Consider the following 57,671-nt stretch of genomic DNA (forward strand, 5'->3'; position numbering starts at 1 on the left):
CAGCCGTATAGGCCTGAATTCCGTCGTCCAGCTGGTCCGTTCCCGCCGCCAGGGTCTGGGCTCCGGTATTCAACTGGGCCGAACCGCTTTTAAGGGTGCTGAGGCCGGTATTGAAATCAGAGAATTTTGAAGCAAACTGCGCGGTTCCGGACTGCAGGGTCTGGGATCCGTCGGCCAGGGTTTGGGTTCCATCCGCCAGCGTCTGAGTGCCATCCGCCAGCGTCTGCGAACCATTCGCCACGGTCTGGGATCCGGATGCCAACGTCCGGGACCCGTCCACCAGCTGGGACGATCCATCCGACAGTTGTGTCAGCCCATCATTCAAAGTTCCCAATTGTCCGGGAACTTCGGCCACCTGATCCGTTAAATGATTGACAATTTCCGCAGCGATATTTTCTCTGAGACCGGTTTCCATTTGCAGGACGGCCCGGCTTAAAATCTGACTGGCCAAATAATTGCGCTTTTCATTTGCCGAGAACGTAATGGTTGCCGTCTGTTTGGTTTTATCGGCCGCCGAAGCGATATCGCTGGAAAAATTACTGGGAATACTAATCATTGCATAGTATTTTGTTCCCTCCGTATTGATGGTGGCATCTGTTTCATTGGTGACAATATAATCAAATGAACCGTCATCCTTTAATTGATCAACAAATTCATTCCCCAGATTTCGTTGTTCATTATTGATGAGGGCCCCTGAATCATTGTTGACAACCGCAATGGGTAAACTTTCAAGTTTTGAATAAGGATCCCAAAAGGCACTGAGGTAGAAATAACTATACATAAGAGGTATGATGATAACCCCGATAATGACAGCGATCCGTTGAATATTCCGTTTAGTCATACTTTTTTTGTTCATAACCGACTCCTTTTCTTTTGCTTCATGCAGCATCATTTTCATTTTATTGTGGCAGACTATTAATTTTAAAATAGTGAATTGTTTTTCTGGATTAAGCGGCGTTTAAAGAATAATGATAATCGCTAAAATGGTGCAAAGAAGAGAAACTGCGGCTCCTAGTAAAAGCTCTTTCAATGTATGTCGGCCAATTTTCATTCTTGCCCAAAATACGATTGGTAATAACAGCAGAAAAAGCCAGCTGAAATTTCCGAAAAAATAAATGCAAACAACAACTGGTCCCATCACACCACAGGCATGACCGCTCGCTTTTATTTTCAAAATTTTATTGACAAAGGTCAAAATCAATCCGGAAAGAAAATAACTGATGTAGATCATCAAATACTGGATTGGTGCTTTAGCAATGAAAGCACTTATCAGACCCAGTGTGTAGCCTAAAATGACAAAGATAAAGGCGAGCTTTCGTTGCCCGTCTCGGCCCTTATCCTTAAATTTCGGCAGGAACTTTTGTAAAGGATAAGCTAGAATCGGGATGAAGGCAAAGCAAATAACGGCAAGTAAATAATTTGTCAGATTCTGAAAATGACCACTATCGGCGAAATACAAAAAGCTGAACATACAAAAAGACATTATTGGAGCAATGGTGATAATACTTATAATTTTTGCGGCTTTCGCTTTCATCTTAATTCCTCTCGTGCTAAGGTTAATCCGATTTCGTATCGGCTCATTTGCTTGCTGCTTGTTTGATCTAGCTTAAAATCTTTCGCGTTTATAGAATCCATTTCAATTTCAAAACACATCATATTCACTCCTTTATTTAGGGTGCCATTCCATCCTATCTAGTAATTGATACTAGTTTAGCACTATGTACATAACATGTCAACAATATAATAATATTATTGAATAGTATTGAAAACCATGATATGATTAAAAAAAATCAAAGAAAGGCGTTAAAAAATGAAATCTATATCATCGGATATATTAAACTTTCATTGTCCGCGATGGAATGAGCTTCCGGAAATTGATTTATATATGGATCAAGTGGTGAGTATATTAGAAAAGAATTGTTCCCTTTTTACAGAAAATGAGGGCGAAAAGATTATCACCGCAACGATGATCAATAATTATGTGAAACATAAGATCATCGCGCCGCCGGTAAAAAGACGCTATAATCAAACCCATCTGGCCTATCTATTTGTCGTTTGTATAATGAAACGAATTTTAAGCATTTCAGAAATCGGTGATCTGATCTCCTATTTGATCAATGTTTATTCGATCGAAGATGCTTACGATTTGTTTTGTGAAGAATTAGAATTTGCAATTAAGATCGTTTTTGCTCCAAATCAAAAAGTAAATCCCATAATAGCCGAGACAACACATCAACTGGCCCTTTTAGAAGCAGTCGTATTGGCCTTTGCTAATAAACTATATTTTCAGAATGAAATAAAAAAACTGGCGATTGATTCAACAGAAGCAAAGAAAATAACAGTTATTAAAACGGAAAACTAAATCAAAACAGTTTAGGTGATGCAATCCCGACTTATACAAATGAACGTAGGTTTTGTCGATGGCCCAAGCAAGGTCATGCGTTTATAAAGTGGATTATCGGATTAGTTTCATATATAATATAAATTATGAAGAATTATGAAGAATTTAAAAAATCGTATCAGTTCCAATTAAATAAACAGCAGGAAAAAGCCGTTATTCGCACCAAAGGGCAGAGTTTATTACTGGCCGTGCCGGGGAGTGGAAAAACAACCGTTATTATCTGTCGAATTGCCTATCTGTTAATGGTTGAAAAAATTGACCCCGGGGAGATTCTGACACTAACCTTTAGTCGCATGGGAGCCCGGGATTTAAAACAACGCTATCAAAACATGTTTAGCAAAAACCAGGCCGAAACCCTTCAGTTCAGTACGATCCACAGCTTTGCCCTTTCGGTCATCAGGCAATATGAACGGTCTTACCGGCGTCAGGCTTACACGGTGCTGGGAAATACCAGCCCGGTGATTAAAGACCTTTATCGGGAATTGTTTCAGGCCTTTCCCGGAGAAATAGAGCTGGGAGAAATCAGTCAGCGCATCGGATTTTGCAAAAATATGCTGTTAACCACAAAAGAAATCAAGCTGCTGCCGCCAATGGAGATTGACTTTATTAAAATATATGAAGCCTACGAAGCCTATAAGCTGACCGCGCATTTAATGGATTTTGATGATATCCTAAAATACGCATGGGGACTATTGAAAAAATATCCGGAGCTGCTGACCTTCTTTCAAAATAAGTATAATTACATACATTTGGACGAAGCCCAGGATACCTCGAAGATTCAATTTAAAATCATTGAGCTTTTGGCCGGCAAAAACGGCAACCTTTTCATGGTCGGGGATGAGGATCAAAGCATCTACGGATTTCGGGGGGCTTTTCCGGAGTCTTTATTGTCTTTTAAAGAGACATGGCCCCAGGGAGAGGTTCTTTTAATGGAAACAAATTATCGGAGCACCCGGCAAATTGTTGAAAAAGCCAATGCGTTTATTAAGCTCAATCATGAGCGCTATAAAAAAGAAATGGACACGCCAAATGGCGTGGGAATTCCGATCATTCGCGAATGGGTAAAATCCAGTGAAGATCAATACAAACTTATTATCGAATCCATTAAACACGAAGGAAAAGAAACCGCCGTGCTTTATCGGAACAACGAGTCAGCGATTCCGCTGGTGGATCTCCTGGACGGCGAAAAGATACCCTATCAAATAAAAGAACACAGTCCCCAGTTTTTCACCCATTTTATGATCAAAGACATTCAGCTGTTTTATCAATTTGCTTGTTATCCAACCGATCCAGACTTGTTTGCACAAATGTATTACAAAATGGATGCGGCAATTTCCAAGGAAACCGTGGCGCAGCTGAAAAAGCATCTGGGGCTAAACCAGAATGTCTTTGATGCCTTGATCACCATGAGCAGAAAACGACCATGGCAGATTGAACGCTTTAAGGAATTAAAGGACGGTTTTCAGCGGCTTAAGACATCAAATCCGCAAAATGGAATCCGGATGATTTTAGATGATCTGGGTTATCGCTCCTATTTAAATTTTAGAATCAGTTCCGGCCAATCGGAAGAAAACATTGAGCAGAAACTTTCGGTGTTAAAAATACTGGGCGGCCGGGTCGCTAATTTTCAGGATTTTTTCACCAAACTCGATCTTTTGGAAGAAAAACTGAAAGAGCCACAAACGCAAAATGACAAAAAGCCAAGAGTTACCCTCTCCACCCTGCATTCAAGTAAGGGCCTGGAGTTTGAAAAGGTCTTTATTATCGATGCAACCGAAGGTCAGCTGCCCAGTGTGTCATCAGCCCCGGAAGATGAGAAGCAATATGCGGAGGAAGTTCGCCTTTTTTATGTTGGGGCAACCCGGGCGAAGAAAGAGCTGATTTTTCTTTGCGTCAAATCAAAACAAAATGCCATTAAACCATCTCCCTTTATTACTTACTTAATTGATGGGCTGCCAAAGAAAAAACCGCATTCCGGTAAACCTGCGGCTGGATCAAAAAATCAGTCGGCTCAAAGCGTTTTTAATCCGGGCATTAAATGGCAGGATTATACCGGAACACAAGAAGAAAATGCGGACATGGATCTTTCGGCTTATCAAAAGGGCACGATCGTGACCCATCAACGATTTGGAAAAGGAACGATCGTGGAAAAAAACGGCGCTTTTGCAACGATTCAATTTGAAAAAGCGGGAGAAAAGAAAATGAATCTGGTTATTTGTATCACCAACGGGGTTATTAAATAAATGATTCGCTTGACAAAGATAAAAATAAACGCTATACTCAGAAAAAAAGTAAACCTGTGAAGGTGGAGTAAAATCTTTAGCGCACTCAAAGAGAGTCAGGAACGGTGAAAACCTGACAGCAAGCGGATTGATATAATGGGCACCGGAGGGTGTGAGGAAAGGGCCTGGCCTGAGTATTTCACGACGTTTCATCAACGTTAATAGATGACAAATGTGGCAGCATTTGGATAGACTTGAGAGCGCAGATTGCGAACAAAGGTGGTACCGTGGGTTAATATGACTCATCCTTTTATTGTTTTATACAATAGCAGGATGAGTCTTTTTTGATATTGGGAGAAAGAGGTAAAGACGGATGGAAATAACAGAAACACTGAGAAATTTACAGGAATTAATAAAACGGTTAGAGCATAAAAGTTCGTTTTATCAACAAAAATTCAAAGATGCAGGGATTGCTGCGGATGATATAAAAACCATGGAGGATTTTGAAAAACTGCCATTTACGGACAAGGGCGATTTGAGAAAAGCCTATCCATTAGGGCTTCAAGCCGTACCGGACAGCGAAGTTGTTCGCATTCATTCATCCTCGGGAACCACCGGTATGCCGGTCATTATCCCCTATACAGCCAAGGATGTCGAAGATTGGGCAATCATGTTCAGCCGCTGCTATGCCTATGCTGGAATGACCAAGGAAGATCGCATTCAAATAACTCCGGGATATGGTCTCTGGACCGCCGGAATCGGCTTTCAGGCCGGAGCCGAAAAAATGGGTGCCATGGCCATTCCCATGGGACCGGGGAATACCCAAAAGCAATTGCAGATGATGGCTGATCTGAAAACCACGGTGTTGGCTTCAACTTCTTCCTATGCTTTGCTGTTAGCAGAAGAAGTCGCCAAACAAAACCTGGCAGACAAACTGCATTTAAAGAAGGGCATCATCGGTTCTGAGCGGTGGGGTGAAAAAATGCGCAACCGCATCGCCGATGAATTTGGAATCGAGATTTTTGACATTTACGGATTGACCGAAATCTATGGTCCGGGAATTTCCATTGATTGCAGTGAGCATCACGGGATGCACTATTGGACGGATTATCTTTATTTTGAAATTATCGACCCGGAAACGCTCAAACCGGTGCCACTGGGGAGCTATGGAGAACTGGTTATTTCCACGCTGAAAAAGGAAGGGGCACCGCTATTGCGATATCGGACCCATGACATTACCAGATTTATTCCCGGTCCCTGTCCCTGCGGTTCGCCTTATCCCCGGCATGACCGCATTGTCGGCAGAACCGATGATATGGTTAAGGTCAAGGGCGTGAATATTTATCCGGGACAGATCGATGAGCTGTTAAAAAAAGTCGATGGCGTCAGCAGCGAGTATTTAGCTACCGTTGATCACAAAGACGGCAAGGATTGGGTGTTTTTGAATTTCGAAATCAAGGACGGATATAACAAGCAGAGTACGGAAAATGAAGTGAAACGGCAATTTAAATCACAGGTTGGCTTAAGCATTATTCCGGTGGCAAGTCCGATGGGATTCTTGCCTCGATCCGAGAAGAAAAGTGTCCGAATCATCGACAATCGTTTTGCCTGATCGATGGTTTGGTAGAAGCTGATTAAGATAGTTTCGATATTTTGTATTCATAAATTGATTTTTTATTCTGAATTGTATATAATAGAAAAAGCCTACTTGATTTAAGAGGAGAAAAGGATAGAAATGAAAGAAAAAAAGCAAAAGAAAAATCGATTTAAAATCGTGGTTAATGAATCCACTGGAGAAACATCTGGATGTAAGATCATCGAAGATACAGAAACCGGAATTAATTATTTATACCATTACGACAATTTCGGCGGCGGACTCACGGTACTGATCGATGAGGACGGGGAACCCGTAGTTGCCCCTGAAAAATAAATAGAAAAAACTCTGAAAAAGGTTTCTTTTTCAGAGTTTTTTTATTGCTTGGCGGGTTGCCACTTACCCGGTAAGACGCGGTGAACTGCCGAGACGGGGAAGCGTGGCTTTTTACAGTTGAAAAAGTTTAAGTCATTAAATTAGGTGTATATAGTAAAATAGAAAGTAAAAAACAGGAGGAAAAAAGATGGCTACTTATATTAAAGATATTATTGCAAGAGAAATATTAGATTCTCGGGGAAATCCCACTATTGAAGTGGATGTCTATTGTGAAGATGGAACCATGGGCCGAAGTATTGTTCCATCGGGAGCCTCTACCGGTGCGTTTGAAGCGGTGGAACTGCGCGATGGCGATATCAGCCGGTATCAGGGAAAGGGCGTTCAAAAAGCCGTGGCCAATGTCGCCTATACGGTGGAATACCTGGTGGGAATGGACGTCACCGATCAGGTGGCCATTGATGCGGCGCTGATCGCCTTGGATGGAACGGATAATAAAGGAAAACTCGGCGCAAATGCTATTCTGGGGATTTCCATGGCGGCAGCTCATGCCGCTGCAAAATACTTGGGCATGCCGTTATTCAGGTACCTGGGGGGCATTAACGCCAAAATATTGCCAACCCCGATGATGAATATCATCAACGGCGGCGAACATGCTGATAACAATGTCGATATTCAGGAATTTCTGATTATGCCGGTGGGCGCCAGTGATTTCAAGGAAGCGGTTCGCATGGGGGCGGAAATATTCCATCAATTAAAAAAGGTGTTGAGCAGTAAGGGTTTAGCGACTTCCGTTGGGGATGAAGGCGGCTTCGCACCGAATTTAAGTTCCAATGAAGAAGCGCTGCAGGTGATTGTTCAGGCGATTGAAGAGGCCGGTTACGTTCCCGGGGAAGATGTGCAGCTGGCCATGGATGTAGCGGCATCAGAAATTTATAACGCCGAAACAAAAAAATATACCTTAGCAGGAGAAGGCGTGGAAAAAACGGCTGAGGAAATGGTCGATTTTTATGAAGCACTGCTGAAAAAATACCCGATCATTTCGATCGAAGACGGTTTAGATGAAGAAGATTGGGCGGGCTGGAAAGTCATGACCCAACGGCTGGGCAAAAAAGTCCAACTGGTTGGAGACGATATTTTTGTTACCAACACGCAGCGGCTGCAACGGGGGATTGACGAAGGTATCGGCAATTCGATTTTAATCAAAGTGAATCAAATAGGGACATTAACCGAAACCCTGGATGCCATTGAAATGGCTAAACGGGCCGGATATACGGCCATTGTATCCCATCGGTCAGGAGAAACAGAAGACGTGACCATCGCGGATCTGGTGGTAGCCGTTAATGCCGGTCAGATAAAAACAGGCGCGCCGTCAAGAACAGATCGGGTGGCCAAATACAATCAGCTGATGCGGATTGAAGAACAGCTGGGTCAGCTGGGCGTTTACGCCGGCAAAGATGCGTTTTATAATTTGAAATAACAAGAAGGAAGTGAAAATGATGTACTTAAAAGGGATTGCAATTTCTTGCCATCCGCCGGTCTTGATACCCGAAGTTGGCGGCGGCAGAGAGCATGAGGCAGAAAAAACGATTCGAGGACTGCGCGATTTATCACTAAAAGTTGCCGAGATAAAACCAGAAGTCATCGTCTGCATTACCCCGCATGGAAATGTTTTCCGAGATGGTGTTGCCGTAGTTTATGAGCAACATCTGAAAGGCGATTTAAAACAATTTGGAAACGACAGTTATTCATTAGAAAAAGACTGCGATATGGGGCTTTTAGATGAATTGAATATGAGCTTCGCAAAAAATCAATGTCATACTATCTTTTTAAATCAGACGACAGCCGACGAATACAAAATTGAACTCAATATCGATCATGGCGTTCTGGTACCGCTTTATTTTATTGAAAAATATTATAAAAATTATAAAATTGTTCATATTACCATTGGGGAATTAAGCCTGATTGAGTTATATGAAATGGGCACCGTGATTCGTGAAGCCATTGAAGCCCGTGGGAAAGAAGCTATGATCCTGGTATCCGCTGATCTTTCGCATTGTTTAAAAGATGAAGGCCCCTATGCATTTAATCCAATGGGCGCACTTTTTGATGAAAATATCATCACAGGAATTGAACAGAAAAATTATTATTCCATTTTGACCATTCCGCCCCAGGTTTACCAGCCGGCTGGCCAATGCGGATTACGGCCGATTATTATGGGATTGGGCGCCATTGACGGCTATGATAGCGAAGCTGAGGTGTTTTCCTATGAAGGGCCATTTGGCGTGGGTTATATGGCGGCCTATATTGAACTCAAAGAGGAGACGATTCCCAGCTTAATTGACCGTTACGATGAGGAGCGAATGCTTTCCTATCAAGAACGACGCACCAATGAGGGTCCGTTTGTAGCCCTCGCCCGGGCAACCATCAATACATGGGCGCAACGCGGAAGAAAATTAAATTTCGCGCATTATAAAAAACAAAATAAAATTGATCCAAAAGCACTGGAAGAACTTGAAAATCAGCAGGCTGGGGTTTTTGTATCGATTCATAAACATGGCGAGCTCAGAGGGTGTATCGGAACAACCGGACCGGTTACCGAAAATATTGCCCAGGAAATTATCCGCAATGCCATTGAGGCGTCGGCTTACGATCCCCGCTTTTTACCAATTGAAGAACCGGAACTCAGAGATTTGGAAATCAGTGTGGATGTTTTGGGAGCACCGGAGCGGGTAACCAGTTTAGCAGAATTGGATGCAAAAAAATACGGGGTTATTGTGGAAAAAGGATTAAACAGAGGATTGCTGCTGCCGGATCTGGAAGGCGTCAACACCCCAGAAGAGCAGATCGCCATTGCTAAAAAGAAAGCCGGCCTATTAGAAAGCGATACCGATATTATCATGCACCGCTTTCAAGTAGAACGTCATCAGTAAATTTAAAAATCGGTTAAAAGGACTAAAAGTTTGGAAAAGGCGATCGGTAGGGTTAAGTCATCAATATCGGATAAAGCCTTGAATTGAGTGCTGTGGGTTTGGCTTTCAGATGATTCAGAAGGATTCGGATGATATGGGATAGCGGCGGTTTCACAAACCAGGTTACCTAAATCAAAGCCGTAAACGGACATCTCCCAGATGATATGAGAGAAAACATGACGGCTCTGCCCGATTAGAACGGGATTAGAAAGCTCAGGAAAATACGACCTGAGCTTTTTTTTAATGTCCGTTCCCGTACCCTCTGAGACTTCAATAATGGGAAAAGACCACATTCCGGATAAAAGACCAGATTCCGGACGTCTGACAAAAAAGAGAGCGCCATTTTGTTTGACGATACCCACTTCCATTTTTTTCGTGAGTTGTTTTTGCTTTTTCTTTTTTATCGGGATTTGGTCAGTGGTGCCAAATGCAAAACTTTGACAACCCAACCGAATTGGACAGATCAAACACTTGGGACTTTGAGGGCTGCAGATAACCGCACCCAAATCCATCAGGGCTTCATTAAAATCGCCGGCGGCATCCGGCAAGATGGTTTCGACCCATTGGGTCACCTTTTTTTTTGTTTTGGCTTCACCAATATCATCAATACTATTGCAGTAGCGGCTAATGACCCGCAGAACATTGCCATCCACGGCACTGACTTTTTCATTAAAAGCAATACTGGCAATCGCTCCGCCGGTATAAGGACCAATCCCTGGAAGTTTGATGAGCTGAGCAAATTGCTTCGGGAAAATTCCGTCGTATTCAGATACAATCAGTTTAGCCGCCTGGTGCAGATTTCGCGCGCGGGAATAATACCCCAAACCTTCCCAGGCTTTAATGACTTCATCCTCCGAGGCCTCAGCGAGAGCAGCAACATTGGGAAAGAGACTGATAAAGTGATTGTAATAGGGAATAAGCGTGTCAATTTGGGTTTGCTGAGCCATGATTTCGGAAATCCAAATGGAATAGGGGTCTTTTGTCTGGCGAAAAGGCAGATTTCTTTTCGCGTTTTCAAACCAGCTGAGCAATTCAAGTTGCAATATTTTAATCGGTTGATTATTATTTGTTGTATTGAGCATATGTTCTCCGTTCGTTTAAATTATATGAATAATCAGACACAACATATAGTATAAAACATTTTTCTAAAAACTAGCTTATTATGGAAAATATTGCAAATTTATAAAAAAATACGTGCAAACAAAAATTTACCCCATTCCCCATTATGGCATGGGAATGGGCGAAAACATGGTTTGTAATTGGGACGAGGTCTCCCTTTGGACCACCAACAGGCACAAAAAACTTGACATGGGCTAGGTAGGATGATAGACTTGCTGTAACAAACGTGTAACTTTTATTTAACTATTGTTGACAAATGAAAGGTATAATTTATGAATACTAAGAGAGAAACAGGGGAATTTTTCAAGAAATATCCCGGCGTAAGAATTGGCTTTATTGCCTTAATTCTTCTTGTCGTTGTGGGTGTCTCCAGTGCTTTTACCGTTGAAAAAGAAGTTCAGGTTACTTTCAAAGGTGAAGAATATACTGTTAAAGGAAAATTGCTCGAGTCCCTAGAGGAAGTTCTAGTAGCAAATGATCTTCCGGCAAGTGATGAATATAAATATAGCAGCCCGTTAACAACCCTTTTCAAGGATGTTATTAATGTCAGGATTGATAAAAAGATTTCTGGAAACATTATCATCGGTACAAAAACGATTGCTTATCTTTCCGGAGCAGAAAACGTCGGTGATTTGCTGGCGGAAAATGGGATCACAATTGATGCGGACGATCGGGTTGAACCCGGGGTAAAAACGCCTCTGACAATCAGCACCGGTGATATTAAGGTAACCCAAGTGAAAGTAGTCGAATCAGCAGAGATTAAAGATATCCCCATGACCGCAAGCATCATTGTAAATGATGCGCTGGATACCGGAACACGAGTTGTGGTTCAGGTTGGTCAAAATGGAAAAAGCAATGTTAAAGAGCGAATCCGATTTGAAAATGATGTTGAAGTCAGCCGGGAAGTCCTTGAGAGTCAAGAAATCACCCCGATTGTTGAAGAAATTATTGAAGTGGGACCAGCCACGACAATTGTTATGCCGGATGAGGTTCAGGTTAAATCAGTGACCGGCGATGTCAATGTGGAATCCAGCACGGTGAGCACCACCAGCAGTGCGAAAGTTGATCAGGATAACAGCCTTAAAGGCACGACGATGACAGTCAGCGCTACCGCTTATACCGCGACAGGAAGCAATACTGCTTCAGGTTTGGCACCACAGGAAGGCCGAACGATTGCGGCCTGGGATGGCGTTCCATTTGGAACCCAGGTATATATTCCGGCCCTTGGCGGAGTTTATACCGTAGAAGACCGCGGCGGTGCAGTAGGGTACGGCGTCATTGATATTTATAAGAACAGCCAGGATGAATGCAACACCTGGGGAAGACAAAACATTGAAATATATTTTTTAGACTAAGCAAGGTAGGAAAACGATGGGTTCAGCCATCGTTTTCTTTATTTTTTGCGGCGGTAAAAGACGCGCGAAAGCAAGCGATTGAATCATGTATTTAGAAAGAACACAATTCTATGATTTTCCACTTGTATTTTGTATACAAAAGTGGTTATACTATTCTCATGATTTAAAACAGTGGTTTTTCCACTTGCGAATATTGGAGGAAAACATGGAAATTAAAATTGTTAAAACAACAAACCTAAAAGAAAAGACAAAGGAAGATGCGCTGGCTTTTGGGGTACACTTTACTGATCATATGTTTATGATGGATTATACCGAAGGAATTGGATGGCATGATGCAACGATAATGCCCTACGGCCCGATTGAGCTGATGCCATCATCAATGGTGCTCCATTATGCCCAGGAGGTATTTGAAGGATTAAAAGCCTATAAAACCCCTAATGGTGAGACGCAATTGTTTAGACCGCAGGAAAACCTAAAACGGATGAACCGCTCCAATGAACGGATGTGTATTCCGCAAATTGATGAAGACTTTGTCTTAGAGGCCTTAAAAACACTTGTGAAACTTGATGAAAACTGGATTCCAAATTCTCCCGGGACTTCGCTTTATATTCGGCCCTTTGTTTTTGCGACCGATCCATTTATTGGCGTTCGCGTTTCCAAACAATATATATTTATGATTATTATGTCGCCGGTAGGTTCCTATTACAAAGGCGGAATGGCTCCGGAACGGATTTATGTAGAAGACGAATATGCTCGAACGGTACGCGGCGGCACCGGCGAAGCCAAATGCGGCGGTAATTATGCCGGCGGATTAGCGGCACAACAAAAAGTCAGCACCAAGGGATTTGAACAGATTCTCTGGCTGGACGGGGTCGAACGAAAATACATTGAAGAAGTCGGAACCAGTAATGTATTTTTCCTGATTGACGATGTCTTTGTGACACCATCTTTGTCAGGGACTATTTTACCGGGAATTACCCGTAAGAGCGTGATCGAATTATTAAAACATTGGGGAAAAACAGTTGATGAACGACGCATCACGATTGACGAATTATATGAAGCCTATCAGCAAGGCAGAATCCAGGAAGCCTTTGCAACGGGCACAGCGGCGGTTATTTCGCCGATTGGAACATTAGGCTGGAAAGACATCGAAATGACATTTAACAACGGTGAAATAGGCGAATATGCGCAAAAGATATATGACACATTATATGGCATGCAAACTGGCAATGTCACTGATCAACTCAATTGGATTGTAAAAATATAAAAACAACAAAAATAATAGCCGCTTGAAAAATTTCTTTAAAAACGCTTGACAATATTAGAAATTATTGGTAATATTAATCTTGCATTTTGAATTGCGAGAGGTACCGAAGCGGTCATAACGGGGCGGTCTTGAAAACCGTTAGGGTGCAAGCCCACGTGGGTTCGAATCCCACCCTCTCGGCCATCAAATGCTTGAAATTGAATAGTAATAACATTTATTATTACCTTTGGAGAAGTACTCAAGTGGCTATAAGAGGTGCCCCTGCTAAGGGTATAGACCGTTTGCGCGGTGCGTGGGTTCAAATCCCACCTTCTCCGCCACCAAGAACTACGCATCAACATTGATGTTGAGATAGAACCTGTTACGTAAAGTAGCAGGTTCTTTTGTTTTATAGGAAATTGCGCAAAAAAGAAATTTAGATGATGGGGCGGACAGGGCGGTGTTTTCTAAAGGTTTTTAAAAAATAATTCTGCAGAGTTTAGTCACTGTGGAGTTATTTTTTTTCTTAAAAACCCTTAATACAGAAAAATAAGGGTCATTATTTTATATAAGTGGGGAGAAGAAGGTTGCCAATTTTCTTTATTGACAGCCTTCAAACAATGTGCAAGAATAGACTTAATTTTTGTAATTATTAAATTTGATTTCATAATATATAATATTGACGTTTATACAATTATCTAATACTATGAAAATGATACTTGTCAACCAGAAGACACCATATTATCGCTCGAGATCATTAGGTTTTGCGATAAATTAATAAATTGGATTGTTATCTTTGATCAAAACAGACCCGCTAGCTTAGCGTGTATTTTCTAGCTCTGGATGAATTTTTGGGGTTAAGATTATAATAACTGAGGTGAAAGTTATGAGTTTTCAAGTTGTAGTTTCAGATTCGACCGTGAACATGATTTATTTGATATCATGTTTGATGTTTTTTGCTATGTCGTCATATCGATTGTTTATTTCGTTACCGCGGCTTCGAAAGGCCATGATAATCACCCTGAATAGTTTAATATTTGCGATTTTATACCATGACAAAAGATTCTTTTACACAAAACAACGGCTATATGATTTATGGGTAACTGTGCCAGCCACATTAATTTGGCTAACCAGTACATTATTGACACTAGCAATTACCTTAGGGTATCAAGATATCCCAATCGAAGTGCAGGCAATAACGAGCGTATTCATATTGCCAGCGTTTTTAATTTATAGCATTTTAGATCTCCCTGATTCTCAGAAGCCAAGCGACGATGAATTCAAAAGGACTCGCGACTGGCTGTAAAATTCATTTGCTACAACTCAACCAGGGATGATCCCTGTTGTAAAATATGTTGGCTTGGTCAAGCACAATAACGCTCTTTGGCAGTGTAGGTGCGAATGTAAAAAAGAGATTATCGTAAAAGGAATCACCTTAAGGAATAATCGAACTAGAAGCTGTGGTTGTTTAAAATTAGAAATGAATGCAGCTGACATACCTGTTAAAAGGAAGAAGGATTTGGCCGAAGCCATTGAAGCAAGGAAGCTAGCTGAAAAGATCTATTTCAAACCGATAATTGAGAAATACAGTAAGTGAAAAGCCCCGGTCGTGGGGCTATTGACATTTTTGTGAAATAGTGTAGAATTATAGATATTATATGTGATTGCTTATTTGCAAATCATACGAGAAGGTGCCAAGATCTAGCATCTTCTTTTTTTATTGACTTCAAACGCGAACAGATATGCCATTCTCAGAATAGATCTGCTAAACAGAGATATGTTGGCAAAATAAAAAAAGTTTCAATGTAAATTAACATAGCACACGCTATGTCATGGAATCGGTTAACCATGGCATAGCGTTTTTTTTATTCGGTTTAGCCTGTTTCAATTTTCAGCAATCGATTTAAATAGTTTGGAATTAATGCTATAATACCAAGTAAAAGTCGTTTGATGATTAACATGCCAACATCATCAATTGACGAATCATTTATCAAACTGAGTTCAGACATATATTATTAGTTGAAAGGTTGTTAAAATGACGGATGCAGAAAGACGAGCAGCAGCAAAACAATTTGTTGAAATGTGGACCGGTAAAGGTTACGAAAAAGGCCAGAGTCAGCCGTTCTGGCTTTCTTTATTGCGAGATGTCCTGGGGGTCAAAAATCCCGAGCAGTTTATTATCTTTGAAGATCAGGTCGTGCTGGATCATACCAGTTTCATCGATGGGATTATCCCCGAAACTCATGTGCTAATTGAACAGAAGGGCATTAATAAGGATCTTCGTAAAGCCATCAAACAATCCGATGGCACCATGCTCAGTCCTTTTCAGCAGGCCAAACGTTATTCCGCCGACCTACCTTATTCCAAACGGCCGCGCTGGATTGTTACCTGTAATTTCAAAGCATTTCTGATTTATGATATGGAAAAGCCCAACGGCGAACCGGAAGAAATTTTGCTGGAAAATCTCCCCGCCGAAACCTATTGCCTGGAATTCTTAGTGGATACCGGGGACAATCACATTAAAAAAGAAATGGAGATTTCCATCCAAGCCGGTGAGCTGGTGGGCAAACTCTATGATGAACTGCTGAAACAGTATATTCATCCCGATGACCCGGACAGTTTGAAAAATCTCAACATGCTGTGTGTGCGGTTGGTTTTTTGCTTGTACGCCGAGGATGCCGGGATTTTTGGCAAACATGGCAAGTTTCACAGCTATCTGAAAGATTATAACGTCAAGGATGTCCGACGAGCCTTAATCGATTTGTTCAAGGTGCTGGATACCAAACCGACCGACCGTGACCCCTATCTGGAACCCACCCTGGCTTCTTTTCCCTATGTTAATGGGGGTTTATTCTCGGAAGCAGCCATCGAAATACCCAACTTCAATGAAACCATTGTCAATCTGCTGCTGGATAACGCCAGTGAAGATTTTGACTGGAGCGAAATCAGCCCGACGATTTTTGGGGCGGTCTTCGAGAGCACCCTCAATCCCAGTACCCGACGATCCGGGGGAATGCATTACACCTCCATTGAGAATATTCACAAGGTGATTGATCCGCTGTTTCTGGACGAGCTGAAAGAAAAATTTGCGGACATCAAAGCGATTCCCATCGAAAAAACCCGCAACCGCCAGCTGGAAGAATTCCAGACCAAACTGTCGCGATTGACCTTTCTGGACCCGGCCTGCGGCTCGGGAAATTTCCTGACCGAATCCTACCTGGCCCTGCGAAAGCTGGAAAACGAGGTGCTGAAGGTACTACTGGGGGATCAGATCCGGATGGGAACCGACGCTCATACCCCGATTAAGGTGTCCATCAATCAGTTCTATGGCATTGAGATCAATGATTTTGCGGTTTCGGTGGGGAAAACCGCCCTGTGGATTGCCGAATCCCAGATGATGATGAAAACCGAAGACATCATCCATATGCATCTGGATTTCCTGCCCTTAAAAAGCTACGCCAATATTGTCGAAGGCAATGCCCTGCGGCTGGACTGGGAAGCGGTGGTGCCGAAAACAGAGCTTGATTATATTATGGGGAATCCGCCGTTTTCTGGAGCGAGAATGATGTCGAAAGAGCAAAAATCCGATATGGATCACATTTTTGGAAAACTGAAAGGAGCCAGCAATCTGGATTTTGTATGCGCCTGGTTCGAAAAGGCTGCCAAATATATTGATGCCACGTCCATTCACGCAGCGTTTGTCAGCACCAATTCCACTACTCAGGGTGAACAGTCTGCTATTCTTTGGAAAGATTTAATGGAACAGCAGCACATTCACATTGACTTTGCCTATCGAACTTTTAAATGGGATAGCGAAGCCAAGGATAAGGCGGCGGTGCATTGCGTCATTGTCGGGTTTAGCCAGGTTCAGGATGATGGAGTCAAACGGATTTATCTGAATGAAAGCATTATACAATTTGCTGATAATATAAATGGGTACCTGGTCGATGCACCCAATGTTTTTGTGGAAAGTCGTACTAAAACCATTTGTGATGTACCATCAATTGGAATTGGAAACCAACCAATTGATGGGGGCTTCTATCTTTTCACGGAAGAAGAAAAATATGATTTTATTACTAAGGAACCACAATCTGAAAAATGGTTTAAAAAATGGTATGGTGCAAAAGAATTTATCAGTCAAAAACCGCGATATTGTCTCTGGTTGGGAGATTGTCCGCCAAATGAACTCAGAAAAATGTCGGAGTGTTTAAAAAGAGTTGAAGCAGTAAAAGCATTTCGAATGGAAAGCAAACGAGGTGCTACATTAAAACTTGCGGAAACACCAACACGTTTTCAAGTGGAAAATATGCCAAAAGGTAATTATGTGGTCATTCCAGAAGTTTCATCCGAACGACGCAGATATATACCCATTGGTTTTATGAATTCAGATATTCTGTGTAGTAATAAGGTGAGACTAATGCCAAATGCAACGTTATACCACTTTGGTATATTAGAGTCTAATGTTCATATGGCCTGGATGCGAGCAGTTTGTTGTCGATTAAAAAGTGATTACAGCTATTCGATTAACATCGTCTACAACAACTTTGTCTGGCCAACCCCCACCGACCAACAACAAGCCATGATCGAAAAAACCGCCCAGGAAATTCTTAATGCCCGGGCCTTATACCCGGACAGCAGCTTTGCCGATCTCTACGACGAAACGGTGATGCCCTCGGCCCTGCGCAAGGCTCACCAGCTCAATGACCGGGCGGTGATGGACGCCTACGGTTTTGATAAAAAAATAACCGAGAGTGAATGTGTGGCCGAACTGATGCGCCTGTATCAGGAAAAAGTTATCGGTAGTGGCCTGAATTCAGAAACAATCACTGGTATTGATGAAGTCGGGAAAATGAAATATTAGTGTGGGGTTGGTGGAATTGAAAATTTTGATTGGAATTGCTGGAAATTTCTGATAGACAAACGCTAATGATAGAACTTATCAAAGGGGATACTGATAGATCCTACCTTTTCTGCCACCAAGAACTACGCATCAAAATTGATGTTAGATAGAACCTGTTACGTAAGTAACCGGTTTTCAGCTCGAAGACAAACCCGATTACAAGCAAACAAAGCTGTAATCGTTTTTTTTAAAAACAAAGTTCTTCTCATTTGGACAACAACACCAAGAATGGTGACGCCAGCTGCTTCCGCAGGGTAGGTCTTGGGAGGGGTACTCCGGGTTATACGGTTTGAGGGTTAGTGATCCGTCCTCATTTTGCTGGATCTGCCTTAAGACCGCATCAGCACCATCGGCATAAACAATGACATCACTGCCATTTGGACAATTCGGGGTGATTCTGACAATCAGGATGTCACCTTCCAGGTAGCGGGGATACATGCTGATATCGTTGACCTTTAAAGCGATATATTCCTGACCATCTGCCCGCCCCGATGTCGTCCACACCTCCAGTGGTACACTTTTACAATATCATTTACATTCTTACCGGATGATCAGCGGGGTCCTGCTGATGGCCCGACATTTACGGCGTTGCCGAAGGATCTGCAATTATTGAAAGATAAAGGTATCAGGCGTTAATTTAATTTTGCCAAAAACAGAAACCTACTGCGAAAGCTTTATTTGTTTTCATAAGTTACTGCGCCTTTTTAACGGCTAAAACCGTATAGATGGCGTCATTAATTTTAGTCTTCCTGACCATGTCAAAGCCCATCAATGTCAATGCTTTTTCGAGTTCCGCTGAGCCAATGCGAATGGCCATGGGCGGTCCTTCGATGATCAGGTCGTCCTGTTCATACTCCAGACAGAACAGGTGCCCGCCTGGTTTTAGTACCGCAAATAGAGTTGCCAGCGCTTTTGGCAGGGAACTTACTTCGTGGAGGATTAAGGATGCCATTACAAAATCAACACTGTTATTCGAAATGCTTAAGTGCTCCAGATAATCTTGAATGGGTTCAATATTAGTCAGTCCTTTTTCCTTAGCCTTATCCGCGATGACGCTGAGCATCCGTCCATCCGGGTCCATCGCGTATACTTTGCCGGATGTGCTGGCAGCCATCGGAATGGTAAAAAAGCCGGAGCCGGCTCCGACATCGAGTAAGGTATGGTTTTTTTGAATGGGCATCTGGCTAATCAGATCTTCGGGTGCGATGAGCTGCTGCCTTTGCCGGCTGTCTAAAATGGCAATTTTGGTTAAAAATTTTTGATCCAGTTGGTTGTGATGGTGCATGTGATTCATAAAAAAACCTCCAATAAAATATAATACAGACTGTAAATATCTGTAATTGCTTTAAAAAAATGAGCAGGTCAAACTGTTGATTTTTTTATTTTTCAGACAACGTCAACAAGACGTTTTTCTTTAAGGTGGTTCACCATTTTCGCTTCGGCGTCTTGCATCACTTTTTCTATCTGACACGTGCGATTCTCGTCCATTTCACAAGTGAAAAGCGCGCCGCTGCCTTCAATGGCCTGAATGACGTCATAAAAGCTGATCTCAGTCTTCGTTTTTCTAAGACTATAACCGCCGTTTGCGCCAGGGGTCGACTGAATCAGATCAGCCTTGACTAATTGCGTCAAGATTTTAGACAGGTAGGTCGGTGAGATATTCATGTGGCTGGCTAACGGCTGAAGACTTAAATTGTCGGTGCCTTCCTGCTTAACGAAATAGGCCATGATATGCAAAGCATAGTTCGTTGCTTTCGTATACTTCATCGTAATTCCTCCACCAAGATATTATAGACTGCATTTGTCTGTAATTATACATGATTGGTTTTGCGGTGTCAATAATAATTTTTAAAGTGACCGAGCCGGACCGTAATCGATCCCGAAAAATAGCGTCAAACTAAAGAAATAGTTTTAGTGGCGATGAAGTTTGTGATAAAATTGATAAAAATAACCGGAGGGGTGTAAAATGCTGGGAGCAATCATTGGGGATAGTGTTGGTTCGCGCTTTGAAAGGCACAATAATAAAAATAAAAAATTTGATTTTTTATCAGAGCATTGCTTTTTTACTGACGACGATGGATGCAGCATATGAAAGCAGACAAATCCGGTGAAACCCAATTTAAACGCACCGGGATATTACTGAGACGAAAGTTCTTTGCCTATCTTTTACCCACGATTATGATGAACGCCGCCCTGTCGCTGGGAATTGTGGTCGATGGGATTATCGTGGGCAACATCCTGGGCACCGAGGCCTTCGCAGCGGTTAATATCTGTGCGCCGATGATGTTTTTATTCAGTGCTCTCTACGCCCTGATTGGGGTTGGCGGGTCAATCCGAGTCGCCCATTGCAAGGGCCGCATGGATCATAATGGTGCCAATCTGAATTTTACCCTGTCGTTACTGGGACTGGTGATTGTTTCGGTTTTATTTGCGACGGTGGGGTTTATTTTTGCGGATCAAATCGCCACGGTATTAAGCGGTGGAAGTTCCCTGAAACCGCTGGTTAAAGACTTTCTTTCGGTGCTGGTGCTGGGCGCCCCGGTTCTGATCACGGTTCCGGGCATGGTCTATTTTATTCGCACCGATTCCCATCCCCGACTGGCGGCCAATATCTTAATCATCGCCAATGTGATCAACCTGATTCTGGATTTGGTCTTTATGGGGGTTTTTAAAATGGGGATAGCCGGTGCCGCCCTGGCAACCGTGTCTGGTTATCTGGTTGGTGCGGCGGTCAGCGGGATCTATTTCGGTTCACCACAGCGTCACTTGAAATTTGTCCGGCCCGCGCTAACCGATTTAAAAAATTACAGCGAGCTCTTCTTAACCGGTGCGCCGCCGTCGTTAACCGGCATCACCTATTTTCTGCGAAATCTATCGATTAACACCATTCTGGTTGGGACCATCGGTCCGATGGGGGTGGCGACCTTCGGGGTCTGCATGAATATGTTGTCCCTGTCAACGATTGTCATCGGCGGCACCGCCCAGACCATCATTCCCGTGGTGGGCTGCACCTATGGCGAAAAGGATTACCAGGGCATTACGGCCATCATCAAAACCGCCATCACCACGGTGACTCTGCTGTGTGTCTCCTTATTGGTGGTCTTTGTGCTTTTTCCCCTGCAGATTGCCGGATTATTTGGCATCACCGGCGACAGTCAGACAATGGCCTCGATTCAGGCGGCGATTCGGATATTTTCCCTGTCCCTGCCATTTTTCGGCATCAATTTTTTAATGATCTGTTACTACCAGACCGTTGACCGTCGGGGCTTTTCCGCAGTGATTACGGTCCTGGAAAATATCCTGATTATTCTGTCGATGATCCTGCTGATGGAAAGGCAATTTGGTGAGCGGGGGATCTGGATCGCTTTTGTGCTCAGTGAAATGCTGACCCTGTCATTAATTGTTGTTATGACGTGGTTGATTAAAAAACAATCAACACGCGTGCTGCAGCCGATCCTGCTACTGGAAAAAATAGACACCAGGATCATGGATGTCACTATTTCCAATTCAATCGCGGCGGCCACCGGGATCTCCCAGAAAATGATGGACTTCTGCGTGGCCAATCAGATTGATGCCCGGCGAACCAACCGGGTGGGGGTGATCGTGGAAGAATTGAGTGTCAATATTATTACCCATGGATTTAAAAAGAATGGCGAAAATTTCATTGATATTCGGCTGTCAATTGTCGATACGGACTTGGTGCTGCGGCTGCGTGATGATGGGGAACCCTTTAACCCGATTGCCTACCTGAGTGAGTTTGGCACCGAAAAAAGCCTGGGCCTGAAACTGGTTAATGAGATGGCTACGGATTTTAATTACAGCTACATCCTTAATTTCAACAACATTTTAATCAGTATGGCTGATGTGAACGAAACAAGTTAGATAAATCAAGTTGAAGCTTTATGTTATCGGCATAAAGTGAAAAAGATTGGGAGCGTGAAACGATGGAACTGATCAGCATGCGGGTCGTCAATGAAATGAGGATGACAGAGCCGGTACAAGCCTGTATCAAAATAATCGCCGGCCACTATCAACTGGCGGAAAAAGACATTTTTGGCTTGAATCTGGCGGTGGAAGAAGCCATGGCCAACGTGATTAAATATGGATTCGATCAGGAACAACAGCATTATTTTGACGTGGCGGTGGAAGTCGATGAGACGGCCTTCACAGTGGTGATCCGCGATAAGGGCATCCCCGGGGATTTTATTGAAGACCCATACGATGACGGGCTGGGGCTTTCAATTATGAAGCATTTCCTGGACCAGCTGATTGTCAAAAACAAAGGCTTTAATGGCCGGGAGCAACGCCTGGTCAAGTATCTCACCGGGTTGCCGGAGTATACGCGGCGGGTACCGGAACCACCGATCAATTTGCCGGCGGATCTCACTTTTGAGTATCGGCCGCTGCGCCGGGAAGAAGCCATTGAAGTCGCCCGGTGTATTTATGACGAATTCGAGTTTTCTTATAGTTGCGAACAGGTTTATTATCCGGATCAGTTTTTTGAAGCCACTCAGAATGGCCAGATCTATTCCCTGGTGGCCGTGGCCCCAGACGGCGAAGTGGCTGGCCATCTGGCGGCGGTGCGCCTGGCTGATTTTCCCGGCATTGCCGAAATGGGTATGGGCGTGGTGAAAAAAAAGTACCGCAACTTTGCCGTCATGAAAAACCTTTCCGACCAAATTGCCGCCTATTGTGAAGCCGCTGCGGACATCAACGCCCTGTTGGTTGAACCGGTGGCCTGGCATCGGATTACCCAGAAGATGTGTCCCCACTATGGTTTTATTCCCTGCGGATTTGCCTTTAACATTACCGATCTGGCAAATTTGGATTATCAGCGAGCCTCCCTTTGTCTGGCGATCCGAGCCTATCAACAAGACGACACCCACACCCTTTATGTGCCGGATGGGCTTCAAAAAACGATCCTGAGTATTTACCGTAATATTGGCATCGATGCTGTAATAGGTGAAAAAGCGGATCATCCGGAGCCGGAAAAAAGTCTGATGACGCTCAAAAAAGACCGGCATAACGGCCTCGGCAAGTTGTTTATCAACCAGACTGGTGCCGACATTGATCAGCAGTTCCGGCTGGCCCTGAAGACACTCAAAAAAGAAAAGTGTCCGGTGGTGCTGCTGTACCTGAATCTGTTTGATCCGGGGATCGCGTTTGCTTATCAGGTAGCCGTGGCCCAGGACTTTTTCTGGGTTGGCTGTCTGCCGATGAGCAATGACGGCGATTATCTGTGCATGGAATTATTGCTGGATGATGTGATTGATTTTAATCTGATCGACACGACACCGGCATTTACGGCGTTGCTGAAGGATCTGCAATTAGTCTAACGATCGAAGGTCCTGGCGCAGCTGATACCTGTGCCGGGCACCAATTGATACAGAAAATATTGCAATGTTTAGATAAGTGTTCAAAAGGAGATGTTATGTATAAAAAAACACAAGCATTAAATGAAACAGAAACTCCTGAATTTACGGAATCAACTGTTTTTATCCAAAATGGTAATTATCAAATTCCGGCTGCTATTTGTTTGCCAAATGGCCAAGGAACATTTCCTGCCGTCGTGATGCTTCATGGGACAGGATCAGATAAAAATGAAGTAGCTGATGGATATAAAATTGCCGCACATGCTCTTGCCGATGCCGGAATTGCGAGTATTCGTATTGACTTTATTGGAAGTGGCGAAAGTAGCGAAGATTATATCAATTATAATTTTAAAACCGCCATTTCCGATACCGATGCTGCCCAAAATTACATTGGCGGTCTCGAAGCTGTTGATCCCAATCGAATCGGAGTTATGGGATGGTGTCAAGGTGGGACTATTGCTTTACTGGCAGCCGGTTCCAATCAGTTATATAAATCGGTTCTTTGTTGGGCTGGATCCATTGACCTCACTTTAATGGTATCGGAAGAAAACTATGCTATTGCAAAAAGGGATGGTTTCTATAATTTAACGTTTCCCTGGCGTGGTTCACTTCAACTAGGTCTCAGTTGGTTTGATGATGTACATACTACCGATGTTCTGGAAGTGTTTTCAAATTCGAACGCCCCAGTAATGACAATAAATGGTTCCGCTGATGTTACAGTTAACCCAATAACCGGAGAGAAAATTATCTTATCTTCACAGAATGAACAATCTAGAACAGAAATCATTGCTGGTGCTGATCATGTTTTCAATCTCTTTTCTGGTGATATGAGAGTTTTTAATCAACTTATGTCTACAACCATTGATTGGTTTATTCAAACGCTTACTGAGCAGCATAGGCCTGACTGCTAATTGATATTAAAATGCAAGGCAACTTTTCGAAGTTGTAGGTTGGGTCATTTTCACTCGTCAACCTTTTCCTGGTTCTTTTTCAATTTCTGTTTGTTTTCCATAAATTCCGAAATTTCATCCATACTGGGACGCTTTTTTCCCATTGCGATCAAATACTTATCTTTTTTGTCAAATACGATTGGCCCGAACATGAACGATTCATTCAGAGAGACAGTATCATACCATTTTGCAAAGCAATCGAAACAGGAACGCCTGTATTTGTTGTACCCGGAAACAGTCACTGAAGTGAGAGCCATGATGAAGGAATACATCGCTAAATATAACCATGAACGCGGTCACCAACGATTCGATTACAAAACACCGGCAGTTGTATTCTATGAAAATATGGCATTGGTTGCCTAATCAAAATGCGAAAGGAGATTTATCTAAAAATTTCTAATTTCGGGTCTTGACAAGCGTGTACATTATAATAGAACCTGTTACGAATAAAATGGACTCTGTGTCAAAGACATTTTGAAAAAGTTCAGGCGGCTAGAAGCTGATTTCTGTATTGTACAGGAGTCAGCTTTTTTAATACCCCCTTAATCTTTTTTTAAAAAGCTTATAAAATACAGTTCTGTATTTTTCAATTGAAAATTATTCATTATGGTAAAGCGTCACTCTAAATCCTTGCTGATCATTTGCTCCAGATGCACCCGAATTTGAATTTGCTGGACCTGTTGAAGTATTATCATAATATCCACCATAACTTTCAGCCCTTTTACCATTCACAAATTCTTTCAGATTCCCGGCGAGATCATAAATATTATTTGTCATATGGCTACTCACAATTCCCGTAGCCAAGATTAAATTCTTATCCTCTTTTTCACCCGTTTCTTTAAAACTATAGGATTTTCCGTAATCTGACGAATATAAACCTGAAAAAGAAAAATATGTATTTGAATAATTTCCAAAACTCTTACTATCCTTATCAACATCATATCCTGCGTTTCTAATCCATTGCATCGTAATATTCCAGAAAGCTTCTGAAATAATTTCACTATGGATATCTTCATTATTATACATTGTCATTGCATTTTTCTGGGCATTATCAAAGGAAATATAATTCCATGGTCTACTGCCTTTTTGAGAAACCGGAATACCTGCCACATCGTTGGTAGATCTATTTATATTTTCTAATTGTTCATTTTTTTCTTTGGGAACACCGCACTCATAACGTGCTATATAGAACCCGCCATTTTCATTAATTTGATTCCTATCTTTATCCGTAAGGATTATTTCTGTTGTTCCCCAGGTTTTTAAATTATTATAAGTAACGTCATTTTGATTAACCGGTACCCATACAAATTGATTCCCATTTAAAATATCTTCAATAACTAACCCTTTATTCCAATTCACATATCCCTGATCATCTTTAGACCAAGTATTTTCCCCGACATCGATTGCTTTAAAGCCGTTTGGTACATAAGGATTTTTATATAATTTTTCTTTTATATTATCTGTTACCTGATCATTTATTTGAGTTACCTGTTTAATTGCATTATCCTGCTTGATCATAAAAAAATAATAGAAAATAATAGAAAAAACAATGATTGCAACACCAAAATATATTATAACTGTACGCTTTTTCATCACGCTCTCCTTCCATCAAATGTTTGTATTATTACTTTATATTAATTTATGTTTTTTGCAAGTAACCCCCCTCAACTAATAGATCATATTGTAGACCTCAAGAATCTAAAGAATGAAGGCTACTGCATAGGTACCATCTGAACCAATGATGATATGATCCAGCAGTTAGACACCCATAATCTTTAATGCAATATACCTTTTCATAATAGCTGGATAGAAAGGATAGCTCCTTTTTTCAAAAAAAACTGATTTTAATCTATGGTGCAGTTTGATGCTTTTTACCCGGATGAGCAACCTGATATTTTTCATCCCAAAATGCCCTGAATTCTTCAGGTATGCCGTGAAGGAAAAGAGCTTTTTTAATAAGAAAAACCATTTTTCTAGAATGAGAGACAAGAACGAAGTGATCATCTTTTTCATAGAAGTACTCAATATCTGGATAGGTTTGGTTTATAATATCAGCGTATTCAAAGTGATCCTGATAAAAAATCAAAATACCGGTAATATGTCCTTTTTTTAGAATTTTGATCTGTTCCAAATCTTCAATAGTTCTTCTTTTTTTCATTAAAGATAGTTTCTTGAGACTAACGTTATTTTGGTTTATAATGATAAAGTATTGTAAAAAAAGTGGCATGTAAAAAAAATAAAGAATCAAAGCCAAAAATAATAGCGCGATGCCAATACTCAAAAAAATATTAAAATGATGTCGAAAAAAAAGAAAAGGGATCATATCAAAAACGTAAAGAAAAACGACAATTAATTTTGAATATTTATAAGCCTTTATTTCATTAGCATACTCATAGCAGGTTTTATGCAATTCTTCTTTTGTACAATCAATTTCAACGATAAATTCAGGTTCCATAGTTTATCTCCTTTAACGTTAGTTTCCAAAGCTCTGAAAGACCGTGCCAAGAGCATTGAAAATTTTTGAATACTTGAATGAAGAGGTTGATACTACAATTTTATCATTCATCGTTGCGGAATACGAATCGGATACGACAGAATTAAGTTGCTTTGTAGCGGGACAAATTTTTTTAACTAAACGTTACAGACTTGAAAGTAGCAGGCTTTTTTTTGCGTATTGGTGCGCTATAGTAGTGAGCGCAATTAAAAAATTCAGATAATTCAAGTGAGCTGAATCAAATTGAAGAGGGTATTATAGCATGGGCTAGAGTAATTGGACTTGTTATTTTAACAGGGATTTTGCTTACAGGAACACCATTAACTGGTGGGACGTCTGCAATTGCGGGACTATCCATATTAATGGTCTTAGCAACAAGGCAGGAGTAAGATTAAAAAAAGGAACTGATTTTAATCTATGATGCAGCTTGATGTTTTTCACCTGGATGAGCAGCTTGATACTTTTCATCCAAAAATGCCCTAAATTCTTCAGGTGTGCCTTTGAGAAAAAGACTTTTCTTAATGAGCAAAACCATTTTCACAGCATGGGAGACGACGATAAAATGATCATCCTTTTCGTAAATATATTGAACCAAATATCTATTGTTCAATATATCTGAGTACTCAAAGTGATCTGGATAAAAAATTAGAGTACCTGAAATATGCCCCTTCTTTATTGTCCGGAGTCTTTCCAAATCTTCAGTGGTTCCACTTTTTTTAAGCAGGAACAGTTTTTTTAAAGTAACATTATATTGAGTTCCAATGGTACGGTATTGCCAAATACGCGGAATGTTAAAAAAGAAAAGAATCATAGCCAGAAAGTATCCAGGTATACAAAGACGCAGAAAAATATTTACATTTTCCAGAAAAATAGGAGATGGAATAATTAGCAAAAAAAGCGATGGGAAGAAACCTCCAACAAAACAGAAAAGAACGGCTACTCTTGCGCATTTATCCTTAGTTGCCTTATACCGATAATCATAACAAGTTTTAAGAAGTTCTTCTTTAGTACAGTCAATTTGAACGATGAATTTAGGTTCCAATTTTAAACCTCCAAAATTGCTGGCATTTTGATTTCATAAAATGTGATGGAAATAAAATCAAAGAAGTTGATATCTTTATTTTAGCATTCATATAGTGAAATAGCTCCTTTTAAAAAAAATATATTTCAATATTTCTCATGGTTACATGATTTTGACTATTGATTTTACTCATCAACACATAGGGAATAAGTTTGAAATTAATCCCAAAAAAGATTAGGTTTGGAAATCAGATTTAGAGCGTAATTGCCAAGAGAAACGTACCTTCTCTGCCACCAAGAACTACGCTTCAAATATGATTGCGCATCTTATTTATGAATTGCCCAAACATTTCTGAATTACCTTGGAGGAATAGATCTTTTCTAATAAGAAAAACCATTTTTTCAGAATTGGAGACAAGAATGAAGTGATCATTTCCGTTATAAAAATATTGAATATCGGAATAGGGACGATTTATAATATCAGAATATTCAAAATGGCCCGAATAAAAAGTCAGATTACCAGAGATATGTCCTTTTTTGATGGCTTTAATTCTTTCCAAGTCTTCAGCAGTTCCCTTCTTTTTTAATAGAACAAGTTGCATTGGTGCAATATGGTATTGAGTACCAATGGTTTTATTTTGTAGAGTGTAGGGAAGACTTAAAGTGTGAATCGCCATGCTCAGCGCAAGGATACCAATAAGTATGCGAAAAAAGATATTTAAATTATCTAAAATAATGAGTGATGGAAAAATACAAATGAATAAGCATAAATAAATGATAACTCGCCACTTTTTGTAGGGAGTTCCTTCCAATACATATTCCTTGACAGCCTTAAGAAGTTCTTCTTTACTACAATCAATGCGAACGACAAATTCAGGTTCCATTTTTACCCTCCCGATTAGTTTGATCTCTTTGACCCGGGCGTGAAGCTTGGTATTTTTCATCCCAAAATGTTCGGAATTCTTCTGGAGTTCCTTTCAGGAAAAGGTTTTTCTTAATGAGAAAGACCATTTTATACTTATGGGCAACGATGATAAAATGATCATCTTTTTCGTATACAAAGTGAACGAGATAGGTATTGTTCAGCAGGTCAGAGTACTCAAAGTGGTCGGAATAAAAAAACAGAGTGCCTGAAATATGCCCCTTTTTTATAGCTCTTAACTGTTCCAAATCTTCAGCGGCAGCACTTTTTTTTAACATCAATAGTTTTTTTAGATTAATGTTATATTGCGTTGCAATGGTACTATATTGCCAAAGTCGTGGAACGTTGAAATAGTAAAGAGCTGTAATCAGAAAGTATGCAGGTGCCATAATACGAATAAAGATATTAACTTTATTCAGGAAAATAGGTGATGGAATAATTAGCAAAAAAAGAGTTGAAAAAAAACCGACAACAAAACAGAAAATAAAAACTTTGCTCGCAGTTGGATAAGAAGAAGACTCATACCGATAATCATAGCAAGCTTTAAACAATTCTTCTTTTGTACAATCAATTTCAACGATAAATTCAGGTTCCATAGTTTATCTCCTGCAACGTTATTTTCCAATGAAATAAAAGACCGTGTCAAAAGCACAGAAAATTTTTCGAATATTTAAATTAAGAGGTTAATATTATAATTTTATCATTCATCATTGCGAAATACAAATCGGATACGATAAAATTGAGCTGCTTTTTAGCAGAACAATTTTTTTAAAATAAACGTTACAGACTTGAAAGTTGTTAAAATGCAATGATTTGTTTAATCTAGTGAAATATATGGGATTAAAAAAGAAAAATAATTTTGAAAAGTTGAGTTAAGTATAACCTTCTCCGCCATCAAGAACTACGCATCAAATATGCTGTTAGATAGAACCGGTTACTGAAATAAGTAACCGATTCTTTGATTTATAAAGAATTTTATTGGCAACGTCTTAAAAAATTTTAGCAGCATTCCCGATAAGTTCATTTTTCCAATCACCTAACTGGTTGGGACTAATCTCGTGTCCAATGACGATTACGCCAATGGTTTTTTCCGCCCGGGGCATTTCTATTTTCATCATAACTTTAATTTTAAACTTGGGGGTGAATTGTCCTCGTTTTATGTCTATTTGAACCGCTTGCTTTCCTGGCAGAATTAACTGCCTTTATTTATAGCAGATTCACTTAGATTAAAAAAAGTGCTTCAATCGATGGGTACATTATAAATGATCTGATCATAAAGTCTAGTTTCTGCTAATTGTTTGATGAGCTTTTCCTTTGTCTTTACTGATGTATGAGGCATCGATATTTCTAATTATGAAAGATATGCTTACAATCCCTGATTGTCTAAACTTAATAATCCACTATGCCTTCAAAAAATTCAAAACTTGAAGATTAAAATCCTTAGCTTCTTCATATGTCATGTGCCCCAAACCTTTATATAATATTAATTTGCTATCGGATATTTTTTCAGCAATTTCCTCTGATGATTTTTCACCTACTACCCTATCGCTATCACCACCTATCACTAAAGTTTCACATTTTATCCGTTCAAGTTCATCATAGGTATTATGGTGAATGCAAGCATCTGCCTGTATGATAAATCTACTAAAATCCTTTGGCTTGCCCACTCTACTAAGAATAGGATAGAACAATCTATATTTTTTGAGATTCTTCTCACTATATGATTTTTCGGATGTATCTATAAAAATTCCTTTATAATCATTATCTTCAGCCATTGCTATCCAATTATTTACAACACTCTGTATTGTTCCGTTTTGTCTGGATACTGTTACTGCTAAAATAAGCTTATCAATCAACTCGGGGTAATCGATAGCCATATATTGGGCTATCATTCCACCTTGGGAAACTCCCATGATAGAAGCTTTAGAAATCCCAAGTTTTTTCATTGCTTCTGCTTGGTCATTAGCCATATCTTTTGTAGAATAACCTTCTTCTAATTGATTTTTTCGACTGAAAACATAGACTTTGTAGTCTTTTGCAAATTCTTTATACATCATAGCAAAAGCTATGGCAGTACCCTTAACTGTTTTTAATCCATCGCCCAAACCTGGAACCATTATAAGATTCTTTTGACCATTTCCAAAAGAGATATAATCCATATCCGTATTGTCAATTCTAATATTTCCATTTTTAGCATTATAAAACATATTATCCTCTTTTTTTCTCTCAACTTTGTGCGCAGTTTATTATAATTCCTCTATACCTGCCCACATGTTTGTTGTAAGATAAAAATGTAGAAAGGGGGGACATTTTTCTGGACTTATTCATGCCGCTAAACCGATACTCCGTCTATATACGATGGGACTCATTCCTCCAAGGGATATCTTGATTCTTTTTTCATTATACCATCTTAGATAAAGATCGAGTTCATTAATAAACACATTGATGGAAACATTTTTCCACGAACGATAATAAAACATCTCATTTTTGAGTCTCCCCAAAAAGCCTTTGCAGGCAGAGTTATCTCGAGAACAACCTTTCTCTTTGTTCTTCAGATTTTTTGATTGATGCCCTGGTCTTTTTTTATGATTTCTGCCACCTTGTTTAGTATATCAAGTTCCATTTGCTTTTTGTATATTTCTTTGTTTAGCACCTCAACTTCGGCTGAAAGTTCATCCCTGTCATCAGGAGGCAAAGATTGTTTGGACTTTTTCATGGCTTTCGTATTCTCCTGCTCGAGCAGATCTTTTTTCCAGCTATACAAGTTGCATCGACTCGTACCCAGCTTATCGGCAACAGCAGCAGCGGATTCTTCCCTGGCACATAGCTCGATGACCGCGTCTTTCTTCTGCTCTTGGGAAAGTTGTAACACAGAACTACGCCTAATATGAATTGCACAAAAGACGTATCAGTGTTCAGTAGCATTAATATATTCTAAAACCATAAATGAAATAAGTAGATTCTGTGATGTTTTCGGGTCATTGACATCAATATCGAGGATATCATTGATTTTGTGGATATGATAATCCATGGTGTTCCGATGGATGTTCAATTTCCTGGAGGCATTCAGGAGCTTGTTGCCATTCTTCAAATAGACTTCGAGACTTGTCTTGTAGCTGGTGTTATTTTTTTTATCATAATCTGATAATTGTTTGATGAAAGGATTGGAGAAGCTTTTTAAATTATCCATTGTTTTTCTCGCAATATCAAAAAAATGATAAGCCATATAGTCATTATAAAAATACAGGTTTTTCTTGGGATTAAGTTGGTTTCCCAATTCCATCGCTTTTATGGATTGCTGATAATATTCTTTCAACTTTACAATATCTTCAAAATAATAACTGATGCCGCCAATCAGCTTGTTATCGTATAAATAATTTTGCACGGCTTCAAGTACAGATTCTGAAAAGAGTATTCGGTTCTTTCTGCGGATAATCAATACGACCTCATTTTCATAGATAATTGAGTGACAATCCCGAATGATTTTTTCAAGGTTATCTCGATAAAAAGGATAAAGGCGATTATTCGACATATCTTTTGCTTTTACTGATAAGACAACAATTTCTTCATATAAATTTGAAAATAATTTTTCTGCTCTCTCCTTGACTAAAGAAACATTGCTGAAATTATCCTGTAGTAAATCGTGATAGAAATGCTCGTAGAATAGCCCTTTGTTCTGTTTATAAAAACTGTCATTTTGAATCTCGCTTGAAACAATCTCACTTAACGATTTTAACAATAAAAAATCAAACTCATCAAAATTTTTTTCATATTCCAATAAACAGATAAAGGCGATAGGCTTTTGATTGACTGAAACATTAATGACGAGGGTCCGATTCTTAAAAGCTGGACTCTCTGCGAGAATAGGCTCTTGCGTTTTACTTAAATTTTCGTAAGCTTCAGGATCTGTTTTTAGAATTCTTTGAATAAAATCGTAGGATGCTGCTCCATTTTTGATGGTTTCATTCCAATCAGGATTATTTTTAACATCCATATTGGGGGGGTGAGCGATAAGGCGGTAATTCTGGTTCACAAGAACAAGTGGATTCTTAAATATAGAATATGCACTATTCATGGTTCCAGTCAATCCGTTAGCTGTGAGCAACGCATCATATAAGAACAGCCTATTATCCAGATAGTTATCATAGGCGTTAATATAGCTGTTGATGGTATCAAGCAGTTCTGCTTTTTCAACTGGCTGCTTAATGATGATAAGATTCAGATTATCGTGGCTGCAGGCAGATTTTGAATGCATATCATTGACACAGACAAAATTAATCAGGTCAACACCATCGTTATCTATTATTTGTGAGAGCTCGCCGATATAAAGAATGCTCGAATCCAGCTTCTTTTGATCGGAAGGAACCAAACTTGCATAACAAACCTTTGCATTATTGGAAAATAGATAATTTTCACAATTGATTTTTTTCAATAAGTTATAAATATTTATAATTGGTATCATTTCAACCTCCTAAATATTCTCAATAAATAGTATATACACATATGTAAAAAATTACAAATCGATATTATACTATTTTGTGTTTTTAACATTGTTTTCGTAAAAATAGCCGATATAATGAATGTAAAAGTATACATCGATAAAAGTAGAAATCGCGCGATCGAAACATTGAAATCTAAAATGTTAAGGAGAAAAACAAATGAATAATCGTGAAAATGCGTTAATTGCTTTAAAGGGTGGCAAACCCCAATCTGTACCATGCTTTTTTTCAGCATGTCAAATTATTCCGGCAGCAGGTACCGCTCTTGAATGCCCGCCAATGGGAAATAAAGAAGGGTATGATGGTTATGGCGTTCACATGTCTTCCACGGAAGGTTCCGGAGGTATGTTTACTCCAACCCCTACTGCAGCACCGGTACTAACCGATATAACCCTTTGGAAAGAACAGGTAAAATTTCCTGACTATAATGCTGTAAATTTTGAATCGATGGTTGAACAGGAACGACAGATGTTTCATTTGGACCCTGAAAATTTCGTCCAGGATTTATTTTGTCCAAATGGAATGTTCGAAAGACTTCATTTTTTAATGGGTTTCGAAGATGCCCTGATGGCAATCATGGAAGAACCGGAAGCAGTCTATGATTTAGCCGGTGCAATTGCGGATAAAAAAATTGAATTCATTAAGAAAGCTGCAAAATACTACCAACCGGATTATTTTACCTATTTGGATGATTATTCACATAAGACCGACTTGTTCATGTCAAAAAACACATTCAGAGAAATTTTCAAACCGCATCTGAAGAGAATTGTAGATGCTGTGAAGGAGACTGATATGACGTTTAAAATGCATTGCTGCGGCAAAATGGAAGATTTGCTTGATGACTTCCTGGAGATTGGAATTACTGCATTTGACCCGGTTCAGTGTGTCAATAATATTCCTGTAATGAAGAAAAAAACCTTGGGGAGAGCCGGATTAATGGGAGGCCTTGATGTGCAGGGGATAGTTGATATGGGAGAAGTATCTGAAGATGCACTTAGAAAAGAAGTCAGAAGGTGTATCGATACTTATGCTGAAGGCGGTGGATATATGATTTATGGTGCTTCAATACATATGTTTAATCCGGCAGCTTATGAACCAACTGGCCCACTCGGAATAATAATCGATGAATGTGCAAAATACGGTAAGAATTATTATCAAAAATAGATGGAGAAAATTTAAACTTGATTATTATTGGAGAAAAAATTAATGGTGCCATTCCTTCCACCGTGAAGGTATATTTGGACAGAAAAAATGATCATGCTCGGTTATACACATAGTTGGAAATATAATATTTAAAAGAAAATTGGAGAAATAATAAATGTCAAAAATTGAAGATATAAAAGTATTGGTGGAAACAGGGAAATCTAAAAAGGTAGCAGCAGCTGTACAGGGAGCACTTGATGCTGGCGATAAAGCGCAGGATATTCTAGAAGCAATGATTGCCTCAATGAGCGTTGTCGGAGACAAATTCTCAGCTGGAGAAATCTTCGTACCGGAAATGCTGATTGCAGCAAAAACCATGTCAAAAGGGGTTGAAGTATTGAAACCAGTTATGGCAGGCGATGTATCGAACTCTTTGGGTACCTGTATCATGGGAACCGTTGCAGGGGATCTTCACGATATTGGTAAAAACCTGGTTGTGATGATGCTGGAAAGCGCCGGATTTGACATGGTCGATTTGGGTGTCGACGTACCGGCAGAGAAATTTGTACAGGCAGTCAAAGAAAATGACAATGTTGTCTTAGTGGCCTGTTCAGGTCTGTTGACCACTACCATGCCGGCCCTTAAAGACGCTGTAAAAACCGTTAAAGCAGCATTCCCTGACATGAAAGTCATTGTTGGCGGCGCACCGGTCACCCCAGAATATGCCGATGAAATCGGAGCAGATGGGTATGCGCCAGATGCGGGAAGCTCTGTGGCAAAAGCAAAGGAATTAATCGCTTAAAACAAACAAATATAATACATTATGTAAACACCAGACTTGTGCGACCCTACAAGTCTGGTGTTTACATTCTAGGTCTTCGTGAAAAAAAGTTTAATCGCTGCTGAAAATGCCTTGGTTTACTCGTATGTCATGTACTTAATTTGGTAAGTATAAGTTTAACATGAAATCAAAACAATTACGGCAATTAATATCCAAATGGTTTTATGCAGCATCTGTTACCACTTATTATTCGACATCGATCGAGACAACTGTTCAAGCAGATTTGAATGCAATTAAGTTGTTAAGAACATCTGAAGAATTTCATAGGATATACCGAAATAAAAGATTCAAACTGATTCATCGTAAAAAATGTACAAAAATAATGGACAAAAATAGTTGAACACAAAATCCAGAAAATAAGATAAAATATCGACATGAGTAGAGAAAGACGAAGCCTAAATGTTATTGATACAGAATGGGCATAATTAATTTGTTGCAGTATTCAACCCTTTAAACAGGTGGTCAAAGAAGACAATGATGAAGGCAGCAAGCAATGAATTAAGAAAGCCACCCATACTTAAATTCGTTACGAAATGATCAGCAATCATGATCGTCCAGGCATTCACAATGAAACTGAATAACCCCAGGGTCAGAAGGTTGACGGGTAATGCAATTAATAAAAGAATTGGCTTTAAGATCAGATTGACGGCCAGTAGAATCAGCCCCATGATAAGAAGAGCAGTGATACTGCCAATTTGAATGGTATTAAATACGAGTGACAGCAGATAGATCGTTAATATGATTGATAGATATTTCATAAGCAGTTTTGTCATTTTTACCTCCAATAACTTTATCTAACTTTTATGAGTACCCGGACTTTATCGGTGGTAACATCGACAAGATCATAGGGTTCATCGATGTTCAAGGAACCCAGTAGCTTTAAGACTGCGATGACGAGTGCTTTTGTTGAATGGATTGAAATGCGGGTGGCTGAATTGGGATTGGATGTTTTTGGTACAAAAAAACAAGCGATGTTCAGAATGTCCAGAAGACTCTCCAGTAATTCTTCAAAGATAAACAATTGGATGGGAAAGGGAATCCTTATAAATCGTCGCTCCTCAATCTGAAGCCCGATCGATAATGTGTGAAAACCATTAATCGACATAAACCCGTACCTTTATCATCGATTGACTGCTTTCATCCCAGGCTTCCACTTCAACGATATTCGGGTCATCCAGAGTACCATTGATAACCTCATCGATTATTTTTGCAAAATCGATGGTCGAAATGTCGACCCCTTTTGCTTCCATATCTTTTCTGGCATCGGGAGGAATCATCGTGGTCATTTTATCAGCAATTTCACCAATAGTGGTCAAAAGACCGATCGGAATATTGACATTCACATTAACGGAATGGTTATCTGAAGTAACCTTTATCCTGAAAAATTTATAATTATGTTTTTTGACTGTTTTAACTTCCTGAATCATTGCCACATCCTTCGTTATATTCAGAGCTTCCAGAAGCTCCATCCCTTCGGCAGCGGTAATTTGTCCTTTTTCGATCATTTCCAAAATTTTTTGTTGCTCGCTCATCACTTAATCCTCCGTTTTTATAATTTTTTAATTCGTTCTGTTGCTTCTTTTGAGGTGATTTCACCGTTTGATAACTGGTCCAGAATTTCATTTTTGGCCGCTGTTTTATCTTCATTTTCCTTAATCAGTTCTTTTGATGGCACTTCATATCCCAGACCTCTTATGACCGTATCCAGTTTACCGCGAACCGTTGGATAAGAGATCCCCAGTTCTTTTTCAACATCTTTGATATTCCCCCGACATTTGATGAATACTTTGATAAACTCAAGGTCTTCGTCCGGTAGACGGCAGAATTCGCATGGCTGGAAGTTACCTTCAATGGTGGTTGCGCACTTGGGACAGTTGAGTTTGGTTATGGAAAGTTTTTCATCACAGACGGGGCATTTACCCGGTGCTTTGTATTTCATTCGTTCTCCATCCTTATGAATTATTTGATTGTAATATATCACAATACATTGATTATGTCAATTGTATAATTAATATAATCAATGAAAATGTTAACTATATTAATTAAAAGAACAGATTAATCAATTCAGAACAGAACATATTTGAAGATGCACACGCTGCTTTTTTATGATTCTTTTCAAAATATTTTCAAATAAGCTTGACAAGTAGGTATAAAAATGTAGCGGTATACAATCGTTTTTTGTTTCAGTCATCAACAGAGAAGTACTGAATATGATAAAATTAAGCTGTATTTATGAATAAAGAAATAATGTCCGATTAATTAAAAACTATCCACTTGTTGTTTAAAACATTAAATTAGAGGGTATGATGAAATTATATGGAATAATGTTTTTCATTAGGAGGAAGACAATGAGCAAGATAAAAGTGAAAGATGGTACAAAAATTTATTACAAAGACTGGGGAACAGGACAACCAGTTATTTTTAGTCACGGTTGGCCGCTTAATTCAGATAGCTGGGAAGCGCAGATGATGTTCCTGGCCGCAAAAGGTTATCGTTGCATTGCCCATGACCGTCGAGGCCATGGACGGTCAAGTCAGTCATGGAATGGTAACGACATGGACACCTATGCCGATGATCTTTCCGAACTCTTCGAAGCCCTTGATCTGAACGACGCGGTTCTCATTGGTTTCTCTGCAGGCGGCGGTGAAGTCGCCCGATACATTGGCCGCTATGGCACCAAACGAGTAGCTAAGGCTGGGCTGATCTCATCTGTTCCGCCACTGATGCTCAAAACAGCGGCTAATCCCGATGGCTTGCCCATGGAGGTGTTTGACGGGTTACGGCTTGAATCGATTACCGACCGCTCTCAATTCTATAAAGATTTAGCCAGTGGACCATTCTTTGGTGCCAATAGAGCCGGTGCCAAGGTTTCTCAGGGGATAATGGATTCGTTCTGGCATCAGGGGATGCATGCCGGTCATAAGAATACCTTTGACTGTATCAAAGCATTTTCCGAAACAGATTTTACCGAAGATCTTAAAAAGTTCGACATACCAACCCTGATCATTCATGGTGATGATGACCAGATTGTGCCCATTGGTGCTGCTGCGATTCTCTCTTCGAAACTGGTTAAGAACGCCACTTTAAAGATTTATAAAGGGGCCCCTCATGGAATTACAGATACACACAAAGACCAGCTTAATGCTGACCTTCTGTCATTTCTTCAGGCCTGAAGTTTCATAGATAAAAAGACTTGAAATTCAGTTAATTTAATTTAGAAGATGGAATTATGAATAGTCTGGAATTTGCAATAAATATGGAACACGATGGTGAAAAATTTTACAAGAGGCAAGTGGAAATAAACAAAGACAACAGCTTAAATACTGTATTTCTTTTGTTGGAATAAGAGAAGAATATTAATGTGAAAGACAAATAGCTGAAAAATAATACTTTAAAAAGCTCTTCAATTTGAAATAATTGAAGGGCTTTTTAAAGTATTATTGACTGTGGCTTTCAGCCTGGAATCATTAAGAAGAAGCCAGGTATGTTTTTAGAACCGTTTGAACTTTTCTTTTTTAATGCCTGTTTTTGAAAATATGAGAGAAGCATTTATTTCAGCGCCCAATAAAATGATGATACTACTCAAATATATCCAGGTCAGCAAGGCGAAAATGCCACCAAGACTTCCATATACCGCTGTGTAATTGCCTAGGTTATTAGCATAAAAAGAAAAGGCAAAAGAAACAATGACCCAACTGATTGAAGCAATGATTGCACCAGGTAGGACCTCCTTAAAACGCATTCGGCGATTTGGGGCGCTATAATAAAGGAAAATTAAAACAAAGATGATCGCGATTAAGGCAATGATTAATCTGAAATAGCTCCAAATCTTTAAGAATATATCCGAGAATCCTAAAAAATGAAAAATTTGTGTTCCCAGAATTCTGCCGAAAACGATTAGAATCATGGAAAATATAATAGTAAAGGTAAGCGCCAGAGTAATAGCCAATGAAACAGCTTTTAACTTCAAGAAGGGCCGGGTTTCTTCTTGATTATAGGCTCTGTTGATACCACGAATAAGATAAGCGACACCACCGGCAGACGACCACAATGCGAATATGATACCAAAAGATAATAAGGTTCCGCTTCGATTGGCTATTGTCTGATTGATTATTTCCCGGAAAATTTCATATACGTTTGCTGGCATTAAAGTCGCAATAATGTCTATATTGCTCTGAAAATCCACCATAGGCGTAAAGGTGAGGAATGTAATTAAAAATATGAGAAAAGGTGGAAGGGATAAAAGTAAAAAATAGGTAACCTGTGCTCCTACCGAAAGCAGATCATCATTGGTAAAACGGGCATATAAATCCTTGAGAAGTTCCAATGTTCTTTTGTTTTTCATAGCATTATCCCCTTAATTTTTTGATCATCTTGTGGATGTCACGGAACCGATCTGCCAGGCTATTGACCCTCAAAAAGCTGCCATGTCAATCTTTGATACCATCGCAATTTATTCGGGATTATTCAATGATCGGCATTTCAACCGCGCCGATATCCCTTTGAATTACCGGTCAAGTCTTGAACAGCCTGACTTGACCATCAACAGTGATGGGATTCCCTGTTGTCCGAAGGATCTTTCCCTTCCTAATTACCTATTTGGATTTTTATTCAGTTTAATATCCGGAAAGACCCGTAAACTGTTTTTGAATCATTTATTTATCTTTATCCATGTCATTGATATTTTTTGCAATATTCTCTTTGGTGTCGTCAAGCGTTTCTTTTACGTCAGCCTTTTTAGACTGAAGTTTACCTTTAAGTTCCGTTTCTTCGCTACCCGTTGCTTTTCCAAAAGCCTCTTTTGTTTTTCCTGCAACTTTATCATTTGTGTTTTCAATCTTACTTTTTAACTTTGTCATTATACACCTCCGTTACATTTTTTTAATTCAGATTATGCTTTATTCATAAATCAATAAATTTAAAGATGGGTCTTTCTTACTCTATATATACACAACTATATTTGTTTTAATCACATCTTTCGATACTTCTTAATTGCAAAGGTGTTTGAGCTAACCCATACGGACCGAAAGCTGATTGTGTTCCGAAACGGCAATTTTAAAAATTAGAAGTATTTGGAAAAGAAGAAAAGGTATCATATCAAAAACGTAAAGAAAAACGACAATTAAGTTCCCGTATTTATAAGCCTTTATTTCATTAGCTATACTCATAGCAGGTTTTATGCAATTCTTCTTTTGTACAATCAATTTCAACGATGAATTGAGGTTCCATAGTTTATCTCCGGTAACGTTATTTTCCAATGAAATAAAAGATTGTGCCAAAAGCACTGAAAATTTTTCGAATATTTGCATAAAAAATGTTGACATCAAATCATTTATGTAATATATTACATAAATGATTTGATACAGAAAAAGTGCATCAAATAACTGGGCATACAGCCTGTCGAAATATGAAGACGAGGAGTGTAATGGATGGAAGGAACAAGCTATGATCATGAACATTTTTTATTTGGTATGCTGTTTGCATTAGGAAACAGACTTCAAGCCATTGGTGATGGATTTTACGAGGAGCTTACCTGCAAGCAATGGTTTGTAATGGCCGGCATATCGATTTTTGAAGCTCATCCGCCAACCATGAATGAGCTTGCAGATGCCATTGGAAGCTCCCATCAAAATATAAAGCAGATTGTCCTTAAATTGGAAAAAGCCGGGTTTGTGGAAATCTATCGAGATGAAAAGGATCGGCGAAAAACCCGAGTTAAGCACAAAGAAAAAAGCTTTGAATTATCACAAAAATATCAGCAGAAAGAAATAGAATTTATGAGTGCATTATATGATGGCATTGATGATGAAAATTTAAAGATAACAACAGAGACCATTGCGAAAATGGAGCGGAATCTCATTAAGATAAAAAACCACGGAGTGAAGAATTATTCATAAAAATAGTTAGAGAAAAGAGGGCTTAAATGATAACCATTTTATCAGATGATACCAATCAAAATATCGGGAAAAGAGTGTATGAAGGATTAGGTGAAAGAGACGCAGAGGTGGAATATATTTCCCTTGATGACGTCAATGTGGGACCATGCTTCAGTTGTGGAGGGTGCACGGACAAAACCTATGGAAAATGTATTCACCGAGATGATGGCGACTGGATTTTCGGCAGCTTAGTTCGGTCGAATATTATGGTGTGGGTAACCCCTGTTACCTGGGGATCCTATTCATTTAAAACAAAACGGGTGCTTGATAAATGCGCGCTAATTGGGGATCGCCATTATTACCTGAAAAATAAAGAACTGGTAAAAAAAATGGCCGACAATATTCAAGGGTTCTATGGGATTGGCATAAAAGATCATTGCCGTGAAGAAGAAAAACAGGCGTTTGAAAACCTGGTTGCCGAAAATATAAATATCATGAGTGTTGATGGAAATGCCTATGTGCTGGACAATGACGCCAGTGAAAAAATCATCATGAAAATTGTGGAGGAAATAAGCAGATGAAGAAAGCAGTAGTCATTAACCTAAGCCCTAAAAAAAACGGAACAAGTGTAATGTTGGGCAATTTATGTCTGGGCTTTTTAAATGAACGCGAGCATCAGGGGGAAATTGTCCATTTATACCCTCATCTAAAAGATTTACAGCAGGTACTCAGTGCCATCGAGGGAGCCGATACTGTTATCATGGTTGGTCCCTGTTATATCAACACGTACCCAGCGGATACGGTTTATCTATTGGAAGAAATCATCAAACATAAAAAAATTCTCCATGGTCAAAATCTCTATGGTATCATTCAAGGGGGAATGCCCTATGTCCATACCCATGAATCTGGATTGAAAATGCTGGAACTGTTTGCCAAAGAGTGTAATGTAAATTATAAAGGTGGCTTTGTCATCGGTTTAGGGGCAATGTTAAATGGACAGCCATTAGATAAATTGCCCAATGGAAAAAAAGTAAACCGGGTTTTTAACGAATTTCTAAATCATGTTGCAAATGGAGAAAATGCGAACGCGGCATTATATCGTAATGCCCAATTAAAATTGCCGGGGTTTGTTTATTGGGGGATGGCCAATCGGATGAATAAGATGATTGATAAAGGATTAAAGGAAAAAGGCATTGATGTGACACAGCCCAGTCCATATTTTAACAATTAGAGAAGACAAATAAATGATCATAGGCAATATAAGCTGTCCACAAATATGATGTGTTTTTTTTGACTCGTTTAAAAGAGCAATATATGATTAAAGTTTATGAAGGGTTTAAAAGTTTGAAATATAGATCAATGTTGGGAAGAAACAATCATGAACAACAGTTTGAATTCAATCACAGGAGTGATGGGGTTATCATGGGTTCTTGTCGTGCTTGCCACGGCATTTACTCCCTATTTCGTACGGAAAAATATCTGCTAATGTCTTTCGGGGCGTTATGAGCAGGACCTTATTTGTTATTGGGTTGATGGTAATGCTGCTGTTAACCGGTGTTCATTTTAAAATAATCTGAGTTAGCAAAAAAAGAAAATTGTGAAGAGGTATTATTGATGAAAAAGAAATTAGCAGTGTTACTGGCATTATGTATGGTGTTTACACTCGCGGCCTGCAGTACGCAAACCAAAGAAAAATCAGCAAACGCGGAAAGTGCTGTCTATATTGGATATACGACCGATGCTGACAAATTTATTGATGTCCCGAATTTGCGTCAATATGGTGATTACACCTGTGGCACAACGTGTGTGCAGATGCTGATGAATTATCTTTATCCCCAGATTGGTGATAAAAATCTTTTAGCATATGAGGATAATCTAGGAACGACACCGGCGGCTGGCACGTCGCCGCAGCAGATTTACGATTATTTTAAAGAACAAGGGGTTGCTGTTGAGAAAAAAGAGCAGATTACGATGGAAGAACTGGTTTCATATATTGATTCCGGCGATCCGGTGATGATGTGTATTCAGGCTTGGAGTGATAAATATAACACAACCGATCCCAATGCAACGGATCACGCTTATCTTGCCGATGGGCACTGGGTGATTTGTGTCGGTTATAAAAAGACCGCTGATGGTTATCAGTTCTATTTTAATGATCCTGCTTGCGTCGGCCACTGCCTGATGTCGCAGCGTGATCTTGATGCGCGTTGGATTGATAGGGACGACGAAGGAACGATCTACAATCACTTTGGATTTGTCATAACAGGGAAGACCGAATATAATGATGATGGGGTGTTCTACCTCGATTAAAAAGATGTGAAAAGAAAAAATTACCAGTTATAGACAATTCAGATAAATAATTTTCATATTTGACGAAAATAAAGTCAATATAAAAAATCAACCTCAACTATTTCTTAAATGGTTGAGGTTGATTTTTATTTTTGTGCTTATATGATAAAATAATTTGGATTACAGGTGACAATTGATAGGTCACATTAACGGAGGAAACATGAAAATAAGCAATCTTTTTTTTCACATTCACTACTGCAATAGCAGAAAATTTAATGAAAGAGGCAACCAAAAAAACAAAATCGCCCGAACCATTCATCATCACGAACTGATTTTAGTAACTGGTGGGAAAGGCATCATTATAAACAGGGGAAAGAGATATCCAATTAAAGAAGGGATGCTGTTTTATATTAGTCCCGAGGTTTATCATTCCATCGACTCAGATCCTGAAGAACCAATCTACTTTTTTTCGGTGCACTTTAGTTTTGTACGCGTGGGCATGCAAAACGGAAAATGGATGATTGAAAACGAAGGAGAAATGCTGACATTGAATGCTGGTCAAGAATTAAAAGATTATTATCGCATTAAGAATCTCTTTCACAAATTGGTTGATTCTTGGGATGCAAAACAAGCTGGATATGAATTTATTGCAAAGACCCGGCTTCAGCAATTGTTAATAGCAATTTATCAAAATGGAAAGAAGCAAAATCAAAATAGTACAACGTCTTTAAAAATGGATAAAGTCATTCAATATATGCATCAAAATATATCCAGAAGAGTAACCCTAAACGAATTAGCAGAGCTGGTACAGCTATCCTCTACTTATCTATCCAGGACCTTTAAAGTGACAACCGGATATTCAGTGATTGAGTATTTTAATAAGATAAAAATTGATAAAGCCAAAGAACTGATTAGTGAAGGTGATAAAAAAATAAAAGAAGTGGCAGAAATCCTTGGATTCACGGATGAATTTTATTTTAGCAGAGTATTTAAAAGAATTGAAGGGATAAGCCCGATTGAATTCTATGGCAAAAATGTCCATGGCGTTTAAGATAATGCATGGTATTAAGCCAATCGACGTGCTAATATAGGGTTGTTAATTGTACCTGCAATCATTAAAGCAACGCGGAAAGAAGGCCTAATAATGCCGATTTGGAAAAGAAATTTAATTGTCTGTTGGTTTGGAATGTTCGTAACGGGTGTGGGAATGAGTCAGATTGCTCCGGTATTACCCCTTTATATAAAGGAACTTGGCATTGACAATGCCGCTTTAATTGCACAACTATCAGGATTTGCATTTGGAATTACCTATATCGTTTCTGCAATTTTCTCACCGGTCTGGGGTCATGCTGCAGATAAATATGGCCGTAAACCCATGCTGCTCAGGGCAAGTCTTGGTATGGCAGTGGTCATATTCAGTATGGGTTTTGCCCAGAATGTGTATGTGCTTATCGGGTTAAGATTATTGCAGGGAATTATAACAGGTTACGGCACTGCCTGTACCACTCTCATTGCAACTCAGACAGATAATGAACATGCCGGTTGGGCACTGGGAACACTTTCAACTGCAAATATTGCAGGATCACTCCTTGGACCCATGATTGGTGGTTACATCGGAGAAAACCTTGGCTTTCAAAATGTATTTTTTATTACTGGGGCACTGATGCTGATTGCCTTTGTGACAACTGCGTTGTTTGTAAAAGAATCATTCATCCGGAAAGATAAAAAGACACCGCGCATTAAAGAAATATGGAGGAGTGTTCCTGATAAAAATTTGACGATGACGTTGTTCATGACTTTTTTTGTATTAACGCTGTCGCTCTATACGGTGGAACCAATCATTACCGTTTATATTACCCAATTATCTCCAGATGCCAGCCACATTGCACTGCTAGCCGGAATGGCCTTCTCAGCTTCTGGACTTGCAAATATCATTGCAGCCCCAAGGCTGGGAAGACTATCCGACAGAATTGGAGCGGAAAAAGTGATGTTAGTTGCCCTTGTCGTGGCAGGATTCATTTTTATTCCACAAGCTTTTGTACAAGCGCCCTGGCAGTTAATCGGACTTCGTTTTATTTTGGGTTTAGCAGTAGCAGGGTTGACCCCTTCCGTTAATATCCTTGTTAAGAAGATAACACCAGACGCCCTTACTGGAAGAGTTTTTGGTTTAAATATGTCGGCAGGTTATTTAGGGGTATTTGGTGGTTCGGTTTTAGGTGGTCAGATAGCAGCATGGTTTGGTATTCGGTATGTATTTTTTATTACCGGTGCTTTGTTATTGATTAATGCAGTGTGGGTTTACTTCAAAGTGTATAAGAAACTGAATCTGTCTGTTGAAAATGCACCGAATCAATTAGCGTCATACAAAAAGTAAAAAGAATGAATAGGAGATAAGAGTATGGATGATTTAAAGTCAAAAGAAACCGAATTAATTGAAGTTGGAAAGATGGCCCTCGTCGTGATTGATTTACAGAATGGGATTGTTCAGAGAGAACATGCTCCCCATGGAATTGACCAGGTTGTCCGGAATGCAGCCAGATTAATGCAGGTATTCAAGGAAAATGGTGAATTTGTGGTTCGTGTGAGGGTATCGTCTCTTGATGGAAAAGATGTATTACATCCCAAAACAGATTTTAAAACAGGCCATCCACAATTATTTGAAGGCTGGGATAGCTTCGTACCGGAAGTGGAAAAAATTGAAAATGTACATACCATAACTAAGCGGCAATGGGGGGCATTTTATGGCACCGACCTGGACCTGCAGTTGCGTCGCCGGGGCATTGAAACAATTGTACTTTGCGGCATTTCCACAGGAATTGGCGTGGATACCACCGCTCGGGAAGCATATCAGCGTGGTTATCATCAAATTTTCGTTGAAGATGCGATGACCGCCTCAACCAAAGAAGAACATGATTACGTTTGTCGGTCCATTTTTCCCAGAATCGGTCAGCTTCGTACGTGTGAAGATATACTCAATAATTTTGCTCTGTCAAGGGAAGAAAATCGCGATAAGTTTGAAACTAGGAGGAGATATAGATGCATAGCAGAAAAAAGACGTTAAATTTGATAGGCGAGCTTCAAAGTATGATGAGGGTTTTGAAGAAAGTGAACTAAGGTGTGGATGTTATTTTAATAGTGAGCCATAGCTTATCAGAACCAGGCGGCAACGCCAATATACTTGTATGGGCGAATGGTAATTAATCTTTTTCTCCTTCCGGCGGATAAAAATGTTCACAGGTTCCGAAAAATTCCCATGTCATGCTAGACAAGAATTGAAAAATGATATAATATAAACATATGTGAACAGTAAGACGCGCGCTAAGGAGGCTTTTATGTTTAATCAGTACTTTGGTAATTATCTTTTGGAGAAAAAATTAATCAAACCGGAAGAACTCAGAATGGTGTTAGCGGAACAAAAATCAGACAAGGTGAAACTGGGCGTTTTGGCTATTGATTCTGGTTACATGAATGCGGCGCAAGTCAACAGAATACATCGAATTCAAGCTGCCAAGGATCGGAAATTTGGGGAGTTGGCTATCGAAGAGGGATATCTCACCGAAAATCAGCTGGATGAACTGTTAAATGCTCAGAAAAAATCAAATAGTTTATTAGGGCAGATTCTCATTGAGAAGGGGTTCTTTTCCCTTGAAAAATATGAAAAAGTTCTGGCCCAATATAAAGAAGATGCGCAATTGACAAGTGATGAAATACAAGCTTTGAAAAATAATGACATAACAGAAATCGCAGAGATCTTTCTTAAAACACTCTCTGCTCAGCAGGATAGAATTCCGCGGGAGTATTTTGAACTTTTTCTCAGAAATATAGTCCGCTTTATTGATGATGAGATCAGAATGGAACCAGCCATAGTGGTTGAGTCTTATCCCTTTGATTATCTGGTGACTCAGGGAATCGAAGGAGAGTATCCGTTTTTCAGCGGCTTCGCTGCTTCTGAAACAGTCTTGACACGGTTTGCCTCCATCTATGCAGAAGAAGAGTTGGCAGGATTGGATGCCCTGGCTAAAGATTCATTGGGAGAATTCCTGAATTGCCATAATGGGTTGTTTTTATCTGAGCTGGCCCATAAAGGCATCGAGCTTGATCTGCAGGTGGCAGAAGTAAAAGCGGCGGGTATCGTGAATCCGGCTGGAAAATTATATATCATTCCGTGCCATTTAAGTTTTGGCCAGATCGATTTTATTTTTGCTGATGCGCATCCTGATTTTGCTGAAACCCGTACAAGCAACTAATTTACGAACTAAAGAACTAGCGGTTTACACAAAATACATGATAATAGGAGGTTTTTCTTGTGGCGAGAATATTAATTGTGGATGACTCGGCGGTATCCCGGAAGAAATTGAGAATAATTCTGGAAGCTGCAAAGCACGAAATTATTGGAGAAGCTGGTGACGGCTTTGAGGGACTTCAAAAATATGAAGAATTAATACCGGATCTGGTTACCATGGATATTACCATGCCCAAGGTGGATGGAATTACCGGATTAAAGGACATTTTAAAGCTTAATCCGACGGCCAGAGTAGTGATGGTGACGGCACTGGGTAAAGGCAGTACAATTCTTGAGGCGCTTGATGCCGGGGCTAAAAATTATATCACAAAACCTTTTTCAGAAGATACGGTTATTCAAACAATTTCCGAAGCACTTGAATAAGCAGGTGTGCGTTTAGTTTCGCATGTCGGCAACACAATTATAAATATAAAATACAAAGGCGCTGAGATAAAAAATCTTGACGCTTTTTTTATATTGGGCTTGCCAGCGCTCTGGAACAAAAATTTGAGATTTCAAGGCAATTGCTATTGACAATTGCAGTATTTTTGCTTATGATATAAAACATATATGAAAAGTATGGTATAAAACAGCGCAATTTGGCTGTGAACCAGTTGTTTCATCGCAACTTGGATTTAGAACAAGCCCTGGCAAAGGTTGGATCATAATCAAGAAAGAGGTAAGATAATGGGACTATTAACGAATGAAATTAAAGATGCTTTGAAAGTGGTCGGCAAAGGTGGCTCAGTGGTTCATTTGGCTACCAGTAGTATTGATGGAAAGCCTAATATCGTAGCTGAACGGTTTGTGACAAGCTATTTGGATGACTATATTCTGATTGCTGATATGTTTGCTCAAAAAACAAAGGTTAATCTCAATGAGAATCCTCACGCAGCGATTTCGATTGCGCATCCCATTGGTTCCCGTTCCTGGGTTTTCAGGGGGCCGGCAACAGTGATTAATATTGGGGCTGCCGCAAGTGACACTTGGCATGATATTAATGTCGGTCAAGTGTTGGCGGAGTGGGGTGATTGGGCAGCGAAAGAACCGCCACTTGAAGTTCCCCCAGATATTGCCCCACCCAAAGTAGCTCAACGTGGATTAATTGTTTTAAAAGTGGAAGAAATTATTTCATCAGAACTTAAAACTTCTGGAAATAAGATTTCATAGGAGGAAAGCATGAAATTAACACCGAGAATCGAAAATTGGATTGAAAGTTTTGGCGTTCACATAGCAATTGCAGATGATAAAGGTCAAATTACAATTATTGTTGCTGAGAAAACATCAGTTGACGGAGATGTGGTTACCGTCGATTTATCCGAAAATCAAAGAAATCAAATTGAAGAAGTTTTGTCAAAAAATGATTATGTTGCGCTGGCTCCTGGTCAACTTGGTGCGATCCGAGCGCCATACCAATTAAAAGGCAGCGCTCATCTCGTCAATGGTTATCTAGAGGTTGAAATTGCTGAAATATATTGTACAAAACCGGGACCGGAGGCAGGTATTCGGTTGGATGTATTGGGTTATGACGGTATGCAGCATTTTGATGAAAGCCGTTGGACAGATTTAGCACCCGTTAATCCAAGTTAATAATGAAACATCCTGAGAAATTACCTTGGACAATTTCTTCTTTATGTGATGGATGTGCCAGCTGTTTCAACGCCTGTCCTTTAGAAATAATTGTCATGGCAGAAACAGAACACGACGGTTTTTCCATTCCAATTCTAAAGAACTATGAAGACTGCATCGGGTGTGGAAAATGTGCAGATATCTGTTCCATGGGAGGAATTGCTATGACTGCTTATGTGTGTGATGCCGAAGAAAAATGCAAACGTGACAGGGAGAAATTTTTGTTTCAGAAAGGTCTGTATTGAAGGGAGATGTCTAAATGAGCGAATTGCTATGGGATCATACCATCCATTATATAAATGATCTTCAACAAGCCAATGCTGTTTTTGAAAAAAATGGATTAATCGCAAAACAGGGTGGAAGTCATGAAGGATTTGGCACCTGCAATTCACTCAGCTATTTTTGGGCTTCCTATGTCGAGTTTTTGTCAATTGATGATAAGATGGTCAATAATAACCCAGTTGAAGACATCCTGATTTTTGCTGATGCCGGAAAATTACTTCCAAAGCATGAAGCCTTCGGAAGAATTGGTTTAAGAACTCACGATATTGTTGCATTGAGAAATAAATTGGTTAAAAAAAACCTGAGTTTATCAGAAATATTTGCTGGTAATCGAACGACTCCTGATGGGGAAAGACTCACCTGGAAGCTGCTGATGATCAATGGCGATTATGACGGGCTACCCTATCCTTTTATTATCGACTGGGAAATAACAGAAGAACAGCGATTCAGGCAGTTGAAAGGCAAGGGGCTAATCAATCAACATCCGTTAGGTCAGTTGTTTTTATATGAAGGTGTTTTCGAGGTTGAAAATCCTGAGATCACAGCCAAACATTGGGCGGATATTTTTGGATTTGCACAAAAAAATGAGACCACGATTATCATCGGGCAGCAACTGTTTCGTTTTGAAAAGGGAAGCGAAAATCGTTTGCAAGAACTCAATTTTTTATGTGACGGTGAAAAGGGGTTTGATTTCAAAATCGGAGAAGGTCATTACCGAAGTTTATAAAAAAGGATTTAATAAAACAGAAATGTTTTATTAAATCCTTTTTAAATTTCCTGAATCCAGCTGTGAAAGTTGAGCGATTAAGATCATGATTTTGTTGACAACAATTGTCCAAAATGATATATTGAATATATGTTCAATATATCATTTTGGAGGTATTATGGCACGAACGAAGGAACAAAATGAAAAAATGAGGGTAACTCGCAAAGAAAAAATCCGAAATGCGGCACTTTTACAATTTGTCAAACAGGGCTTATTTGCCACTCGTATCCAGGATATTGCAGCGGAAGCAGGTATCGCTCAGGGGCTTTTATATCATTACTATGCTTCAAAAGACGAGATCTTTGTGGATCTCATAAATGATGCATTGGATAAAACCATTGAGGCATCCTATTCGGTACGGGATATGGAGATCGACCCAGGCGAAAAAATCCGCTTTGCTTTAGAAAGACTTATTGATACCATTGAAAATAGTCAGACATTTTTGGATACATGTCGGCTGATTACCCAAGCTAGCAATTCAACAGCAATTCCTCAGGAGGCTCGGGATCTTATTCAAGAAAAAAGGAATATACCCTATCAAGTAATCGAAAAAATAATGGAAGCGGGACAAAAAGAAGGAACCATCATTGCAGGGGATCCCAAAATGCTGTCTATTTTTTTCTGGACCAACATTAATGGCTTGGCAATATATTATTCCACTAATAATAACAGGGAAGTAAAGCTGGATTATCGTGTGCTTTCATCCATGTTTTTGATTGAAAATGAAAGAGAGGTTGAAAAATGATGCAAAAGATCAAACCCTTTTTAAATGAGGAAGGGAAAATCAAGCAGATTCCTTCGAAACAGTCAAAGCAATTACTGGTATATGAATATCTGGCAGAAAAGTTTGATGATGATCAGGAATACTCAGAAAAGTCGGTTAATCAGCTAATTGATACCTGGCATACTTTCGGAGATTGTATCTTATTAAGACGCGGATTAATAGAAACTGGATTTTTATGTCGATTATCAGATGGAAGCAAATATTGGAAAAACAAAGAAAAGGAATAAATGTAATATGAGTACTAAAGCAAAAATGATGTATATAGCAATGAAATATCGGCATCTTTTTAAAGGGCAATTACATCCGGAAGTAATTAATGAAAATACATCAGTTGAAAAACTGCGTCAAAATTGCGATGATACGGCATTGCGCTTTTTTAAACCGATGGAAGGGATTAGTTATATTCCAGCAGATTATTCGGAACTTTACGCTGAATGGATTAAGGTTGAAAATGCGCCGGAAGTCAAGGTCGTGATGTATTTTCATGGCGGTGGTTTTGTTATGGGGAATGCACTATCGCATAGAAACATTGTAAGTAATTTCGTGAAACATTTGGGAATCAATGCATTGGTGTTTAATTATCGTCTCGCTCCGGAGAATCCGTCTCCTGCTGCAGTTTATGACTCAACTGCTATTTATAACTGGTTACTTACGCAAGGTTATGAGCCGAATAATATTGTGTTTGCAGGGGACTCGGCAGGTGGAGGGATTGCAATGGCTACCCTTTTAAAATGTAAGGATGATGGTATCCCTTTACCGGCAGTCTGCGCTCTATTTTCACCCTGTACAGACATGACAATTTCAGGAGAGTCCCATCAAACAAAGGCCAAAGCAGATCCCTGCACACCTAAAGGATCGACAGAGACTTATCTTGGTTATTACATAGGCAATGGTGATCCGAGGCATCCCTATACTTCACCCTTGTTTGGAGACTTAACCGGTCTGCCGCCGATTATTATTCAAGTTGGCAATAATGAAACGCTGAGAGATGATTCAACCCGTTTTGCAAAAAAGGCAAAAGAATCTGGAGTCGAAGTTCGGCTTAAAGTCTGGAAAGGAATGTTTCATTGCTTCCCCTTGCTGGCACCTATGTTTCCAGAAGCGTCAGAGGCGTTGGCAGAAGTATGTCAGTTTATTTGGAATCATTTAAAGGATCAAATTCAATAATTGGACTAAAAGACTTGCTTAAGATTTTTGAATTCCTTTCCCAATATTAATAAAAATATATAGGATGTATGCGATTATCAATAGAGCAACGTAATTAAAATCTAAAATTAAATTTTAAGGAAATAAAACAATGCCAAAACCTTAAAGTGAAGACGATTCGGAAATCCAATCCTAAAATAATTAAGATTCGTGAAAAAATTCATCTTCGTTCTTGACAGTTTGAGCCATTACAAATAGAATAAGAAATATAAAAGAAAATGACATCAAAATAGGATTGATTCTATAATAAAGGCTTTTGGATAATAGGTGATGTTTTTTGGCGAAAAACAGAAAGTTCAAAACGAGGAAGAAAAATGGAAGCGAATATTAAAGATCGAATTAAAAAACTGTTAGCCCTAGGTAAAAGTCCCAATGCCAATGAAGCAAATTATGCTATTTTAAAAGCAAAAAAGCTGATGGTTGAATATAAATTAACAGATCGGGATTTATTAAGATATGATGAAAAACCAATTAAGATAGATAGCAATATTTATTATACGACTCGGAGAGAACATTGGATGACCGGTTTGGCCGATGTCATTGCTGAGAATAATTGTTGTGTTTTCTATATGATTACACCGTCCGGTGCTCAACGGCACTACATTATTTTTTATGGATATGAGGAAGATGCCCTGATCTGCAGCAGTATATTCGCCTATGCGGTCGATTGCATACGATCCCAGCTGAAGGCGATAAAAAAGGTTATGAAACTGGATGAAAAGCCCAATGCCATTATTAATGAAGCCTGTGAAACTTATGGCAAAGGTTTTTATGAGGGTTTGGATGATGCTTATACGATTCAGGATTTTGAGCACCAGGAATGGGGTCTGGTGATGACTGTTCCGCCGGAGGTCAAAGAAATTCTCAAGCCAATGGAACATGCCCGCCATAAAGAGAAAAACCATGAAGACCACTATTCTTTTTATGCGCAAGGCTATCGAGAAGGTAAAATATTTACCACTCAAAATAAATTGGAAGACGTCAAGGCAACAGCCGTGTAATCTATTTGTACAAATAAAAAAAGCCAGATACTTGTTATTGATAAGTATCTGGCTTTTTTGGTTCGTCCTGCAAGGGCAAAATCTAATAGGTGAAAGTTGGGTGTTCTATAGCATCGTTACATTAGCCCTGAACAACGAACAAGAGAGAGTTGAATCACTGAATCCAGTATTTAAAGGTTATCATAAGTCATGAAGAGATCGCCGGCGAGTAGGTTATACCATTGTAGAAGCTATTAGGAAGGATACCGCATAAATCAAATTTTTTGTGTAAAGGCTCTGTTTTTATTTTCTAGATTAAGGTTATTAAACGATTTTTAAGGTATATAATAAATATATAGATTTTTCCTACAAAGAAAAAAGATATTTGTGTCGGAAGTCACTTTTCTGGAATAGGCATTAAATCACGAAAGGATTTGTGAAGCAATGGACGCTTATTTACGTTTACTAATCGAGGGAGGAGTACTGCTTGCCGGTACTCTGGTTTTTTTATGGATTTTTTTGATAAAATCTGGAAAAACACCTAAATTAAATATGAGAGACGCCTCTCTTTCAAGTGAAGAACTGGAAGATCATGCAAAAAAGATTGCCTTTGAGCATTCGGTATCGGTCAAAAAAAGATCTTCAAAATCGCCAATTTTAAGAATGAATGACAACTACAAATTTATCATGACCGTGTACAAGGAGCTTAATGAAGATGTTCAAAAGAAATTTGCTGTACCACCGGCATCGGAATGGTTACTGGACAACTTCTATGTTATTGAAAAACAGGTCAAAGGATTAAGGCGTGATTTAAAAAAATCAGATTATATCAGGTTACCTGTTTTGAAATCTGGGCTGTTAAAGGGGCAAATCCGTATATTTGCCGTAGCGGTTGAACTTGTTGCGCATACAGATGGACAGATTGATGAAAAAATACTATCCGATTATTTAAAAGCATACCAGTCGCACAGTGTTCTTTTTGATCGCGAAATTGTTGCATTGCCAATGATGATTACCCTTGCGCTCATTGAAAACATAAGGGTTCTTTGTGAAGATATAAGAAAAACCCAAACCCAATGGCATAAAGCAGATAAAATATTTGTAAAGTGGATTGAAAATGAAGAATACGATACCAGGAAAACAGTAAAGCTGCTTCAAGACAGTCTGAAAAGCTTGGATGAAGTGGAGCCGTCCTTTGTTGAGCATTTGTTTTATCGATTGAGACGATCCGGTCGCAGTTATGTGGAAGTTTTGCAAAACATGGATGAGAACCTGGATAAGCTGGGAACAACCACAGAGGAGATCACCAAAAAAGAACACAGTACTCAATCTGTTAATACCGTAACCATGGGCAATTCCATCACCAGTATTCATTTTTTCTCATCCCTGGATTGGTCGGATCTGTTTGAATCGGTGAGTATGGTGGAGCAGATATTAAAACAAGATCCGGATGGAACCTATCCACTCATGGATATTGCAACACGGAGTCATTACCGAACAAAAGTGGAAGAACTTGCCCTGAGTTTTGGTGTATCGGAACTCTATTTGGCAAAGATGGCCATTGCATTTGCAAAGGAAGCTTATATCAAATCCAATCAAAGCGAGTCTGTGGACGCCAGTATCCAAAGAACCTGGCATGTTGGGTATTATTTAATCGGAAACGGTATTAAAAATCTGGAAAACAGAGAAAAGAAGATTAATAGTTTTAGTCCAAAAGCAGAGAGCATGGGCAAAAAAAATCCTGGAATCCTTTATATCGGTTCCATGGGTCTGATTACCCTGCTTTTTGTTTTTATAGCGGTCCGTTATTCAAATTTTACCACATCATCACATGTCGTTTTGTTTTCTATTTTAGCAATCATCGCAGTGTTGATTCCCGCATCTGAAATTGCAGTGGATGTGGTAAATTGGATTGTCTGCCATGCGCTAAAACCTGCTTTTTTTCCAAGATTACAATTAAAAGATGGTATTCCCGAAACCATGAGTACCATTGTTGCGATACCAACACTTCTTTCAGACGAAAATCGGGTCAAAGAACTGCTGGCAGGATTGGAAAGTCATTATTTGTCGAACCGAGAAGATCATTTATATTTTGCTCTCATTGGAGCCTTTAGAGATTCGGATGAAGCTGCCATGAAAGATGACGAAGCGATTATTGAAACCGCATTATCCGGAATAAAGGAACTCAACGACAAATATGCCAAAGAGAGCACGGATAAATTTTATTTTTTCCATCGGGACAGTCAATATAGCAAAGAAAATGACAAATGGATCGGCTGGGAGCGAAAAAGAGGTGCCTTAATGGAATTCAATGACCTCATTCTCGGGGCAACCGATACCAGCTTTTCCTATGTATCTTCTAAAAACCCCCCATTTTCCAATGTTAAATATATCATTACCCTGGATAGCGACACCATTCTCCCAATGGGTATGGCAAAGAAAATGATTGCGACCATGGCTCACCCCTTAAACAGACCGGTGATTGATAAGGAAAGAGGGGTGGTGGTTGAGGGTTACGGACTCATGCAGCCCAGAGTTGAAGTCGATAATGAGAGCTCCAACAGGTCCCTCTTTTCACGGATCTTCACTGGTCAGGAAGGCATCGATCCCTATGCTACCGCTATTTCCGATGTCTATCAGGATCTCTTCGGCGAAGGCATTTTTGTGGGTAAGGGAATTTATGATTTAACCGTATTCCAAAGTATTATGAAGGATGCCATCCCAGATAATACCATTCTGAGTCATGATCTTTTGGAAGGGTCTTATGTGAGAACTGGTTTAGTGACAGATCTTAAATTGGTCGATTCTTATCCGTCAAAATATAATTCGTTTTCTTTAAGACTTCACCGTTGGGTTCGAGGTGACTGGCAACTGGTACCAATTTTATTCAGAAAAATTTTCGATCGCAGTCATAGCAAGATATTTAATCCTCTTTCACGACTATCCAAGTGGAAAATATTTGATAATTTGAGAAGAAGTCTTGTCTCCCCGGCGCTGATGTTATTGGCCTTTTTAAGTTTCACCTTTCTTCCTGGAAGTATCTATTTCTGGCTTGCGTATTTTTTTCTAGCTCAGGCATTCCCTCTCATTTTGGGTGTGATCGGATACTTATTCTCGGCCCGGATTGGAAATGACCGAATCAAACGGTATACACCGGTAATGTTTGGCCTTAAAGCGGTACTTATGCAGTTTTTGCTGACCCTGCTTTTTTTACCTTATCAGGCTTGGCTGATGGCAAGTGCCATTGTGGTCACCCTGGTACGGGTTTTTATTACCAAGAAAAATCTGCTGGAATGGGTGACGGCTGATGATGTTGAGAAATTTCAGAAAAATTCCTTGATCAGTTATATATCCACCATGAAGGCTTCCTTGTTTCAAGCCCCACTTGTTGTTCTGTTTGCATTTATTTTTAAATCGGAAGCAATTCTACTCAGTCTGGCCTTTTTTCTCGTTTGGGTAAGTGGACCATTGATTGCCTATTTCATCAGTAAAGACCATCAAGAGAAACTTTTCAAGATTTCAGAAAGTGATACCCATGAATTGGGAAGAATTACACGAAAAACCTGGCGTTATTTTGAAGATTTTTCCAATGCCAGGAGTCACTATCTGATTCCTGACAATTATCAGGCAGATCCTCCCAGAGGGCTTGCTCAGCGAACATCCCCGACGAATATCGGGCTGGGACTGTTGGCACCATTATCCGCCAGAGACTTTGGTTATATTGGGACCTTTAAGATGGTCGATTTGATTGAAAAAACAGTGGATACCATTGAAACGTTGGAAAAATGGAATGGTCATTTACTAAACTGGTATGATACTCTGACCTTAAAACCCCTTCACCCTGCATATATTTCAACGGTGGATAGTGGGAACCTTTTATGTTATCTCATCACCTTGAAGCAAGGATTAAAAGACTATCTTCACAGTCCTGTTGTTGATCCCCGATTTTCAAATGGAATCAGAGATACGCTACACTGCGCAGGCAAGAAAGACTATTCAGCCTATGATGAAATTCTTCCAATGGATACACGCACCGGGAATCCATCAGTAGATTTGATGGATTGGAACCAGACGCTCAATACGTTATCGAGGGAAGAGCATTTGGCGGATCTTGATGAAGGCGTTTGGAAAACAAAACTTGAAGACATGATCAGCATGTTTAAAAATGATATGACAAAATGGATGCCGGGGATT

The 57,671-nt window shown here is 39.6% G+C and carries 55 protein-coding genes, 2 tRNA genes and 1 pseudogene (1 of these 58 running past the window's edge); 36 read left to right on the forward strand and 22 right to left on the reverse strand.

The window, feature by feature from the left end:
* Both FZC40_RS06420 and FZC40_RS06425 read right to left on the reverse strand, forming a co-directional pair.
* Positions 1–856 (reverse strand): YhgE/Pip domain-containing protein (locus FZC40_RS06420; RefSeq protein WP_187389060.1); only part of this gene is annotated, 856 nt, incomplete at its 3' end.
* A 102-nt stretch (positions 857–958) separates the two neighbouring features.
* Positions 959–1,534 carry a hypothetical protein gene (locus tag FZC40_RS06425; protein ID WP_148603092.1) on the reverse strand — a complete coding sequence of 192 codons (576 nt, stop codon included), beginning with the start codon at positions 1,532–1,534 and terminating at the stop codon, positions 959–961.
* Between the two features lie 276 nt (positions 1,535–1,810).
* Between FZC40_RS06425 and FZC40_RS06430 the strand changes: the two genes are divergently transcribed.
* From FZC40_RS06430 to amrA, 6 genes are all read left to right on the forward strand, one after another.
* Positions 1,811–2,362 (forward strand): DUF1836 domain-containing protein, encoded by a 552-nt coding sequence (locus FZC40_RS06430; RefSeq protein ID WP_148603093.1) that lies wholly within the window; start codon positions 1,811–1,813, stop codon positions 2,360–2,362.
* 125 nt (positions 2,363–2,487) lie between these two features.
* Positions 2,488–4,644, forward strand: coding sequence for an ATP-dependent helicase (locus tag FZC40_RS06435; RefSeq protein ID WP_148603094.1), 2,157 nt, complete (start codon positions 2,488–2,490; stop codon positions 4,642–4,644).
* A 352-nt stretch (positions 4,645–4,996) separates the two neighbouring features.
* Entirely contained in the window at positions 4,997–6,235 is a 1,239-nt protein-coding gene (locus FZC40_RS06440; protein WP_148603095.1) for a phenylacetate--CoA ligase family protein, read from the forward strand.
* Positions 6,236–6,358: 123 nt separating this feature from the next.
* Complete coding sequence (locus FZC40_RS06445) at positions 6,359–6,553, forward strand: DUF6440 family protein (protein ID WP_148603096.1); 195 nt, start codon at positions 6,359–6,361, stop codon at positions 6,551–6,553.
* A gap of 187 nt (positions 6,554–6,740) precedes the next feature.
* Positions 6,741–8,030 (forward strand): phosphopyruvate hydratase, encoded by a 1,290-nt coding sequence (gene eno, locus FZC40_RS06450; protein WP_148603097.1) that lies wholly within the window; start codon positions 6,741–6,743, stop codon positions 8,028–8,030.
* A 16-nt stretch (positions 8,031–8,046) separates the two neighbouring features.
* Positions 8,047–9,483, forward strand: coding sequence for an AmmeMemoRadiSam system protein A (amrA, locus tag FZC40_RS06455; protein WP_243135767.1), 1,437 nt, complete (start codon positions 8,047–8,049; stop codon positions 9,481–9,483).
* Between the two features lie 2 nt (positions 9,484–9,485).
* Here amrA and mutY read toward each other — a convergent pair whose 3' ends face one another.
* Positions 9,486–10,604, reverse strand: coding sequence for an A/G-specific adenine glycosylase (mutY, locus tag FZC40_RS06460; protein WP_148603098.1), 1,119 nt, complete (start codon positions 10,602–10,604; stop codon positions 9,486–9,488).
* Positions 10,605–10,913: 309 nt separating this feature from the next.
* Here mutY and FZC40_RS06465 point away from each other — a divergent pair, with 309 nt between their 5' ends.
* The 5 genes from FZC40_RS06465 to FZC40_RS06485 all read left to right on the forward strand — a co-directional run bounded on the left by FZC40_RS06465 (position 10,914) and on the right by FZC40_RS06485 (position 18,103).
* Complete coding sequence (locus FZC40_RS06465) at positions 10,914–11,996, forward strand: 3D domain-containing protein (RefSeq protein ID WP_148603099.1); 1,083 nt, start codon at positions 10,914–10,916, stop codon at positions 11,994–11,996.
* 205 nt (positions 11,997–12,201) lie between these two features.
* On the forward strand, positions 12,202–13,263 hold the full coding sequence (locus tag FZC40_RS06470; protein ID WP_148603100.1) for a branched-chain amino acid aminotransferase: 1,062 nt from the start codon (positions 12,202–12,204) through the stop codon (positions 13,261–13,263).
* A 94-nt stretch (positions 13,264–13,357) separates the two neighbouring features.
* Positions 13,358–13,446 (forward strand) — tRNA-Ser (locus FZC40_RS06475).
* A gap of 45 nt (positions 13,447–13,491) precedes the next feature.
* Positions 13,492–13,583, forward strand: a tRNA-Ser gene (locus tag FZC40_RS06480).
* A 1,694-nt stretch (positions 13,584–15,277) separates the two neighbouring features.
* On the forward strand, positions 15,278–18,103 hold the full coding sequence (locus tag FZC40_RS06485) for a DNA methyltransferase (RefSeq protein ID WP_148603101.1): 2,826 nt from the start codon (positions 15,278–15,280) through the stop codon (positions 18,101–18,103).
* Positions 18,104–18,298: 195 nt separating this feature from the next.
* Here FZC40_RS06485 and FZC40_RS06490 read toward each other — a convergent pair whose 3' ends face one another.
* The 3 genes from FZC40_RS06490 to FZC40_RS06500 form a co-directional block, all read right to left on the reverse strand.
* Positions 18,299–18,646 (reverse strand): S24 family peptidase, encoded by a 348-nt coding sequence (locus FZC40_RS06490; RefSeq protein WP_148603102.1) that lies wholly within the window; start codon positions 18,644–18,646, stop codon positions 18,299–18,301.
* A gap of 187 nt (positions 18,647–18,833) precedes the next feature.
* Positions 18,834–19,436, reverse strand: coding sequence for a class I SAM-dependent methyltransferase (locus FZC40_RS06495; protein ID WP_148603103.1), 603 nt, complete (start codon positions 19,434–19,436; stop codon positions 18,834–18,836).
* A 92-nt stretch (positions 19,437–19,528) separates the two neighbouring features.
* On the reverse strand, positions 19,529–19,909 hold the full coding sequence (locus FZC40_RS06500) for an RrF2 family transcriptional regulator (protein ID WP_148603104.1): 381 nt from the start codon (positions 19,907–19,909) through the stop codon (positions 19,529–19,531).
* A gap of 321 nt (positions 19,910–20,230) precedes the next feature.
* Here FZC40_RS06500 and FZC40_RS06510 point away from each other — a divergent pair, with 321 nt between their 5' ends.
* From FZC40_RS06510 to FZC40_RS06525, 4 genes are all read left to right on the forward strand, one after another.
* Positions 20,231–22,024 carry an MATE family efflux transporter gene (locus FZC40_RS06510; RefSeq protein ID WP_186843710.1) on the forward strand — a complete coding sequence of 598 codons (1,794 nt, stop codon included), beginning with the start codon at positions 20,231–20,233 and terminating at the stop codon, positions 22,022–22,024.
* Positions 22,025–22,086: 62 nt separating this feature from the next.
* Positions 22,087–23,478, forward strand: a complete 1,392-nt coding sequence (locus FZC40_RS06515) for an ATP-binding protein (RefSeq protein ID WP_148603106.1) — start codon at positions 22,087–22,089, stop codon at positions 23,476–23,478.
* 95 nt (positions 23,479–23,573) lie between these two features.
* Positions 23,574–24,425 carry an alpha/beta hydrolase family protein gene (locus tag FZC40_RS06520; protein ID WP_148603107.1) on the forward strand — a complete coding sequence of 284 codons (852 nt, stop codon included), beginning with the start codon at positions 23,574–23,576 and terminating at the stop codon, positions 24,423–24,425.
* A 189-nt stretch (positions 24,426–24,614) separates the two neighbouring features.
* On the forward strand, positions 24,615–24,827 hold the full coding sequence (locus FZC40_RS06525) for an integrase core domain-containing protein (RefSeq protein ID WP_186843711.1): 213 nt from the start codon (positions 24,615–24,617) through the stop codon (positions 24,825–24,827).
* Between the two features lie 234 nt (positions 24,828–25,061).
* Here FZC40_RS06525 and FZC40_RS06530 read toward each other — a convergent pair whose 3' ends face one another.
* From FZC40_RS06530 to FZC40_RS06570, 10 genes and pseudogenes are all read right to left on the reverse strand, one after another.
* A complete protein-coding gene (locus FZC40_RS06530; RefSeq protein ID WP_148603109.1) occupies positions 25,062–26,057 on the reverse strand; it encodes a hypothetical protein in 996 nt (331 codons plus the stop codon).
* 256 nt (positions 26,058–26,313) lie between these two features.
* Entirely contained in the window at positions 26,314–26,622 is a 309-nt protein-coding gene (locus tag FZC40_RS17395; RefSeq protein ID WP_243135768.1) for a hypothetical protein, read from the reverse strand.
* A 751-nt stretch (positions 26,623–27,373) separates the two neighbouring features.
* Positions 27,374–28,000: a hypothetical protein gene (locus FZC40_RS06540; RefSeq protein ID WP_148603111.1), complete on the reverse strand. Its 627-nt coding sequence runs from the start codon at positions 27,998–28,000 to the stop codon at positions 27,374–27,376.
* Positions 28,001–28,286: 286 nt separating this feature from the next.
* A complete protein-coding gene (locus FZC40_RS06545; protein WP_148603112.1) occupies positions 28,287–28,862 on the reverse strand; it encodes a hypothetical protein in 576 nt (191 codons plus the stop codon).
* Complete coding sequence (locus FZC40_RS06550) at positions 28,852–29,496, reverse strand: hypothetical protein (protein ID WP_148603113.1); 645 nt, start codon at positions 29,494–29,496, stop codon at positions 28,852–28,854. The genes FZC40_RS06545 and FZC40_RS06550 overlap by 11 nt, the downstream gene beginning before the upstream one ends.
* A 393-nt stretch (positions 29,497–29,889) precedes the next feature.
* The gene (locus FZC40_RS17570) at positions 29,890–30,018 is read right to left on the reverse strand and encodes a hypothetical protein (RefSeq protein ID WP_279233316.1); all 129 of its coding nucleotides are present in this window, start codon (positions 30,016–30,018) and stop codon (positions 29,890–29,892) included.
* Between the two features lie 282 nt (positions 30,019–30,300).
* Positions 30,301–31,107, reverse strand: a complete 807-nt coding sequence (locus FZC40_RS06555; protein ID WP_148603114.1) for an alpha/beta fold hydrolase — start codon at positions 31,105–31,107, stop codon at positions 30,301–30,303.
* Between the two features lie 117 nt (positions 31,108–31,224).
* Positions 31,225–31,440: pseudogene (locus FZC40_RS06560) on the reverse strand (IS3 family transposase); the annotation flags it as partial.
* Positions 31,441–31,451: 11 nt separating this feature from the next.
* Complete coding sequence (locus tag FZC40_RS06565) at positions 31,452–31,772, reverse strand: helix-turn-helix domain-containing protein (RefSeq protein WP_148603115.1); 321 nt, start codon at positions 31,770–31,772, stop codon at positions 31,452–31,454.
* A 36-nt stretch (positions 31,773–31,808) separates the two neighbouring features.
* A complete protein-coding gene (locus FZC40_RS06570) occupies positions 31,809–33,362 on the reverse strand; it encodes a PucR family transcriptional regulator (protein ID WP_148603116.1) in 1,554 nt (517 codons plus the stop codon).
* A 196-nt stretch (positions 33,363–33,558) separates the two neighbouring features.
* Between FZC40_RS06570 and FZC40_RS06575 the strand changes: the two genes are divergently transcribed.
* Positions 33,559–34,563, forward strand: a complete 1,005-nt coding sequence (locus tag FZC40_RS06575; protein WP_148603117.1) for a uroporphyrinogen decarboxylase family protein — start codon at positions 33,559–33,561, stop codon at positions 34,561–34,563.
* A 154-nt stretch (positions 34,564–34,717) separates the two neighbouring features.
* The gene (locus FZC40_RS06580) at positions 34,718–35,344 is read left to right on the forward strand and encodes a corrinoid protein (protein WP_148603118.1); all 627 of its coding nucleotides are present in this window, start codon (positions 34,718–34,720) and stop codon (positions 35,342–35,344) included.
* A gap of 464 nt (positions 35,345–35,808) precedes the next feature.
* Here the strand turns inward: FZC40_RS06580 and FZC40_RS06585 are convergent, their stop codons facing one another.
* The 4 genes from FZC40_RS06585 to FZC40_RS06600 are packed head-to-tail and all read right to left on the reverse strand — an operon-like array spanning position 35,809 to position 37,322.
* On the reverse strand, positions 35,809–36,156 hold the full coding sequence (locus FZC40_RS06585; RefSeq protein WP_148603119.1) for a phage holin family protein: 348 nt from the start codon (positions 36,154–36,156) through the stop codon (positions 35,809–35,811).
* Positions 36,157–36,173: 17 nt separating this feature from the next.
* Entirely contained in the window at positions 36,174–36,488 is a 315-nt protein-coding gene (locus FZC40_RS06590) for a hypothetical protein (protein ID WP_148603120.1), read from the reverse strand.
* On the reverse strand, positions 36,478–36,915 hold the full coding sequence (locus FZC40_RS06595; RefSeq protein ID WP_148603121.1) for an SHOCT-like domain-containing protein: 438 nt from the start codon (positions 36,913–36,915) through the stop codon (positions 36,478–36,480). Before FZC40_RS06595 ends, FZC40_RS06590 begins: the two co-directional genes overlap by 11 nt.
* Before the next feature lie 17 nt (positions 36,916–36,932).
* Positions 36,933–37,322: a DUF2089 domain-containing protein gene (locus FZC40_RS06600; RefSeq protein WP_148603122.1), complete on the reverse strand. Its 390-nt coding sequence runs from the start codon at positions 37,320–37,322 to the stop codon at positions 36,933–36,935.
* A 409-nt stretch (positions 37,323–37,731) separates the two neighbouring features.
* Here FZC40_RS06600 and FZC40_RS06605 point away from each other — a divergent pair, with 409 nt between their 5' ends.
* Positions 37,732–38,556: an alpha/beta fold hydrolase gene (locus FZC40_RS06605; protein ID WP_148603123.1), complete on the forward strand. Its 825-nt coding sequence runs from the start codon at positions 37,732–37,734 to the stop codon at positions 38,554–38,556.
* A gap of 317 nt (positions 38,557–38,873) precedes the next feature.
* Here the strand turns inward: FZC40_RS06605 and FZC40_RS06615 are convergent, their stop codons facing one another.
* Entirely contained in the window at positions 38,874–39,728 is an 855-nt protein-coding gene (locus tag FZC40_RS06615) for a YihY/virulence factor BrkB family protein (RefSeq protein ID WP_148603124.1), read from the reverse strand.
* Positions 39,729–40,038: 310 nt separating this feature from the next.
* Positions 40,039–40,242, reverse strand: a complete 204-nt coding sequence (locus FZC40_RS06625; RefSeq protein WP_148603125.1) for a CsbD family protein — start codon at positions 40,240–40,242, stop codon at positions 40,039–40,041.
* A 570-nt stretch (positions 40,243–40,812) separates the two neighbouring features.
* On the opposite strand from FZC40_RS06625, the gene FZC40_RS06630 reads away from it, so the two are divergent.
* The 18 genes from FZC40_RS06630 to FZC40_RS06715 all read left to right on the forward strand — a co-directional run.
* Positions 40,813–41,280 (forward strand): MarR family winged helix-turn-helix transcriptional regulator, encoded by a 468-nt coding sequence (locus FZC40_RS06630; RefSeq protein ID WP_148603126.1) that lies wholly within the window; start codon positions 40,813–40,815, stop codon positions 41,278–41,280.
* 26 nt (positions 41,281–41,306) lie between these two features.
* Positions 41,307–41,840, forward strand: coding sequence for a flavodoxin family protein (locus tag FZC40_RS06635; protein ID WP_148603127.1), 534 nt, complete (start codon positions 41,307–41,309; stop codon positions 41,838–41,840).
* Positions 41,837–42,490, forward strand: a complete 654-nt coding sequence (locus FZC40_RS06640; RefSeq protein ID WP_148603128.1) for an NADPH-dependent FMN reductase family protein — start codon at positions 41,837–41,839, stop codon at positions 42,488–42,490. Before FZC40_RS06635 ends, FZC40_RS06640 begins: the two co-directional genes overlap by 4 nt.
* Before the next feature lie 383 nt (positions 42,491–42,873).
* Positions 42,874–43,569 (forward strand): C39 family peptidase, encoded by a 696-nt coding sequence (locus tag FZC40_RS06645; RefSeq protein WP_148603129.1) that lies wholly within the window; start codon positions 42,874–42,876, stop codon positions 43,567–43,569.
* A gap of 199 nt (positions 43,570–43,768) precedes the next feature.
* The gene (locus FZC40_RS06650; RefSeq protein WP_148603130.1) at positions 43,769–44,599 is read left to right on the forward strand and encodes an AraC family transcriptional regulator; all 831 of its coding nucleotides are present in this window, start codon (positions 43,769–43,771) and stop codon (positions 44,597–44,599) included.
* Between the two features lie 93 nt (positions 44,600–44,692).
* A complete protein-coding gene (locus tag FZC40_RS06655) occupies positions 44,693–45,922 on the forward strand; it encodes a multidrug efflux MFS transporter (protein WP_148603131.1) in 1,230 nt (409 codons plus the stop codon).
* Between the two features lie 24 nt (positions 45,923–45,946).
* Positions 45,947–46,609 (forward strand): isochorismatase family protein, encoded by a 663-nt coding sequence (locus FZC40_RS06660; RefSeq protein ID WP_148603132.1) that lies wholly within the window; start codon positions 45,947–45,949, stop codon positions 46,607–46,609.
* A 271-nt stretch (positions 46,610–46,880) separates the two neighbouring features.
* Entirely contained in the window at positions 46,881–47,795 is a 915-nt protein-coding gene (locus FZC40_RS06665) for a cyclic di-GMP-binding domain-containing protein, MshE-related (protein WP_148603133.1), read from the forward strand.
* Positions 47,796–47,854: 59 nt separating this feature from the next.
* Positions 47,855–48,214 (forward strand): response regulator, encoded by a 360-nt coding sequence (locus FZC40_RS06670; RefSeq protein ID WP_148603134.1) that lies wholly within the window; start codon positions 47,855–47,857, stop codon positions 48,212–48,214.
* 303 nt (positions 48,215–48,517) lie between these two features.
* Positions 48,518–49,000, forward strand: coding sequence for a pyridoxamine 5'-phosphate oxidase family protein (locus FZC40_RS06675; protein ID WP_148603135.1), 483 nt, complete (start codon positions 48,518–48,520; stop codon positions 48,998–49,000).
* A gap of 9 nt (positions 49,001–49,009) precedes the next feature.
* Positions 49,010–49,420, forward strand: coding sequence for a hypothetical protein (locus FZC40_RS06680; RefSeq protein WP_148603136.1), 411 nt, complete (start codon positions 49,010–49,012; stop codon positions 49,418–49,420).
* 2 nt (positions 49,421–49,422) lie between these two features.
* Positions 49,423–49,704, forward strand: coding sequence for a 4Fe-4S dicluster domain-containing protein (locus FZC40_RS06685; protein WP_148603137.1), 282 nt, complete (start codon positions 49,423–49,425; stop codon positions 49,702–49,704).
* Positions 49,705–49,718: 14 nt separating this feature from the next.
* On the forward strand, positions 49,719–50,468 hold the full coding sequence (locus tag FZC40_RS06690; RefSeq protein ID WP_148603138.1) for a VOC family protein: 750 nt from the start codon (positions 49,719–49,721) through the stop codon (positions 50,466–50,468).
* Positions 50,469–50,625: 157 nt separating this feature from the next.
* The gene (locus FZC40_RS06695) at positions 50,626–51,252 is read left to right on the forward strand and encodes a TetR/AcrR family transcriptional regulator (protein WP_186843712.1); all 627 of its coding nucleotides are present in this window, start codon (positions 50,626–50,628) and stop codon (positions 51,250–51,252) included.
* A complete protein-coding gene (locus tag FZC40_RS06700) occupies positions 51,249–51,518 on the forward strand; it encodes a DUF2087 domain-containing protein (protein WP_186843713.1) in 270 nt (89 codons plus the stop codon). Before FZC40_RS06695 ends, FZC40_RS06700 begins: the two co-directional genes overlap by 4 nt.
* Before the next feature lie 7 nt (positions 51,519–51,525).
* Positions 51,526–52,458 carry an alpha/beta hydrolase gene (locus FZC40_RS06705; RefSeq protein WP_186843714.1) on the forward strand — a complete coding sequence of 311 codons (933 nt, stop codon included), beginning with the start codon at positions 51,526–51,528 and terminating at the stop codon, positions 52,456–52,458.
* Between the two features lie 353 nt (positions 52,459–52,811).
* Positions 52,812–53,498, forward strand: a complete 687-nt coding sequence (locus FZC40_RS06710; RefSeq protein WP_148603141.1) for a DUF2786 domain-containing protein — start codon at positions 52,812–52,814, stop codon at positions 53,496–53,498.
* 423 nt (positions 53,499–53,921) lie between these two features.
* A protein-coding gene (locus tag FZC40_RS06715) for a GH36-type glycosyl hydrolase domain-containing protein (RefSeq protein ID WP_148603142.1) crosses the window boundary here: on the forward strand, positions 53,922–57,671 show its 5' end (the start). The gene runs 5,040 nt beyond the window's last position; the window shows 3,750 of its 8,790 coding nt (coding positions 1–3,750); the start codon lies at positions 53,922–53,924; its stop codon lies off the right edge, out of view.

The organism is Acetobacterium tundrae, assembly GCF_008086615.1.
GTDB lineage: Bacteria > Bacillota > Clostridia > Eubacteriales > Eubacteriaceae > Acetobacterium > Acetobacterium tundrae.

What these genes read in the sequence shown, in the direction of transcription:
- FZC40_RS06425 (WP_148603092.1), bottom strand. Translation starts at nt 1,534, where the DNA reads ATGAAAGCGAAAGCCGCAAAAATTATAAGTATTATCACCATTGCTCCA.
- FZC40_RS06430 (WP_148603093.1), top strand. Translation starts at nt 1,811, where the DNA reads ATGAAATCTATATCATCGGATATATTAAACTTTCATTGTCCGCGATGG.
- FZC40_RS06435 (WP_148603094.1), top strand. Translation starts at nt 2,488, where the DNA reads ATGAAGAATTATGAAGAATTTAAAAAATCGTATCAGTTCCAATTAAAT.
- FZC40_RS06440 (WP_148603095.1), top strand. Translation starts at nt 4,997, where the DNA reads ATGGAAATAACAGAAACACTGAGAAATTTACAGGAATTAATAAAACGG.
- FZC40_RS06445 (WP_148603096.1), top strand. Translation starts at nt 6,359, where the DNA reads ATGAAAGAAAAAAAGCAAAAGAAAAATCGATTTAAAATCGTGGTTAAT.
- eno (WP_148603097.1), top strand. Translation starts at nt 6,741, where the DNA reads ATGGCTACTTATATTAAAGATATTATTGCAAGAGAAATATTAGATTCT.
- amrA (WP_243135767.1), top strand. Translation starts at nt 8,047, where the DNA reads ATGATGTACTTAAAAGGGATTGCAATTTCTTGCCATCCGCCGGTCTTG.
- mutY (WP_148603098.1), bottom strand. Translation starts at nt 10,604, where the DNA reads ATGCTCAATACAACAAATAATAATCAACCGATTAAAATATTGCAACTT.
- FZC40_RS06465 (WP_148603099.1), top strand. Translation starts at nt 10,914, where the DNA reads ATGAATACTAAGAGAGAAACAGGGGAATTTTTCAAGAAATATCCCGGC.
- FZC40_RS06470 (WP_148603100.1), top strand. Translation starts at nt 12,202, where the DNA reads ATGGAAATTAAAATTGTTAAAACAACAAACCTAAAAGAAAAGACAAAG.
- FZC40_RS06485 (WP_148603101.1), top strand. Translation starts at nt 15,278, where the DNA reads ATGACGGATGCAGAAAGACGAGCAGCAGCAAAACAATTTGTTGAAATG.
- FZC40_RS06495 (WP_148603103.1), bottom strand. Translation starts at nt 19,436, where the DNA reads ATGAATCACATGCACCATCACAACCAACTGGATCAAAAATTTTTAACC.
- FZC40_RS06500 (WP_148603104.1), bottom strand. Translation starts at nt 19,909, where the DNA reads ATGAAGTATACGAAAGCAACGAACTATGCTTTGCATATCATGGCCTAT.
- FZC40_RS06510 (WP_186843710.1), top strand. Translation starts at nt 20,231, where the DNA reads ATGAAAGCAGACAAATCCGGTGAAACCCAATTTAAACGCACCGGGATA.
- FZC40_RS06515 (WP_148603106.1), top strand. Translation starts at nt 22,087, where the DNA reads ATGGAACTGATCAGCATGCGGGTCGTCAATGAAATGAGGATGACAGAG.
- FZC40_RS06520 (WP_148603107.1), top strand. Translation starts at nt 23,574, where the DNA reads ATGTATAAAAAAACACAAGCATTAAATGAAACAGAAACTCCTGAATTT.
- FZC40_RS06525 (WP_186843711.1), top strand. Translation starts at nt 24,615, where the DNA reads ATGAACGATTCATTCAGAGAGACAGTATCATACCATTTTGCAAAGCAA.
- FZC40_RS06530 (WP_148603109.1), bottom strand. Translation starts at nt 26,057, where the DNA reads ATGAAAAAGCGTACAGTTATAATATATTTTGGTGTTGCAATCATTGTT.
- FZC40_RS17395 (WP_243135768.1), bottom strand. Translation starts at nt 26,622, where the DNA reads ATGAAAAAAAGAAGAACTATTGAAGATTTGGAACAGATCAAAATTCTA.
- FZC40_RS06545 (WP_148603112.1), bottom strand. Translation starts at nt 28,862, where the DNA reads ATGGAACCTGAATTTGTCGTTCGCATTGATTGTAGTAAAGAAGAACTT.
- FZC40_RS06550 (WP_148603113.1), bottom strand. Translation starts at nt 29,496, where the DNA reads ATGGAACCTGAATTTATCGTTGAAATTGATTGTACAAAAGAAGAATTG.
- FZC40_RS17570 (WP_279233316.1), bottom strand. Translation starts at nt 30,018, where the DNA reads ATGATGAAAATAGAAATGCCCCGGGCGGAAAAAACCATTGGCGTAATC.
- FZC40_RS06555 (WP_148603114.1), bottom strand. Translation starts at nt 31,107, where the DNA reads ATGTTTTATAATGCTAAAAATGGAAATATTAGAATTGACAATACGGAT.
- FZC40_RS06570 (WP_148603116.1), bottom strand. Translation starts at nt 33,362, where the DNA reads ATGATACCAATTATAAATATTTATAACTTATTGAAAAAAATCAATTGT.
- FZC40_RS06575 (WP_148603117.1), top strand. Translation starts at nt 33,559, where the DNA reads ATGAATAATCGTGAAAATGCGTTAATTGCTTTAAAGGGTGGCAAACCC.
- FZC40_RS06580 (WP_148603118.1), top strand. Translation starts at nt 34,718, where the DNA reads ATGTCAAAAATTGAAGATATAAAAGTATTGGTGGAAACAGGGAAATCT.
- FZC40_RS06585 (WP_148603119.1), bottom strand. Translation starts at nt 36,156, where the DNA reads ATGACAAAACTGCTTATGAAATATCTATCAATCATATTAACGATCTAT.
- FZC40_RS06590 (WP_148603120.1), bottom strand. Translation starts at nt 36,488, where the DNA reads ATGTCGATTAATGGTTTTCACACATTATCGATCGGGCTTCAGATTGAG.
- FZC40_RS06595 (WP_148603121.1), bottom strand. Translation starts at nt 36,915, where the DNA reads ATGAGCGAGCAACAAAAAATTTTGGAAATGATCGAAAAAGGACAAATT.
- FZC40_RS06600 (WP_148603122.1), bottom strand. Translation starts at nt 37,322, where the DNA reads ATGAAATACAAAGCACCGGGTAAATGCCCCGTCTGTGATGAAAAACTT.
- FZC40_RS06605 (WP_148603123.1), top strand. Translation starts at nt 37,732, where the DNA reads ATGAGCAAGATAAAAGTGAAAGATGGTACAAAAATTTATTACAAAGAC.
- FZC40_RS06615 (WP_148603124.1), bottom strand. Translation starts at nt 39,728, where the DNA reads ATGAAAAACAAAAGAACATTGGAACTTCTCAAGGATTTATATGCCCGT.
- FZC40_RS06625 (WP_148603125.1), bottom strand. Translation starts at nt 40,242, where the DNA reads ATGACAAAGTTAAAAAGTAAGATTGAAAACACAAATGATAAAGTTGCA.
- FZC40_RS06630 (WP_148603126.1), top strand. Translation starts at nt 40,813, where the DNA reads ATGGAAGGAACAAGCTATGATCATGAACATTTTTTATTTGGTATGCTG.
- FZC40_RS06635 (WP_148603127.1), top strand. Translation starts at nt 41,307, where the DNA reads ATGATAACCATTTTATCAGATGATACCAATCAAAATATCGGGAAAAGA.
- FZC40_RS06640 (WP_148603128.1), top strand. Translation starts at nt 41,837, where the DNA reads ATGAAGAAAGCAGTAGTCATTAACCTAAGCCCTAAAAAAAACGGAACA.
- FZC40_RS06645 (WP_148603129.1), top strand. Translation starts at nt 42,874, where the DNA reads ATGAAAAAGAAATTAGCAGTGTTACTGGCATTATGTATGGTGTTTACA.
- FZC40_RS06650 (WP_148603130.1), top strand. Translation starts at nt 43,769, where the DNA reads ATGAAAATAAGCAATCTTTTTTTTCACATTCACTACTGCAATAGCAGA.
- FZC40_RS06655 (WP_148603131.1), top strand. Translation starts at nt 44,693, where the DNA reads ATGCCGATTTGGAAAAGAAATTTAATTGTCTGTTGGTTTGGAATGTTC.
- FZC40_RS06660 (WP_148603132.1), top strand. Translation starts at nt 45,947, where the DNA reads ATGGATGATTTAAAGTCAAAAGAAACCGAATTAATTGAAGTTGGAAAG.
- FZC40_RS06665 (WP_148603133.1), top strand. Translation starts at nt 46,881, where the DNA reads ATGTTTAATCAGTACTTTGGTAATTATCTTTTGGAGAAAAAATTAATC.
- FZC40_RS06675 (WP_148603135.1), top strand. Translation starts at nt 48,518, where the DNA reads ATGGGACTATTAACGAATGAAATTAAAGATGCTTTGAAAGTGGTCGGC.
- FZC40_RS06680 (WP_148603136.1), top strand. Translation starts at nt 49,010, where the DNA reads ATGAAATTAACACCGAGAATCGAAAATTGGATTGAAAGTTTTGGCGTT.
- FZC40_RS06685 (WP_148603137.1), top strand. Translation starts at nt 49,423, where the DNA reads ATGAAACATCCTGAGAAATTACCTTGGACAATTTCTTCTTTATGTGAT.
- FZC40_RS06690 (WP_148603138.1), top strand. Translation starts at nt 49,719, where the DNA reads ATGAGCGAATTGCTATGGGATCATACCATCCATTATATAAATGATCTT.
- FZC40_RS06695 (WP_186843712.1), top strand. Translation starts at nt 50,626, where the DNA reads ATGGCACGAACGAAGGAACAAAATGAAAAAATGAGGGTAACTCGCAAA.
- FZC40_RS06700 (WP_186843713.1), top strand. Translation starts at nt 51,249, where the DNA reads ATGATGCAAAAGATCAAACCCTTTTTAAATGAGGAAGGGAAAATCAAG.
- FZC40_RS06705 (WP_186843714.1), top strand. Translation starts at nt 51,526, where the DNA reads ATGAGTACTAAAGCAAAAATGATGTATATAGCAATGAAATATCGGCAT.
- FZC40_RS06710 (WP_148603141.1), top strand. Translation starts at nt 52,812, where the DNA reads ATGGAAGCGAATATTAAAGATCGAATTAAAAAACTGTTAGCCCTAGGT.